We start from the raw sequence: 41,980 nt of genomic DNA, 5'->3' as shown, positions 1-41,980 counted from the left end.
GGTCCATTCACAACCAATGGCAGCAGCTATAACAACATTTCTGATGCGATTGCAGATCAAGCGAAGAAATCGAAAACGACTGTGACACAAGGTAACAACATCACGGTGACTTCAGGTACTAACGCTGATGGTTCAGTGAACTATGAAGTGGCGACTGCGAAAGATGTGAAGTTTGATAATGTGACTGTCGGTCCTATTTCAATTTCCAAAAATGGTGTTGATGCTGGCAATACGCAAATTAAGAATATTGCAGCAGGTACAGCAGATAGTGATGCAGTTAACGTTAGTCAGTTGAATAAAGTCGTTAATCAGACTATTGAAAATGATGTAACGAAGATTATTGGTACTACTGATGGTAAAGCAAGTGAGCTATTTGAAACCTATAATGTCTCTGGTCAAAAAACTACAGATCGTCGTAACATTCTAGAAACTGTAACAAGCATTAATACGAAGGGTGCAAAATATTTCCATACGAATGCTGTAGATGAAACATTAGAAAGTGGTGTGATTGGAGAGACAAATGACTCTAGTGCAGGAGGCAAAAACTCTACAGCAATTGGTGTCAATGCAATTGTTGCAGATGGAGCAACAAGTACTACGGCACTAGGTCATAATACTTCAGCAACAGATGAAGCAACTCACTCAGTCGTTGTTGGTTCAGGTTCTAAAGTTGGTGGAGCATCAACGATTGCAATTGGTCATGGTGCACAAGCATTAGGTGATCAAGCAATTAGTATTGGTACTGGAAATATTGTCAAAGGTAATAATTCTGGTGCTTTAGGTGATCCAAGTATTGTTGATGGAAATAGCAGTTATTCTGTTGGTAATAACAATAAAGTTGTTACAGATAATACTTTTGTACTGGGTAATGATGTTACTCAAACCGTTGAAGGCTCAGTGGTATTAGGTAATAAATCAGCAGCAACAACAGGTGCTGGTGTTGCAGGTTATACATTTGCTCAGTCAACAGCGAAAGACCGTGATGCCATTAACAAGACGACCAGTACAACTGGTGCCGTTGCTGTAGGTGATGCAACGAATGGCATTTATCGTCAAGTGACAGGTGTAGCAGCAGGTACAGCAGATTCTGATGCTGTAAACGTTGCACAGTTGAAGGCGGTTGATCATCAAGTTACCAACACACAAAATACTTTAGTAAACAGCCTTGGTGGTGGTTCTAAAGTTAACCAAGATGGCTCAATCACAGGTCCAACTTACAATGTTGGTGGTGGTACACAAACCAATGTTGGTGATGCATTAGACGCTTTAAATAGTAAGGTGAATAATGTAGACGGTACTGCAAATGCTGGTTGGACAGTGAAAGCTGGTGATAAATCACAAACCATTAAGCCAAAAGCAACAGTTGAGTTTGTTGGTGATAACAATATCACTGTAACTCAAGAAAACGACAAAGAGGGTAATGCAAAACTTGCTGTCGAGTTGAATAAAAAGCTTGATGTTGAACAGTTAAAAGCTGGCGATACTGTGATTAATACTGGTGGAGTGTCAATTGGGCAAGTTGTACAGTTAGGCGGAACAGGTCTAATTATTCAAAATGGTCCAAGTGTAACAACTGCAGGAATTAGCGCAGGTAATAAAGTGATTACCAATGTTGCAGCAGGTCAGAAAGATACTGATGCTGTGAACAAAGGTCAGTTGGATAGCGCGATTAACAATATTAGCAATAAGGTTGATCAAGCAAATAACAATGTTGTTCAATATGACAAAAATGCTGACGGTACTGTAAATAAAGACAGCGTAACTTTAGGTGGTGGCGATAAAGGTACAACAATTACCAATGTTGCTGACGGTAAAGTGACGCAGGGTTCTAAAGACGCAGTCAATGGCGGTCAATTATGGAATGTTGAACAAAAAGTTAATCAAAATACCAGTGATATTAACAATATCAAAAATGAGATTAACAATGGTTCAATTGGCTTAGTTCAACAAACTGGAGGTTCAAAAGCTGATATCACTGTAGGTAAAAATACAGGTGGTACAACAGTGAATATGGCTGGTAAAGATGGTGATCGTGTCGTTACTGGTGTTAAAGATGGTGCAGTCAACAAAGACTCTAAAGATGCAATTAATGGTTCTCAACTACATGCACAGAAAGTTGAAACGAATCAAAAAGTTGTTGAGTACTTAGGTGGTGGTGCTGCGATTGACAATATTACTGGCAGCTTTACAACCGCACCGTCTTATACAGTCGGAGACAGTAAATACAATAATGTTGGTGGTGCTATTGATGCGTTGAATAAAGCAGATCAAGAGCTTGGTAATAAGATTAATAATGTAAGTAACCGTTTAGAGCAAGCATTCCAATCGACTAACCAACGTATTGATGATGTTGAAAAACGTGCAAATGCAGGTATTGCAGCGGCAATGGCGCTTGAAAATGCACCGTACATTCCAGGTAAATATACTTACGCAGCGGGTGCGTCATATCACGGTGGTGAAAGTGCTATCGGTGTGACTTTACGTAAAACTGCCGATAATGGTCGCTGGTCATTGACTGGTGGTATTGCGGCGGCGAGCGAAGGTGATCCAAGTGTACGTATCGGTATCAGTGGTGTAATTGACTAATTCACTAGACTAGGAAGATCTTCGGATCTTCCTTGGTTTTTCCCTATTTTAAGAGAGATAAATTAATGAAAACATTAAACACAATTTTGCTGTTCAGTGTGCTCAGCGGTCTAGTGACAACAATGAGTTCTGCTGCTGAAATTGATCCACAAAATACACCAGAAGAAATTAATTTTCCTGAAGTTAAAGACAGCTATTTAAAACAAGTTCATCGTTATGAATATGACGAAGTTGCACGTTTGGATAAAGGCTTAACAAAAGATCAGATCCGTTTTATTTTGGGTAATCCCCAATTTAATGAAGGCTTATTTTTTGTTAAAACATGGAACTATGTTTTAGATATCCGCCAACCAAATACTAACCAATACAAGCGTTGTCAGTTACGTGTAGATTTTAATAAAGATAAACTATCTGAAAATTTATATTGGAAAGGTGAAGAGTGCCAAGGCTTAATGGTCTATGGTGCAAATAACCAAGTTCCTCCACAGGTAGTTTATCCTGTAGATAAACAACGTAAAAATGCAAATGTCTTATTTGCATTTGATCGTTATGATCCACAAGCCATTGACCAAAACTATAGTTCAGTATCAACTATTGTTGAACAGATTAAGGTAGATAATCCTGAGCGTATCGAAATATCGGGCTTTGCAGACCGTTTAGGACAATATGCTTATAATCAACGTTTATCTGCAAATCGTGCGAATACAGTGGCTCAATTATTAGTACAACAAGGTGTAAATCCTAATATTATTTCTTTACAAGGAAATGGTTCAACAACAGCTTATCAACAATGCCAAGCAGGTGCTAAAACAGCAGGTTTGATCCAGTGTTTAGCGCCAAACCGTCGTGTAAATGTACAGTGGTAAAGTTGTGATACCGTGAGTTTTTAGAACTTAAGTATATTAATTTTATCTAAGTATAGATATTTGTAATGACCGAAAATAAATCGGTCATTCATTTATTCAAGAACTCATAATTTTGTTATTTTAGAGTGAATTGAGTTTGTAAAGATACTTTAATTTAGTTGATCATGTTGATTGTTTAAGTCAGTAATAGATGAGTAAGGAAATAGAATGTTAAAGAAAATAATCTGGATGTCTGTGGGTATTTTAATGGCTTGTAATGTTCAGGCTTTTGACAAAAAACAGATCAACCCTGAGCAGGACATTTGGGGAACTTGGACGATTCATAATGAAAAATTGAATTGTTCTGAAGTTTACCAGTTTTCTAAACCAAGTCAGTTAACTTATACAAGTAATGAAAAACGAATCACAGGTGATTTTGCTATCTGGAGAAGTATGCTTAATCAAGATCTCGACTTATTGTCAGTGCAAGTGAAGTCTGACAATAAAGCTGCTAGTTGTGGTGGACCTGCTATAGATATGACTAATGGTAAGTTACAACTAAATCTGAAGTGGATTTCTGCAACATCGGCAGAGTTATGCAGTGATCATGAAGCTAAATTATGTAGCGGTTTATATTTGATTAAACAGAAATAATGAGATTGTGAATCAAAACTTGGCTTCTTTGGAAGCCTTTTTAATAAAAGCTAAAGTGGAACTATTATTAATAAGTTTTATTTATGTAATTTTGAAAAAATATTCATATAAGTTTTGTATTGAATCTCTTCAAGATAGGTTTATATTAGTTTTCATTACTCAAGGCTTATGGCTATTCGTCATTGAATTTGTCATCCATCAAAATTGTATAAAAATGATCCATGCCTTGATCATCTGTTATGCAGCATCTTATAGTATGATGTAAAAATATTTCGCCTGATTATCAGTTTTAGTCTGCCAGAATGAATAATGACATTCATTTCAGCTCAAATAATGTTGGAAATACACATGCCTGACTATCGTTCAAAAACATCGACACACGGAAGAAACATGGCTGGTGCGCGTGGCTTATGGCGCGCGACAGGAATGAAAGATGAGGACTTTGGTAAACCGATTATTGCGGTGGTCAACTCATTTACCCAATTTGTACCAGGTCATGTACACCTTAAAGATTTAGGACAGTTGGTTGCTCGTCAAATTGAACAAGCAGGCGGTGTAGCTAAAGAATTCAATACCATTGCGGTTGATGACGGCATTGCCATGGGGCATGACGGCATGCTCTATTCATTGCCTTCACGTGATTTGATTGCAGACTCAGTAGAATACATGGTCAATGCACACTGTGCAGATGCGATGGTATGTATTTCCAACTGTGACAAAATCACTCCGGGAATGTTGATGGCATCTATGCGCTTGAACATTCCAGTGGTATTTGTGTCTGGTGGTCCAATGGAAGCGGGTAAAGTCAAAATCCGTGGCAATGAAAAAGCCATTGACCTTGTCGATGCTATGATTGTTGCAGCAGATGACAACTTTACTGATGAAGAAGTGGCTGAATACGAACGTTCAGCATGTCCAACCTGTGGTTCATGTTCAGGGATGTTCACTGCAAACTCAATGAACTGTTTGACTGAAGCTTTAGGTTTATCATTACCGGGTAATGGTTCAACTTTGGCAACGCATGCTAACCGTAAAAAGCTGTTTGAAAAAGCAGGTCAGTTAATTGTTGAAATTACCAAACGTCATTATGAACAAAATGACTATAGTTTATTGCCACGTTCAATTGCAACCAAAGCGGCTTTTGAAAATGCAATGACCCTTGATATTTCGATGGGTGGTTCAACCAATACAGTTCTGCATTTATTGGCTGCGGCACATGAAGCAGAAGTGGACTTTACCATGACGGATATTGACCGTTTATCTCGTAACGTCCCAGTCCTATGTAAAGTTGCGCCAGCAAAACAAGACGTTCATATGGAAGATGTGCACCGTGCGGGTGGGATCATGTCGATTCTTGGTGAGTTGGATCGTGCAGGTTTACTCGATACTTCGGTTCCAACTGTACATGAAAAAACCTTAAAAGATGCTTTGGATAAATGGGACATTATCCGTACTGAAGACGAAGATGTTTATCAATTCTTCCGTTCAGCACCGGGCGGTGTTCCAACGCAAACTGCATTCTCACAAGATCGTTATTATTCACGTTTGGATGGTGACCGTGAGGGTGGTGTGATTCGTAATGTTGCCAATGCATTCTCTCAAGATGGTGGTTTGGCAGTACTTTACGGAAACATTGCTTTGGAAGGCTGTATTGTAAAAACTGCGGGTGTAGATGACTCGATTTTGAAATTCAACGGCACAGCACGTGTTTTTGAAAGTCAGGATGCTGCTGTAGAAGCTATTTTGGGTGGAAAAATTACAGCGGGTGATGTAGTGGTGATTCGCTACGAAGGTCCACGTGGTGGTCCAGGTATGCAAGAAATGCTTTACCCAACCAGTTATTTAAAATCCAAAGGTTTGGGCAAAGACTGTGCCTTGTTAACTGATGGTCGTTTCTCTGGCGGTTCATCAGGGCTGTCTATTGGTCACGTTTCACCAGAAGCGGCTGAAGGTGGTGCAATTGGTTTGGTTGAAGATGGCGACCGTATCGAAATTGATATTCCAAACCGTACTATTCATCTTGCTGTAGATGAAGCAACTATGGCTGCACGTCGTGAAGTACAAGAAGCTAAAGGCTGGCATCCTGCCGAAGAGCGCCCACGTAAAGTCTCTAAAGCACTTAAAGCTTATGCAATGCATACCACGAGTGCTTCAAAAGGTGCTGTACGCGAAATTTAATTTTCACGCTGAATGATTTAATATTTAAAAAGCATCCATAGATTGGGTGCTTTTTATATGATTGAATGATTAGAATTAAATTTTTAGTGATGGGCTGTTTTATGCAGCATGGTGAAAAAATTTTCAATGTAAAATAAATTTTTTAAGCATCATATTGCAATGAATGGTATGCTTGAATGAGTTTCAATCAAATTTTTTCATCACATTATTCAGTGCTTTTTCGAGGCTATACTCATGTCACTGTTACGCCGTTGGTTTGATCCCATTAGATCGAGTTGGTTTTATGAAAAGCCAATACGTCAAGAGGTGTTATCCACGGAACATGGTCTACATATCTATTTGCGTTTAGATGATGTTTATAGTTATCTCGCTGTGCAGCAGTTGATACAACTCGATGATATTTTAAGTGCTGAATTAAAACCGTTGAAAATTATTATTTCAGATACTGCCGCAGAACCCCCCAATGGCATGACGATTGAAGAATGGCGTAAATATAGTTTGAATGACGCCAAGATTTTAGCGAATCAGCACCGTTTTAGTTATGATGAAGAAAAACCAGAACAACCCACTCAAGAAGCATTAAAACAAGCAGAAACCATCCTTCGTAATACGCCATTAACAGGTCAAAATTTTTTATATTTACTTGAAGACGTTTTTCATATGTTGTGGCAGCAACAATATGGAAAATTACGCATGTTATTTGTGATGGCAAGTAAACAACAAAAAGAACAACATTTTCCAGAGCGTATCTTTGATCATACACCTGTTCTAGAAAGTTATTTTGAGCTAGGTGGACGTAAATACCATGCAGTCGATGATTTGCTACGTTTAACACGCCGTTTAAAACAGCAAAAGTTATTGATTGATAACCCTATTTTCCTCATTAATCATATTGAATGGCGCGAACATTTAATGAGTGATGCAGAAGAACTTGCTGAAATTCAGGCAATGCATCCTGAGTTAAATTTATATATTGCGCTCGAAGATCCGATTAGTTGGTTGTTATTGGCTTATATCAAAGAAGAGTTGGCAAATTATTATAATATTCAATTGAATGTTTTTCCGTTAAGTTATCATGGACGAGACTTTTTTGATTGGAGTTTAGCAACACGTTTATCAAAACGTACTGAGGTAAAATTTACCCCATTTTGTCGTCCAACCGCAGACAGTATTTTGCATATGGCACAGTTATTTTATAGTGTTGAACAAGAGCAACGTGTTGATGCCATCTATACTATTTTGGAAGCAGTGTGGGCAAAAGGAAAAGATTTGTCTTATAAGGCACATTTGCAAGAACTACAACAAGAATTAGGTATTGAAAAATTAGTAGATTTGGATGTCAGTGAGTTATTAAAAATAAATGACCAACATTGTGCTGAGAAGCATCAACCTGATTTTCCTGTGCTTGAGTTAGATATTGAAGGAAAACGTTACGTATTTAATAGCTTATATCGTGTATGGATGATTGAAAGTATTTTCAGTAATGTGTTAGAACAGAAGTATAAAAGTGATAATGCTGCCGAGCTAAAATATGCCAAACAACTTAGCGATGAAAAAAGAGAAATGTGAATCACTTGAACAAGCACGTGCTTATATTGATGAACTTGATCAAGCCTTAATCGAAATTATTGCCACACGCCAATTTTATGTTGATCAAGCGGTACGCTTTAAACGTACTGCTGAAGATGTACAGTCGCCTGAACGTGTACAACAAGTGATTCATAAAGTTCGTGAAAAAGCCAAAGTATTACATACAGATCCTGACTTAGTTGAAAAGATTTATCGCGAGATGATTCAACATTTTATTCAACGAGAACTTAAAGAAATTAGACCCTAAAATATTAGATTTATCATATGAATTTTTTAAATGCCAGACATAAAATGAATGGTGAATGAATCATTAGGATAATCGTAAATAAAAGATTTTTCCTTATATAGATGTAGTCAAGTGCATTAAAAATGCAATCATAACGCGCGATGAAATATGACGAAGTTGGATCTATTCGAGTCTTTATTTTTGACTAAGAGCATTCCTGTTTTATAGCCACTATTTTATAAAGGGTTTTAATTCTAATTTTTCATTTAGCCTCAATATTTTATTGAGGTTCACTTCTGAAAAACGTGATATTTCATCTTAAAAAATTTCTGTAGCATGACCTAAAATATGACGAGGGGCGTGTCTTGATAGGTTTTGTGATTGCTGTCTTTGCAGTAGCAGGAATGATTAAAGGTACAATTGGCTTAGGTTTACCTGCGGTATCTATGGGACTTTTGACGCTGGTCATCAGTCCTTTTCAGGCAGCAGCTTTATTGATTATTCCTTCAATGGTGACGAATATTTGGCAACTTTTTGCTGAAGGTCATGTCATTCGTTTAATTCGCCGTTTTTGGATGTTATTACTGGGTATTATTGTTGGCTCAGTTTGGAGTATTTTTCCAACTTTAGGTCATTCGACAACTCATTTTCAGAGTGAAGCATTACTAGGCGCCATGTTAGCTTTGTATGGTGCGTATGGTTTATTTGCCAAAAATATGCCAAATCTTGCGCCTTATGAAAAATATTTATCGCCGATTGTGGGTTATTTGGGTGGTGCATTAACCGTTGCAACAGGTGTGGTGCTCATTCCTGTGGTGCCTTATGTTCAGTCTTTACAGTTAAAACGTGATGATTTAGTTCAAACTTTAGGTCTGGCTTTTACTGTATCAACATGTTGTCTAGCCGTTTTTTTACATTTAAATCCTGTAGAAAATACACCCATTAATTATCAATTATCATTGATCGCCTTAATTCCTGCTTTAATGGGGATGTGGTTAGGAACAAAAATTCGTTATCGCATTCCTGAACAAAAATTTCGTAAAGTCTTTTTTTGTGGTTTAGTGGTTTTTGGTGTGTATTCTGTTTTACACCAACTGGGTGTTGTTTAATTTTAGTCAACATCCAATTGATTTTTTTGAGAAATTAAAAATTGTGCAAAGTGTTGATAAGACGTATTTAAAATATCGAAATTTTGTGCTGCCAGAAGTAATTTACGATTTGCCCAAGTTCCACTTAGTTTAACTTGATGAAATTTATATATTTTATTTAAATGTTGTGCAGCACGTTTAGGAATAATCGCAATACCTACACTATTGGCAACAACTTGTGCAATTGCGGTGAAGTTGGGTAAACGTAAACGATATTGAATCGTACAATGCAGTTGTTTTGCTTGAGCTTCGATCGATTGTTGTAGTGAGTGATGTTGTATTAGCCCAACAAAAGGATAATGTAAAATATCGGCTAAATTAAGTATTTTTTCTTTTGCTAAATCATGATCTTGAGGGCAAATAAGCACTAAAGGATCATCAGCAAAATCTAAAGTATGTAAATGTTTTGAATTAAAAAAACTTGAAATTAAACCAAGCTGTGCGATGCCTTTTTCAAGCGCTTGGATGATGTCTTGGCTTTCAGCCTCTTTGAGTTCGATGTGTAAATGTGAATTTTCCACTAAATATTGAGGCAGCAATAAGGGTAAATATTCACTTTGCGCAGAAGAATTACACCATAACGTGATTTCTGTGATTAAGCCTTGTGAAAAGGGAAGCATCGCATTTTGTAATTGTTGGGCTTGTTGAAGTACTTGCTGTGCGTGTTCTGCAAATACTTGACCTGCAATAGTCAGTTTTATACCAGAGCTATGGCGAGTAAATAACGAAGTATGGAAATGTTGTTCTAGTTTTTTTACTCTCTCACTTGCTGCTTGTAAGGAAATCGCTGAGCATTCTGCACCTTTGGTTAGACTGCCATTTGCCACAATATTTAAGAAGAGTCTCAAATCAAAAAAATCAAAACGCATAATGAATAGCTAAGTTGTACTTTTGATTATCTTAAACTGAATTTTATCTCAGTAGGTCAAAGCGCACATTTTTTAACATGTAGCATGCAAATGAAAATAGAATTATTTTGAGGAAATGTTCTAGCGAAACTTAGCCTATACACAGAGTTTTGCTATAGTAGATCAAATTTTAAATCTAGATTTAGGAAGAACTCATGTCAACAGCTCCACGTATTGGTATTTTAGGCGCAGGCGGACGTATGGGTCGCACATTAATTCAAGCTGTACAACAAGCAGGTTATCAACTTGCAGCAGCAGTTGAGCGTCCAGAAAGCACTTTAATTGGTGCTGATGCAGGTGAACTTGCAGGCATCGGTGCTGTTGGTATTAAAGTTGTTGGCAGTTTAGAAGAAATTTTAAAAGATGTAGATGTGGTGATTGATTTTACTGCACCTGCGGCAACTGAAAATAACTTAAAACTCTGCCGTGAAGCAGGCGTGGCGATGGTGATTGGTACCACGGGCTTTTCAGAAGAACAAAAACAAGTTTTAAATGAATCTGCAACTCAAACTCCTGTGGTCTATGCAGCGAACTATTCAGTGGGTGTGAATGTTTCAATTAAACTCTTAGAACTCGCAGCAAAAGTTTTTGGCGACACTGTCGATATCGAAATCATTGAAGCACATCACCGTCATAAAGTAGATGCACCATCAGGTACAGCACTCATGATGGGTGAAGCAGTTGCCGATACTTTAGGTCGTGATTTGAAGAAAGTAGCAGTGTATGGTCGTGAAGGGCATACAGGTCCACGTGAGCGTGAAACCATTGGTTTTGAAACCATTCGTGGTGGTGATATTGTCGGTGAACATACGGTCATGTTTATTGGTGAAGGTGAGCGTGTTGAAGTGACCCATAAAGCCACCAGTCGTATGAACTTTGCTTCAGGTGCGGTGCGTGCAGCGGCATGGGTTGTGGGCAAAGATGCTAAAAAATATGACATGAAAGATGTTTTAGGTTTAAATGATATTTAAGCTTTTCTTATGATCGGTTAATATAAAAACAAGAAAACGATTTTGAATAAATAAAATGAATAAGACAGTGATGTTAATTGCTTGTGTAGCCAGTGCTTTGAGTCTGTCTGCGCAAGCAACTTTGCCAAGTAATGCTAAACTTAGCCTTAATAAAAATAATATTAAGGTCTGGACATATAAGGACGCAAATAATCCCGTTTTATCTTATAAGGCTGAAACCGTGATTGATGTGCCAATAGAAAAAGCTGTGGCTTTAGTGTTAGATGTTAATAACAGTCCAAAATGGGTTCCCAATGTCGCAAAAGCCGAAATCCTTTCACGTGATGATAAAAAGGGTGAATTTACGCTCTATATGGTTTTAGATTTTCCATTTCCACTGAAAGACCGCGATATGGTGGTTAAAGGCAAAATGTCAAAAGACAGTAATGGCACAATTACGATTAAAAATAGCGCAATTCAACAAGGTAAGGCACTCAATACGGATTATATTCGTTTAAAAGATTATTCAGGAGATTGGACATTTCAGAAACTAGGAGCAAACCAAGTCAAAGTCACCACCAACGGTCATGCTAATCCTGAAGGTGCAATCCCAGCCAGTGTTACCAATATGCTAGTCGAACAGCAGCCTTATCAGATGTTGCAAAAAATGAAAGCGGAGTTGGCTAAAAATAAGACATTGCCTGCATTACCTGAAATTTTAAAATAAATCGTGCAAAAGTGAAGATTTAAAAAATCCCACCTGTTTGATGGTGGGATTTTTTTATTCAGGATTCAGAAGAATACGCAAGTTTTGGCTGAGATAAGCGCATTTGCAGCCAAACCAAGAGCAGACCCAAAGCGGTGAGTAATGCACCTGTAATCGATACCATGACATAGCTCATGCCCAGACTGAGTACGGCACCGCCTGCTGCTGCACCCACAGCATTTCCTAAGTTAAATGCCCCAATATTGACAGATGATGCCAAACCAGGCGCTTCATGTGCCACAGACATGACGCGCATTTGTAAGGGAGGAACCACAGCAAAAGCGGCTGTTCCCCAAACCACCAATGCCAAAGCAGCACCAATTGGCGTGGTTGCCAAAATAGGGAAGAGCAACATTGACAGCATCAGCAACAACAAAAAACCAGTCAGGGTTTTGGTTAAGGATTTGTCTGCAAATTTACCGCCTAAATGATTTCCAATCGAAAAACCCACCCCGATCAGCACCAGCATGAGCGTAATAAAGCTTGGACTTGCATGGGTAATATTTTGCAGTGTTGGGGCAATATAGGTGTACAGGGTAAACATTGCACCTGCGCTCATCACAGTGGTAAGTAAGGCAAGCACGACAGGCAGACGGGTCAGCACCTTTAATTCAGCTTTGACATTGGGACGTTGTCCCGCAGTTCCCTCAGGCAATGCCTTCCATAAGCACAGCATGGTAACGACACCCAAAACAGCAATAGCGGCAAAGGACATGCGCCAACCAATATTTTGTCCGACCCATGTGGCAAGCGGAACACCGCCAATATTGGCAATGGTCAGCCCCATAAACATAGTGGCAACGGCACTGGCTTGTTTTTCTTTAGGCACAACACTGGTTGCAACAATCGAACCTATCCCAAAAAACACGCCATGATTTAAACTGGTCAGGATCCGTGCGCCCATCAGTCCCCAATAATTGGGTGCTATGGCGGCTAAAATATTTCCGACCGTGAAAATACTCATGGCAAGGATCAGGGCTTTACGTTTGGAAAAATGTCCAAACCATAGCGTCATGATCGGTGCACCAATCATCACACCCAAGGCATAGGCAGTGATCAGCATACCTGCGGTGGGAATGGAAATATTCAGGTTTTCCGCAATTTGTGGCAAGAAGCCCATGGGGGAAAATTCTGTGGTGCCAATGGCAAAAGCCCCAATGGCAAGCGCAAATAAAGGGAAATTAATTTTTATTTTGCTTTAGTCCCAAATCGGCGCTAAGCCTTCAGGATCAACTTCTCGTCCGTTGCGTTCCAACTCTGCAATCATCTGCATTTCTTCAGCAGTCAGTTGGATGTCCTGTGCTTTTAGATTGGCGATCAGATTTTCACGTTTGGTTGATGATGGAATCACAGAGAAGCCTTTTTGCAATGCCCAAGCCAAGGCAATTTGTGCAGTTGACGCTTGATGATGTTGAGCAATTTTAGCCAAAACAGGATCTTGCAAGACTTTGCCATATGCCAACGTCATATATGAAGTCACATCAATATTTTGCGCTTGTAAAAACTCAACAACTTTACGGTTTTGTAAATACGGACTGAGTTCAATCTGATTGGTGGCAATATTTTCCACACCCACCGCAGCAATCGCTTGTTGGGTCAAATCAATATTGAAATTTGAAATACCAATATGTTTGGTCAGACCTTGCTGTTTTGCCTGTAACAGGTTTTGCATCATTTCAGCCACGGAAATACCTTTACTTGGCGCAGGCCAATGGATCAGCGTTAAATCCACAGCATCTGTTCTGAGTTTATGTAAGCTGTCTTTTAAACTTGGAATCAGTTTGTCTGCTGAATAATATTCTGTCCAAATTTTTGTGGTGATAAATAACTCATTTCGGTTGATTTGGCTTTCAGCAATGGCTTGCCCCACTTCTGCTTCATTGCCATAGATTTGTGCCGTATCAATAGAACGATAACCAACATCCAAAGCCGTTTTTACCGAATCAATGACGGTTTGACCTGTTAAACGGAAAGTTCCGACACCGAATTGCGGAATGATCGTATTCATGGATATTTCACATTGTTTTTGAGATTATCTGTATTGTGCAAGATTTATTGTTGCGGACAAATACAATATTCTGCAAAATATTATTGATTTTTAGTCAACAATAAACTGTGATAAAAATGAAATCCACCTTAGAAGAATTACAGGCATTTATCTCTATTGTTGATAGTGGCTCCATTGTTGGGGCAGCAGAGCAGTTGCACCAAACTACTTCGGGCGTGAGTCGAGCTTTACAGCGTCTTGAAACCAAACTCAATGTAACTTTGCTTGAACGCACCACACGCAAATTAAAATTGACGCAGGAAGGGCAAATATTTTTAGAAAAAGCCCGAAAAATCGTTCATGACCTGAATGAAGCAGAAGATGCCTTACTCAAATCAGACAACGATACTTCAGGCATTGTACGGGTTGACTCCGCAACGCCTTTTGTATTGCATGTGATTACGCCGTTGATTCCTGAGTTTCTCGCGCTATATCCCAATATTCAGATTGAACTAAACAGTAATGACCAAATTATTGATCTGCTTGAACATAAAACAGATGTCGCCATTCGTTTTGGACAATTAACCGATTCAAGTCTACATGCTCGCTTGTTGTGTAAGAGTCGTTTATATATTGTGGCAAGTCCTGAATATTTAGAAAAAAATGGCAAGCCGCAAACGCCAAAGGACATTCTCAACCATCAACAAATTGGCTTCAGTAAAGTGGCACATCTCAATACTTGGCCGATTCAGGTTGATGGTCAGTATTTGACGATTCAGCCTCAAATTAAAGCATCAAGTGGAGAAACCGTAAGACAATTATGCGTAGGTGGATTTGGGATCGCACGCTTATCTGCATTTGAAATTATCCAAGATTTAAAGCAAGGGCGATTGGTGGCTTTATTTGAAGATCAAATCGAGCTATATGAGCAGAGCATCCATGCCGTGTACTATCAGCAAGAGCACTTGCCGAAGCGTGTCCGTTTATTCATTGAGTTTTTAGCGCAAAAGCTGTCAAAGTATCGATAGTTTTTTGTGGCGGTAAATCCAAACTGAGCAGATTTTGTTTGCTGTTTTGTGCTTGATTGACCAAACGTACTTCGAAATGTTGAGCAGCATCCTGCTGACATTCAAAATTTAAATTCTGCTGTGTCGGCATGTTAAGGCGCATGTTGATGTCGTTGCTAACACGATAGGTGTACGCTCTGATCGGTGCTGCATGTTGTAAACTCGGTTGCAGATGATCAAGTTGATATTCGCCCAATCGTTGCGTTTTTAGAAAGCCTTCAATCAATGATTTACAAATAAAATGCTGTTGCTGTGCGATTTGATTGGTGGCTTGGGGTTGGCAGGCACTGAGCAATAAAGCTGTCGTTAGCAATGTGAATATTCTCATTATTTTCTCCTTTCAAATCATTTCAGTTGCAAGATGGGGCTGTGAAAGAAGCATAAATCTGATAGTTTTATAGGTACAGATACAACAAATACTAAAATTTGGGTACAGATATGGCATTTCAATACCAAAGTTTGGCACAGCAACTTGCACAGAAAATTTATTGTGGCGAATTGACAGTCGGGCAGCGTTTGAGTTCATTGCGTCAATTTGCCGAGCAGCAAAGCATTAGTCTGAATACTGCAAAAAGTTGTTATGAATTGCTTGAAGCACAAGGCTTGATTTATGTGAAGGAAAAGTCAGGTTATTTTGTGCAATCACAACAGGATGCACAACGCATCGCTGTGCCTGATCATCCGAGTTTTCCATCCCGACCACGTGAAGTGTCAAATTTAGAATTACAAATACAAATTCATGAAGCCTCTGCCAATAACCGTTTGGTACATTTAGGTTCGATCCAGTTATCACCTGATTTTGTGCCTGTAGAAGCGTTGAGACGTTCGATTCAACGTGCACTAAAACACTGTAAACCTGAGGATTTTTTATATAATAATCGGCAAGGTCATCCCACTTTACGGGAAGCGTTGTCCGCGCATTGGGCAGAAGATGGTTTTTATATTGCCAAAGAGGATATTTATATCAGCAATGGTTGCATGCCTGCATTGTCAATGATGATTCAGAGTGTTAGCCATGAAGGTGACAGTATTATCGTGCCCACCCCCAACTATAATGGGCAATTGCAATTGTTGGCATTGTTAAAGCGCAAGATCATTGAAATTCCTGCCAATACCGAGGGTTTTGACTTAGCGCGTTTAGAACAAGCCATGCAAAAATCAGGTGCAAAAGTCTGCTTATTGACCGCAAATTTTCAAAATCCTTTGGGTTTTTGTCTGAGTAATGCTGAAAAAGAAAAAATTGCTCAACTTGCTGAAAAATATCAGTGTTATGTAATTGAAGATGACATTTATGCCGAATGTAGTTTCAATGCCAAACGTCCTTTACCGATCAAATATTGGGATCGTGCAGGCTATGTGATTTATTGCAGTTCGATTTCCAAGTCTTTATCGCCGTCTTATCGTTTGGGTTGGTTTTGTTTGCCACAGCGCTTGAAGCATTTACATGCCAAGTTGATTTTACAAAATGTGTCAGTGAATACGCCGTTGCAGTTGGGACTTGCCGATTTGATTTTTAGTCGGGCGTATCGTCAGCATTTAAGTGAATTGAGACCTAAATTGATGGCACAGGTGGAGCAATATCGTCAGTTTATTTCGCAGGCTTTTCAGGGTGTGGAAATTCGATTGAATCAACCACAGGGCAGTTATGCATTGTGGCTACAGTTTCCTGAACAGGTGGATAGTTTGGCGCTGTATTATCATGCGCAAAAACACAGTATTAATATTGTTCCCGGTTTAATTTTTGGTGAAGATAATCGTTATAACAATTGTATTCGGTTAAATGCAGGGCATCAGTTATCGGATGAGATTCGAGCGGCGATTGTGTTGTTGGCAGATTGGGTGAGAGGGGAGTTATCTGCTGAGGATGTAGCTTAAAATCTCCCCTCTTGCGTAGCTTTGCTACTCATCTTTAAAAAGAGGGGGATATTACGAATCTGCTTAATATTAGATTCGAACATCTCCTCCCTTTTTTAAAGGGAGGTTGGGAGGGATTCTATTGAACAGAAAAAGTAAGTCAAAAATTATCACGTCCGATAGCAATTAAAGAGGTTAGTACGGTTTATTAAAAATCCGCCTTTAACACAATGCGATAACGTGCCTGTCCTGAGTGTAGTCGCTCCAAAGCCTCATTAATTTTCGACATTGGATACAGTTCGATTTGTGGGGCAATATTTTTACGTGCTGCAAATTGTAGAAGCTGACGTAGAGCAAAAGGCGAACCCGTTGGCGAGCCTGTCACTGATTTTGCGCCACTGATTAAAGTTCCCGCAGGAATTGGCATTGGGTCAAGAACCATACCGAGCATGTGAATCGTACCATTGGGTGCAAGTGTATTCAGATAGGCTTTCCAATCTAGGCTGACATTCACCGTACACAGTAAAAGATCAAATTTGCCACGCTGTGTTTTTAAAGCATTGGCATCACGGCTATTGACCACATGATCTGCGCCCATGGCTTTGAGTTCATCGGTCTTATCCAGACTTGAGGTAAAAGCTGTAATTTCACAGCCCCAAGCTTTCAGCAGTTTAATCGCCATATGACCTAAACCACCAATGCCAATGACACCAACATGGTGAATGGCTTGAATCTGATGTTTTAAAATTGGGTCAAATACCGTGATACCACCACACAGTAAGGGTCCTGCACTTTCAGGATCTAAGTCTTCAGGTAGGGGAATAATCCATTGCCAACCTGCACGGACTTTATCGGCAAAACCACCTGCATGCCCGACTATGGTCGCTTTCTTTTCACCTGTACAAAGGACTTGTTGACCACTGACACAAGGATCACAGTATTGGCAACTTTCCGCAGTCCAACCAATTCCAACACGCTGTCCGACTTTTAAGCCTTTGGCTTCTGAACCAAGTTGAGTAATCGTGCCAATAATTTCATGACCACCCACTACAGGATAAACTGCATTGCCCCATTCATTGTTGATCACGGAAACATCGGAGTGACAAAGTCCGCAATATTCGACTTTGACTTCAACTTGATGTGCTTGTAATTCGCCTGCATCAAAGTCAAAAGGTACAAGTGCAGCACCTGCCTCTAAGGCAGCATAAGCATGGATGGTATTATCAGTCATGTGAATCCTTCCTGTTATTTTCAGTTTTTAATAAAAAATATCAACGAAATGAACAATCATTTTCATGGTCATTGACCATACCGACAGCCTGCATAAAAGCATAGATCGTGGTCGGTCCAACAAATTTAAAGCCTTTTTTCTTTAAGGTTTTCGATAACTGTTGACTGATTTCAGTCTGAGCAGGGGCGTGTTTGTAGTCAGGTACATCATTGATCTGTTGTTTCTGATCGACAAAATCCCATAGCCATTGGACAGGATCTAAACCTTCGGCTTTCATGTTTTGCCAAGCGATTGCATTGTCGCGGATTGCTTTTAATTTTCCGATATGACGAATTAGACCTGCATCCTGTAATTTATATTCAAGATGCTGATCGGTCAGTTGTGCAATTTCAGTAATAGGACGATGAAAAAAGTGCGTCCGATAAGCTTCGCGTTTTTTCAGGACGGTAATCCATGACAGACCTGCTTGCTGACCTTCCAGACACAGCATTTCAAATAAATGCTGTTCATTGCGATTGGACTTGCCCCATTCATGATCATGGTAATGGATATAAATCGGGTCATTGGAGCACCAGCCACAACGCTTATTTGTCATTTTTAAGTGCTCCTGAATTTTATTTTTTTAAAGTTTAAATTCGACCCATTGATCGGTTTTATTGTCCCAATAAAATAATTCAGACTGTTGCATCTCGTTGAAATTTAGCCACAAATCTTTGCCTGTCTTATCTGCAAAACCTGTACTGATCAGTAAAGCTTCATCGGTGATTTCCATAATCCAGCCTTGATGGCTTTGTCCATTAAAGACAATTTTTTGTTGATTACCTGATTCTGCAAATTCAACTAAACGCTCAAGTACTGCTTCTGACATGGAATATTCCTAACTGATTTTTTCAACAAAACTATCTTAAATAAGGGTAAGGGTTGACTGCGCCACGACCTTTACCGTTTAAGTATAATCCATAGTGCAAATGAGGGGCAGTGTGTCGTGCATTTCCTGTATTGCCGACATAGCCAATTAAAGTGCCTTTTTTGATATAGTCACCTTCTTTTAAGCCACGTTTATGTCCATTTAAATGTGCATAATAATGATAAGCACCACTAGGACCCATGATCCAAATGACAGTGCCACCTAAGTTATTCCCTTTGAGGCTAGTCACTAAGCCTTCAGTTGTACTATAAACCTTTGTTCCACGTGGAGCCATAATATCAATGCCCTCGTGACTGCGCCCTGCACTACGAGATGCTCCCCAAGTGTCAGTCAAATTTTTTGCTTTAATCCCTTCTACAGGAATGGGCAAACGATTTGGCATCGACATGGATTTTAGTTTTAAAATCGTATTTTGCGGTAAAGGACTTGGTTTTTTAGGCGTAGTGGTACATGCACTGATTAAAATAGCAAAACATGCAATCAAACTATAACGAAAATAAAATGACACAAGAAATCCTAATTATTCATTATTCAAGTTTTAAAAATACAAATAAAAATTGAAAATAAGTTGTGAAGACCTATGTCTGAATATGTCATATCTCAATGGCTGAGATCAATTTTTTCATAGCAGTTGGGATGCCCATTTGTGTAGCTTTTTGTGGCGAAAGCCATTCACCTGTCAGTTCAGCTTGCAGATATTCCTGTTGATCAGACTCAATCTGGAAAATATGAGCATTTAAAATCCATGTGAAATGGGTAAAGCTATGCGAAATTTGTACGGGTTCAACTTTGGAAATCAATTTAAAACGCTTACAGATATTTTCAAATTCAACATCATCTTCAAAAATGGGCAAACTCCATAAACCACCCCATAAACCACTGTTTGGACGTTGTTGCCATAACCATTGCTGATTGGATTGAATCAGTAAAACTTTGGCTGTTTTTACAGGGACAGGTTTTTTCGGTTTCTTATAAGGCAGTTCAGTTTCTAAACCTTGTTGATGTGCCTGACAGTGCTGTTGCATTGGACAATACAAACATAATGGTTTTTTCGGCGTGCAGATGGTTGCACCCAAATCCATAATGGCTTGAGTATAGTCATGATTACGTTCAGTTGGACACAGCATTTCTGCACGTTGCCACATTTCCCGTTCATGAATGGGTTTACTCAAATCATCTTCAATGGCAAAAAAACGTGCCAATACACGTTTGACATTGCCATCCATAATCACGCCATACTGACGTAAACCGAGCGACATCAGTGCGCCACCAGTAGAAGGTCCGATCCCAGGTAGCTCAACCCATTGTTCAAGCGTTGCAGGAAAATGTCCTTGTCGACTCACAATTCCCGCCGCTTTATGTAGATTACGGGCACGGGCGTAATAACCCAGACCTGCCCAATACGGAGCAACATCATCCCAAGTGGCTTGTCCTAAGTCATCCACAGTCGGAAAGCGGCTCATAAAACGCTCAAAATATTGTAAGACCGTTTTGACCTGCGTCTGTTGCAACATGATTTCAGAGACCCATACTTTGTAGGGATCATCTGCAACTTGCCATGGCAAATCATGACGTCCGTGTTGATCGAACCAAGTGAGCAGGGCATCTGAAAAGGAGAATTGCGACATAAAAATCATGAAAAATAATGGAAAAATAGGTCATCAGTATAGCGAATAATGCACAATTTTTAACAGAATAGAGGACGAAAATCAGACTATAAAAAAGACGCTTTAGCGCCTTTTCTACTTTAGATGGGAATCATCAGTTATTGATCACTGACTACGCCCCAACGTTTATCTAATTTTAAATTTTCATTTTTATAGCGTGGGATGATATGAATATGAAAATGTTCGAGTTGATCATCACCAAAGACATTACCGTCATTAAATGCGACATGAAAACCTTCAGCATGATGACGGATTTTTAGTTCATTACGTGCAAGTTCAAGTAAAGTTGATAAACTATTACGTTCTTTTTCAGTCAGCTCAAAAAATGAGTCGGTATGGCGCAGAGGAATAATGACTGAATGACCTTTAGATAAGGGATTTGTTTCAGGTAAAATCACCCCAAAATCATTTTTATCAATAATGTCAAATTCGTCAAATTCACAATATGGGCATTTTTTATCAGTCATTTTATCTTCCTCTTTCAATTTTATTTAAATCAAGACATTCGCTATAGACTTTGAATTAAGCGAGTGTACGGTCTAGAAGTTGATACATTGCAGCTAAGCCTTTTTGCTCTGCTTCAACGTTATATCCTAAGTCGACATTATTTGCTTTTGCACGTTCATCTGCAAGAGTATTACTAAAGCCATGTTTTGCACCTTTAAATACAATCACTTCATATTTCACTTGTGCAGCAGTCATTTCTTGTTCAAAGCTTTCAATCGCTTCAAGTGAAAGCATGCTGTCAAGTTCACCATGTAAAACTAAAAGTTCAGCTTTGATATTTTGAGCATCACCTTCTTGACGTGGTGAAACATTAGCAGCGTGGAAAGTCACAACTGCTTTTAAATCCGCACCAGTACGTGCAAGGTCTAACACCACTTTACCACCATAACAAAAACCAATGGCAGCTAAACGTGTTGCATCGACTTCTGGTTGAGCTGCCAAAGTGGCTAAGCCCGCAGTTGCACGGTCAACAATCGTATTGGCATTTTGGAAAGTTTGTGTCATCCATTCACTGGCTTGAGGTACATTTGTTGTGACTTTTTTGTCGCCATACATATCAATGGCAAGAGCTGCAAAACCATGTTCTGCCAACTCGCGTGCGCGTTGTTCAGTGTATTCAGTACGTCCCCACCATTCAGGAGCAACGATCACACCTGCAACAGCTTGTGTGGATTCAGGGGCAGCAAAATAGCCAATAAGTGTCGTACCGTCTTGTGCTTGGTATTGAATTTCACGTGTTGTTATTGCAAATGTCATTATTAAATCCTGATTAAGATCGGCAAGAATGACATTGATTAAAGCATAAATATGACAAATTCAAATGACTAATTGCATCATTAGTCGTAAATAAATGTGAGAAATTATAAATTTAGTGGGTAAAACATCGATAAAAAAAGAAGGATATCTATCCTTCTTTTTTTATTTATTTAATAAGTAAATTTAAACTTTTCCCCTAGAGATGAAACCCACAATCGCAAGAATTACTGCGACGACCAAGAGAATGACCGCGAAGTCTTTTGACATACCTGCGACGCCACCAAAACCAAATAGACTCGCAACTAATGCAATCACTGCAAAGATTATTGCCCAACGAAACATAGTTTTTCTCCAAGTTGTTGTTATCTTTTTCAGTATATAAAAAGCCTCATCCGCAACATGTATAGTTCTGTGCAATTCATGTGAAATGCCAAACAAAAAACGCTTGTTTTGTGAGCAAATGTAAGAGTGAATATCATTTATGAATACTGTTATAATCATTTTGTAAATGAGTTAAGGATTATTTGGGATATGTCTGCTGAGATTCGACCACAATTTTGGAAAACCTTGACCTTGACTGAGCTTAATCAAGCAGAATGGGAAGCCTTATGTGATGGTTGTGGGTTATGCTGTTTGGTTAAATTAGAAGATGAAGAGAGCAATGAAGTTGCATATACCAAAGTTTCCTGCAAGTTACTTGACTGCCAGACTGCTCAATGTTCTGACTATCCCAATCGGATGCAGTATGTTCCTGATTGCATTCAACTGACCCCAGAAAAATTACAACAAATTCATTGGTTGCCTTCGAGCTGTGCTTATCGTCGTTTAAATGAAGGCAAAAATTTGCCAACGTGGCATTATTTAAATACGGGATCACGTCAAAGTGTGATTGATGCGAGAAAATCTGCAGCAGGGCGTTGTATTTCTGAAGAACAGGTCGATGAAGAACAAATCGAAGATTATATTGTGCGTTGGGTTCGATAATCCTCATAAAATAATTGATAATCATTATCAATTAAAAGTATGATCATTCCATTAAAATGGAGTGAATCAATAATGTTGAAAGTGGCTTATGGTATCAACTCATCATGTGCTATGTGTTGGCGCTCAGCTTAAGCACGACAAGCATAGCGGTATATGCCAAGCCTGATTTAAGACCTTTAGGTGCCAATATTGCATATGAAGGCTCAGCCTATTATCAGTTCAAAACGCAAAAATTTCAGTCAGCCGATCAGCAAAGAAATTATCAGGTCTGGTTGGGTATTCCTAAAAATCACAAACAAAATCAACAATCCGCTGCCATTTTTATGCTCGATGGTAATTCTGTCATGTCACGCTTAAATGACACTATGCTAAAAAAACTATCTGAACGGGATGCGCCTGTTTTGGTGGCAATCGGTTATCAGAGCAATTTACCTTTTGAATCAGCAGCACGTTCTGTCGATTATACGCCCGCAGATGAGACAGGAAAAATAATGCCTGATCCACGAAATCCCGAGCGCATGACAGGTGGCAGTGTGCAGTTTCGTGAGTTGATCATACATCAGATTCAGCCATGGGTACGTCAGCAGGTGGCACTTGATCCGCAGCGAACAGCACTATGGGGACATTCTTATGGTGGATTATTTGTCCTTGACACTTTACTGAATACAAAAGATCAGCCATTTTCACACTATTTCTCGGCAAGTCCTTCACTGAGTTGGGCAGATACACGTATTTTAAATGCAGTTGCCAAAACAGATGCAGCACAGTTACAGCATAAAAAACTGGTGGTAATGGAAGGTGATCAGGTGCAGTCACAAGCTCGGGTCAGTATCAATGCTGATCGTGATATGATTCAAAATAATCGTCAATTGGTGCAAGATCTGGCGCATAAAGGTGTTGATGCAAAGCTAATTTTGTATCCACTTCTAAGTCATGGACAGGTTTTTCAGGCAGCATTGATGGATGTATTGAACAATCAATTATTTTAAAACGGGACATGTCATCTGATGGACTTTCCATAGTAGACTAAGAACAGCATTCACCAATCGAAAAGTCATATGTCCGACACTCAAATCCCTCTTCCTGAACGATTACGCCCACGCGATTTGTCTGAAATTATTGGGCAAGATCATCTGTTGGGGGCTGGTGCGCCACTGCGTCAAATGATTGATCAAGGACATTTACCCTCGATTATTTTTTGGGGACCACCGGGGGTAGGGAAAACCACAATTGCCTTGCTTTTGGCTCAAGCGGTTGATCGACCATTTGTCAGTTTATCTGCGCTCAATACTGGGGTAAAAGAACTGCGGGAAGTGATTGCGGAAAGCGGTGATTTGCTGACACCTGTGGTTTTTATTGATGAAATTCATCGCTTTAACAAGTCACAACAAGATGCGCTGTTAAATGCAGTAGAAAAAGGCAAGATTACGCTGATAGGGGCAACCACAGAAAATCCATCTTTTGAGGTGAATAGTGCATTGTTGTCTCGTTGTCAGGTTTACACTTTAAATGCTTTAAGTAATGAGGCAATTCAGGACTTGATTTTACGTGCAATTCAGCAAGATCGCTTTTTAAAAGAAAGATATATTCAAATTGAAGAGTTTGATGCATTGGTGCAATTTGCCGCAGGTGATGCACGTAAGGCACTGAATTTGATTGATTTGGTTGCAAGTACGTTTGAAGCTGAAGTCGAAAATATTGTCACCAATGCCATTGTTGTTAAAGTAGCACAGCAAAATATTGCACGCTATGACAAATCAGGTGAGCAACATTATGACTTAGTGTCGGCATTTATTAAGTCCATTCGGGGCAGTGATCCAGATGCGACCTTGTATTGGATGGCACGTATGCTAAAAGGTGGTGAAGATCCTGTCTTTATCGCACGTCGGATGTTGATCGCCGCTTCGGAAGACATTGGCAATTCAAATCCGAATGCTTTGTTGTTGGCAGGTGAATGTTTTCGTTCGGTACAAGCTGTCGGTATGCCTGAATGTCGGATTATTTTGGGACAATGTGCGGTCTATTTGGCGACCAGTGCCAAGAGTAACAGCACTTATTTAGCCATTAATAAAGCCCTTGAACTCGCAGAAAAAACCTCAAATCTGCCTGTGCCTTTACATTTACGAAATGCACCCACCAAGCTGATGAAAGAACAGGGCTATGGTGTAGATTATCTCTATCCGCACAATTATCCCGAACATTTTGTTTTACAGGAATATTTGCCACCTGAGCTCAAAGGGACAAAACTGTATGAATCTGCACGTAATAAGCGTGAAGTGGAAGGCGAACGTTTACAGCAACGCCGTTGGCAACAAGAGCAGCAACAGCAATAGTGAAAAGTAGAAAAAAATAGTAAAAATAGAAAAAGCCCAAACTAAAATACTGTTCTAAAGTAGAGAAAGATTTAGAATAGATCATAACTAGTTTGGGCTTTTATCATTGAAAAATGTCAATATTTTCAATGAATCAAAAAATATTATGAAAAATTCAATACTTTCTCTTGCTGTTTTCATGTTACTTCCATTACAAAGTTATGCTGAAATTTCTGCCAAAACCACCACAAAAGTACAAAGCACTGCGCCTGTTTCTTCTGAGCTTAAAGTGTTTTATCAACAAAATTTTGCACAACAAAAAACCATTCCCCACGGTTGGCGTATCCCTGGAAATAATGCAGGTCATATCTATATTGAAAATGGTGTATTGATTCTGGATGGTCGAGCTAATGCTGGACAACCGACCTCAGTTTTATTGCCACAAAGCTTAGAAAAACAACAGAACTATCGAATCGATGTAGAGTTTAGTTTAGATCAAGCTGTGAATTCTTCACGTTGGGGCAGTGTGATTTATGATGTTAATGAGACTCAAGGTGTAATTCCCAACAGTTATTATCAATTTACTTTACGTGCAGATACTACTGCAAAAAATGGCACAGAGTTTGGTCGTCGTAAAAGCAATGGTCAGTGGGAAGTCATGACCAGTAAAGCTTTTTCAGAAAACTTAAAACCAAATCAATGGTATAAAGCCAGCATCGTGGTTTCTGGGCAACGCGTACAACATTATCTAAATCATCAGTTGATGCAAGATGTTGAGCTTGATCAGCTTTCTACCAAAGGTGGTATTGGGTTATCAGCGACAGGTATTATCCTCAAAGTTAAAAATATTCAGGTAAGTGAACAGCGACAAGCATTGCCTGATTTACAAAATAAAGTGACTCAAGTGCAAGAAATTCAAAGTAATGTTGCTCTAGCACCAACGATTATCCAAAAGATTGAAAATAGTGACACAGCTTTGAGCTCAGCCAATCAGGCATATTACCAATTGGATCGTGAGTTAAATTTGTTAGATCAAAAAGGAAATAAGCTAGGTTTGTTAGAACATTATTTAGCAAATCCACAACGTAAGACTATTCCTGTTTTAGAAATTAAAACCCCACAAACCCTTGAGCAATTAAAATTACTTTCAAAAAAACAAGATATCAGTGATATCACCTTATTGTCTAAAAGCGATGTTCTGTTAAAAACTGCACATCAAGTTGTCCCGATGCTACGCACAGCTTTGGACTTAAGTGCCGAAAAATTGAAAGATAATCGACAAAGTCTTTCAGAAATTATGCGTCGTACCAATCAAGCGCATGCACGAATTGTGGTACTGCCAGAGTATTTAGCCAATAAAGCCAATGTGAGTTTTATTCAACGCCACTTGATGACGGTTTGGATTGATTCAACAGCGACACAGCCGAATGAAGTTGCAGCCATTTTAACTTCAGGGACGAATGGCGTGATCACTACACAAAGTTCGTTATTCAATAGTGTATTGAAGCAATTTCCAAAAAATACATTATTGCGCAAACCTTTGATTATTGGGCATCGTGGTGTACCCAGTTTAGAAGATGAAAATACCTTAGAGAGTGCGAAACATGCGGTAGCACTAGGAGCAGATATTGTCGAAAATGATATTTATCTGACTAAAGACCAGCAGATTGTGGTGATGCATGATGCGACGGTAGATCGAACCACAACCTCCACAGGTAAAATTGAGGAGATGACTTTAGCGCAAGTTCAACAACTTCGTTCAAAAAATAAAAATTATAAAATTCCAACTTTAGCGGAATATTTCACTGCATTTAAAAACAATCCTAATTTTGTTTTGATGATTGAAATGAAAAGCAAAAATCCTCAATTGGTCGCTAAAATGCAAGAGGAAATAAAAAAATATCAAGTTGAAAATCAGGTTGTCACGACGTCCTTTAATACCGATCAAGTGGCACGTGCTCAGTCACAAATGTCGGAGATTCCACGTGGTTTATTGGTTGGGAAGATGCCAAATAGTGCCAATGTTTTAGTGAGTAGTAAGCAAATTAATACTGATGTACAAAAGTTTAATTCAAGTTATAACCCTGCTTATCGTGCAGATTTGAGCAGTATTTTAGAAGCTTCAAAACATCGTGGTATCAGTTTTTGGCCATGGGCACTCAATGATGAAACATTTAAACAGTTGTATATTGCGGGAACAAGTGGCATTACGACCAATTCAGCACAGCTTTATTCCAAGTATATTGTGGATATTCAGACGGCTGAAAGCATCAAAGCTAAACTGAACCAAGCTGTGCAAGTTAAAGCGCAATTGACTCAGCAAGATGGCATAAAAATATCGAAAAATATTAATGATTTCATCGTATTAGCAGGCTCACTCAAATATGAGATGGTCAATGGTCAGTTGATTTTCCTAGAGAAAGGGAAGGCTGATGTTTTAGTGGTTTATAAATATCAGATTGATCAACAAAACTATTATCATATTATATCTAAGCCCATGAAAATCATTGTAAATTAGGTGTGCTTGATGAGTCGTCTGAGTATAAAAATAATTGATTCAAATCCAATCGAATATATTGAATATTTCACTATTCCTCATGGCGCTTTGACGGCACAAAAATTTCAGCTTCCGATTTATCGGGGTGAAATTGAAGGTTTACCGCAATCTATTGATTCAATCGTGGTGACTTCAGATTTACAAGGCGTATGCAACTTTGACAATGATCAGAATTTGCTATTAGGAGAAGTTTTAGCTGAAAGTTTAGCACTGATTTATGAGATCTATTTTCCTCAGTTGAAACTTGAAAAGTCATGGGCTTTTTTATGTGGCGATTTATATGCCAATTTAGAAAAGCGTGGCAGCAGTGGCAATCCGATCAACGTCTGGCAAGCTTTTGCACAGGTTTTTCGGCAAGTGATTGGCATTGCAGGCAATCATGATGATTTTGGAAAAGATTTATATCAACTTGCAGAATTTGAAAATATTCATTTTTTAGACAATGATTTTATTGAAATAAATCATTTAAAAATCGCAGGGCTGAGCGGAATCATTGGACGTGTAGATAAAAATTTTAGATTGCCAGAAGATGAATATTATTCATCACTTAAAAAACTTTTGAAAAAACAGCCTGATATTTTATTGACTCACCTTTCACCTCATATTCAAGAAATGAATTTTTTAGGTGAACCACAATTGCTTCATTTACTTGAAAAGTACGCTGAAAATTTATTATTTTGTGGGCATTCACATTGGGACACTTCACAAGTTGTCACTTTAAAAAATAATACACAGATTTTAAATGCAGATAGTAAAGTATTTATTTTGATCAATAAAAATAGGAATAATGAAAAATGACTGAAAAAACAAATTTGTATTTAACGATTTACCAAGATATTCAAGATGCTTGTGCAGAACTCAAACAAGAGACATTAGGACAGCATTTACAGATAATTGGGTTAGGATTAGTTGAGGATTTATGCGGTTATTTTGTGGTGGGGATGACGCTCGAAGAATTTAGTCAATTTGATCAAGAACTGGTTTGGTTTATTTCTGAATGGAGCATTGAGGCGAGTCACAATAATCATGTCCATCAACAAATTCAAAGATTATATGAACAATTGGGTGAGGAATACACGGAAGAACAGTATATTGAGCTTCGACAACATTACCAAAATACAATTATTCAAGTATTACAAGATTTAAGAAAAGAAGGAAAACTACAAAATCAACAAGGCGATGAAATGATTTTTATCCTTCAATATGCAGATGCTTTTGATGAAGATTTTGAAGAAATTAGTTTTGCACAGATTAATCCTTCTGAATATATTTCATTATTTTCTCAGCGTTTTAAACAGAAAAAAGGTGACAATTTGCATGATTTTCTTTTAGAGAAATATAAAAATTTATAACACTGAACATAAAAAACCGAGCTAAAAAGCTCGGTTTTTTGAATAATCAGAATCTAAGATTAAATGTCTGAAAGATCTACACCAATACGTGCAGCAACTTCTTCATAAGCTTCAACAACACCACCTAAACCTTGACGGAAACGGTCTTTGTCGAGTTTTTTCTTAGTGTCTTTATCCCATAGACGGCAACCATCTGGAGAGAACTCATCACCTAAAACGATACGGTCATGGAACACACCAAATTCGAGTTTGAAGTCAACAAGAAGCATGTTGCCTTGAGCGAACAAATCTTTAAGTACAACATTCACTTTTTGAGTGAGTTCTTTCATTTGTGCCAATTGTTCAGCATTCGCCCAACCTAAAGCAATCGCTTGAGACTCGTTCACCATTGGATCGCCTAAAGCGTCATCTTTGAAGAACAATTCAAATGTAGGAGGAGTCAGTTCTAAACCTTCTTCAACACCTAAACGACGGCATAATGAACCTGCAGCATAGTTACGCATTACGCATTCTACAGGGATCATTTGTAATTTTTTCACTAAAACTTCAGTTGGAGAAAGAAGTTTTTCAAAGTGAGTTTCGATACCAGCCGCAGCCAATTTTTCCATGATAAAGGCATTAAAACGGTTATTCACCTTACCTTTACGATCTAGTTGCTCTATTTTTTCGCCATTAAATGCTGAAGCATCGTCACGGAAAACTAGAATTAGATGATCTGCGCTATCTGTTTCATAAACGGATTTCGCTTTACCAGTATAGAGCAAGGTTTGTTTTAACATGGGGGAACCTTTTGCAAAAAAAAATTGCCTAGAACGACTAGGCTGGCCAGTTTTGGTATATCTGGGTCAACACTTCCGCAGCTTGGTCTTTATCTGCAAAAGAGTTGTTCGCATTAAACAAAGCAATGGTATTACTTGAGCCTACAGAAGTCATTTTTAAAACATAACTGGTATTATCAAGTTTAAATGTAACTTCAGTCACATTTTTACTTTGCCCAATGATGTTGTAATTTAGACTATTGAGGGTTGCTAATGCATACCGCCAAATTATAGCAGAATCTCCATCAACTTTAAGCAGTGGATTCGCATTTCCATCAGTTAAAAGTTGTGGGCGACTTACCGCTGTCGCAGTATCATTATTGCTTTGTGTTACGGAATTTGTTTGCGTAAACTCTGGACGAGGTACGTCATAGCGATTGCCGCGCTTGTTTTCAAACTTAGGAGCATGTTGAATCGCAAGCGGGTCAACCACTGGAGCTGGATACAATGGCGTTGATGGTCTAATCGTTGTGCCTTGAGGGTATTTAAGCAGTTGCACATCAGTTGTATTTTTATAGTCTAAAGAACCATTTTTGATTCCTAAAGAACTACAACCCGCTAAACTTAAAGTTAACAGGGCAAGGGTTAAACCAAAACGTAATTGCATAATACTAAGCTCTTATTAAATGACACCCGCTGCTTTGAGTTCGTCACGCAGAGGAGTGCGGTATTGTTCTGCAAGCGGAGTTAATGGTAGGCGGATACCTGTACCAATTAATCCCATTTCATGTAGTGCCCATTTCACTGGAATTGGGTTCGATTCACAAAATAGAATATTGTTTAATTTTGCAACTTGAGCATCTTTTGCTTTTGCTGTATCCATTTCACCTGCGATTGCAGCAGCACAAAGTTCGCTCATAATTTTAGGTGCAATATTTGCTGTAACAGAAATATTTCCTTGCGCGCCTGCAGCGATTAGGTCACATGCAGTTGCATCATCACCTGAATACACTGCCATATTTTTACCTTTTAGCGCATTAATCAGTTCTGTACCACGTGGTACATCACCTGTAGCGTCTTTAATGCCAACAATTTGAGGAAGATCAGCTAAACGAATCGCTGTTTCGTTTTGTAAATCTACACCTGTACGACCTGGTACGTTATAAAGAATGATTGGTAAATCTACAGCTGCTGCCACTGCTTTATAATGTTGGTATAAACCTTCCTGAGTTGGTTTATTATAATAAGGTGTCACTAAAAGAGCGGCATCTGCGCCGAGTTCTTTTGCTTCTTTGGTGAGCTCAATAGCTTCATGTGTTGAGTTTGCACCAGTACCGGCAATAATTGGAATACGTTTATTGGCAACACGGATAATTTCTTTAATTACTTCTGTGTGTTCTGCCATGCTAAGCGTTGATGCTTCGCCAGTTGTACCGACGGCAACAATGCTATTAGTGCCTTGTTCTATGTGCCACTCAACCAGCTTCTCGAGACCCTTCCAATCTACGCTGCCATCTTCTAACATTGGGGTGACGATTGCGACAATTGAGCCTTGAATCTGTGCTTGCTGAGTCATTTTGAAAAAATATCCTATGTGTCCATCCGCATATACTGATTTAAAAATAAGATTGGGATGGTTGCAGTATTTTGATTTGAGCAAAAACAATCACTTTAATAATTGCATATTGCTTACGCAAATTATGACTGATTCAGCGATTGAGAACAATATACTTTATTCAAAGCATGGAAATTCTTTAAAAAAAGCAACAAATAACTCACAGTTTAAGCTTCATATTCTACTTTTATCAGCGACTTCTTAGGTCTAAGTAAAATTAGAGAGATTCAAAATGCGCTAAATCAAACTTTTAGCTCAACTATCTTAACAAAAAGTCAATCATGAAGATTTAGAGTTTTTAAAGATGATCAAAGACACAATTATTCTTAGATTTTTTACTTTTTTTAGCTAAAATTTTGATCATGGCAAAAAGATTGATTGAAGGATTAAGTATTTAAGAGCACTTTGCTTTAGAGAATGCAAAATATATTTAAGCCCACAATGATGTGGATTTTTTATAGACTTCATTTTTATAAAAATGATCAATTGAGGCAATGTACTGAATTTTTTGTAATATGCTAAAGTGAAGTAAAATATTAAGTTAAGAAAGATGGATATGCAGCATAATTCGGTACTCATTGTGGTGGATGTGCAAAATGGTTTTACGTCTGGGGGAAATTTAGCCGTTGCCCATGCAGAACAGATTATTCCAACCATTAATCAACTGGCACAACATTTTAATAATATTGTTTTGACTCAAGACTGGCATCCTGCCAATCATATTTCTTTTGCAGAAAATCATCCGAATAAAAAAGCTTACGATACGATTCAACTGGCATATGGTACACAGGTGCTATGGGCTACTCATTGTGTGCAAGGTACGCATGATGCTGAATTTCATCCTGATTTAAATATTCCACAGGCACAGTTGGTGATTCGTAAAGGCTTTAATGCTCAGATTGATAGTTATTCAGCATTTATGGAAGCGGATCATAAAACGACAACAGGACTGGCGGGTTATTTGAAAGAGCGTGGTATAGATACAGTTTATATTGTTGGGATTGCCACAGATTTTTGTGTGGCATGGACAGCAATGGATGCTGCGAAACTAGGTTTTAAAACTTTTGTGATTTCTGATGCGACCAAAGCGATTGATTGGCAAGGTTCTTTACAACATGCATGGCAAGAAATGCTGGCAGCAGGCGTAAAACGTGTTGTGGCAAAGCAGATTTTAGAGACAGAAAATTTGTGATAATCCAGAAAAAAATACTGAGTGGTATAAAGTTCTATTAAAATCTGACAAATCTGGGACAATTAAAAAAGATTCAGGACGGACTTTATGGCAGCCATTTTACGTTTTAGTCAGTTTGTGCAAAAGACCTTCGCGCTTTGGGTGGTGGTCTTTGCATTGATTGCGCTGTGTTTTCCTGCCGCATTTGTATGGTTAAAAGCCTATATTCCGTGGGTGTTAGGCATTATCATGCTCGGAATGGGCATGACCATGACCGTAGATGATTTCAAAGGTGTGTTGCAAAATCCCAAAGCTGTGCTGATTGGTGTAGTTGCTCAGTTTGTGATTATGCCAAGCTTGGCTTATCTGCTTTGCAAGTTATTGCAGTTGCCTGCTGAAATTGCAGTAGGTGTTATTTTGGTGGGTTGCTGTCCTGGTGGTACAGCCTCCAATGTCATTGCTTATATGGCTAAAGCCAATACCGCTTTATCGGTTGCTTGTACTTCTATTTCAACATTTTTAGCCCCGATTTTAACCCCCACGATTTTTTATTTGTTGGCGAGTCAATGGATTCCGATCGATGCTGGTTCAATGTTTATTGATATTCTGAAAGTGGTGATTTTCCCCATTATTTTAGGGGTGACACTGAGAACTTTCTTCAAACAAAAAACTGAACAATATATTCAAATCATGCCTTTGGTATCGGTGATTGCCATCGTGGTGATTGTGGCGGCGATTATTGCAGCCAGTAAGGCATCTATTTTGCAATCGGGTTTGCTGATTTTGGTTGTGGTGATCTTACATAACAGTTTGGGTTTTTTACTAGGTTATTGGGCAAGTCGCTTATTGAAATTACCTTATCCAGATGCCAAAGCTGTCTCGATTGAAGTCGGTATGCAAAACTCTGGTTTAGGTGTGACTTTAGCAGCGATTCATTTTGCAGCTTCACCTATAACCGCGGTACCTAGCGCAATATTTAGTCTATGGCACAATATTTCTGGACCTGCATTGGCGACTTATTGGGCATCTAAGGCAGATAAAATGGCACAAAATACCATAGAAAATGATTTAGAAAATCCATCAGAAGATCAGTATAGACATTAACGCCTTGAGGCTACAGCATTGAAGAGCGCCTATGCGCTCTTTTTTATAGACTTTTTAATGGGTTTAAAAACTCATCTTCGGTCATGACTTTAAAACCATATTGTTCAAGTAAGGCTGTCGTAACACCTTTACCGTGAATTTTGTTTCCTGAAAATGAACCATCATAAATCCATGTAGAACCACAGGAAGGGCTATTTGCCTTGAGAATGACATGTGTGACCTGATGATGTTGGGCGAGTTTTAATGTTTTTTCTGCACCTTGAATAAAAGCCTGAGTCACATCATTACCTTGTGTATCAATGACTTTGGCTTGTCCTTTGAGTACTGCATGCCCATCACCACCGACAATTTCAGCAGCAGCGCGAGGTGTGCTGAGTCCACCTGAAACTTCGGGGCAAATCATGATGGCTTGACCTGTTTTAAGCAAAGATTTAAGTTGAGTGTGTAAACAGTTTTGACCGTCATAACGAACATTTTCACCCACAAGGCAGGCACTAATTAAATATTTCATCTTGTTTAAATAAGTGGATAAATAAAAAGAAAAATTAAATAAAAATATATAGTAACTTTTGATTATAATCCTTATTTTAAATATGGTTTATTTCAAATATATTAAAATCATAGATTTAATTATTAGATTATACCATTCTTTATATTTTAATATTTATTAAAATATAGTTTTATTAATTTTGATAAATATTTTTTTATTGGGTGTTTGTCACATTTTTTATAATAAGTGTTGTGTAATCTAAAAATAATGATTATGAATTTTGAAAAATATTCAGGTTATAGGTTTTATTTTATTAGTTTTATGGTTTAATCACTGGTGTTTTGTTTATTCAATTTGAAAATTAATAATCAAAATTTTGATTTAGATGTCGGTTGTTCTCAGTTAAACCGTTGAAAAATGAAACGGTGATATAGCAAAGTCTTTCATTTTTGATATATGGGAAATAATGTCAAAACATGTAAATGATTTAATGATTACAGAGAATTCAATATTATTTCTAGGTACAGTTTACACATGTGTAAAGTGAAATATCTCACATTTTCTATTCAAAAATTAAATACTTTTATCGCGCTGAGTTTATGTTTAAACAGCATGGTTTATGCAGAAACTCGGCAAGGGTATTTTCAAGAGATTAAACAAAATATTGGAAGTTTAATTCGTCCTCAAGCGGATGAATCTTATAGCACAGTACAACTGAGTCAGTTGTCAAACTTTCAAGTTGAAACAGATCCAATTTATCAACAATTGCCTGTGGTTGGTCGTCCAATGACAGATGATAATAATGCCCCTTTGTATAATAATGCTGAAATACAAAGTCGTTTGAGTTTACAAAATGCAGTGCAAATTGCAGTAAAACGTAATCCAAATATTTCACAATCTTTGGCAAATTTAGCTGCACAAAATGCCAATATTGATGTGGCAAAAGCACAATATTATCCGCAGTTAAAAGCAGGTTTAAACACAGGTGATTTTACTTCGAGTGATCGTGGGCGTCAGGTCTATACAATTGAAGCAAATCAGATGCTCTATGATTTTGGTAAAGTAAAATCCAGTGTTGATACGCAAAAAAATAAATTAGAAGCAGAACAAGCCAATGTTTTAGTGAGCATTGATGAAATTTCAACAGAAACTTCACGTGCCATTATTGCTGTTTTGCGATATCGAGTTTTACTTAATATTGCACAAGATCAAGTCAAAGGTGTGAGTCGTTTACATGAAATTGCTCGATTACGTTCCGATGCAGGGATTAGTAGTTATGCAGATCCTGTGCAAGCTCAAAGCTATGTAGAATATGCCAAAACGTATTTATTGACACAACAAAATAAATTGCGTCAAGAAGAGCAAAAACTTCGCACATTATTGGGCTTTGATGTTAGTCGCACTGATTTTATTATTCATGATGATTTCTTAAAAAAATCAGAACTTTATACCTCTCCAAAAATGAATACGATTCCGAGCATGATTGCAGCCCAAGCTGAAATAGAAGTGGCACGTAGTCAAAAGAAACAAACGGAGTTAAGTCGTTATCCAACAGTGTCTTTGGTTGGTTCACTCAATCAAGCACTGAATGGTAAAAACCCAAATACAGGTAAAGAAGATGATACTGATAGCTCAATTGGTATCTCTATGAGTAGTAATTTTTATCAGGGTGGTGCAGTCAGTTCACAAATTCGCTCTGCAGGTTATGCAGAACAAGCTGCACGTTCAAAGTTGAATGCCACTTATTTAAATATCATGGATTCTACGCAAATCGCCCGTGAAAATATTGAAAATATGGACAAGCAAATTTGGGTGTTAATTGAACGAGAGCGTTCTACTGCAAAAACACGTGAACTTTACGAAGAACAATACAAGTTAGGAAAACGGTCTATTTTAGATTTACTGAGTTCTGAACAGTCTTTTCATAGTTCTCGTGCAGAACGAGAATCTGCCCGTTACGATATTTATGACACACTTGCGATTTATATCAATGTAATTGGTAAAAGTAGAGATATTTATCAACTTAATAATACGAAAATTCAAGGGTTTGAAGTACAGTAATGAACCAAACACTCAATTATCAACCTTGGCTGCAAGCCATTTTAACGGTTGCTCAGCATTATCGTATTCAGCCCTCAGAAGAGCAAATACGTTTACAGCTAGATTGGAATAAATATCAGAATATTGATGATTTATTACAGATTGTCACCAAACAATTGGGATTAAATTATCGTCGTGCAGATTTTTCAAAAGATGTACTGAACCCTTGGCGTTTACCTGTAGTCATCGAATTTAAAGATGGGCAAGTTGCAGTTATTGAAAAAGTAGACCAACAAGGTAACGCAAGTCTACAGCTGAGTGGGGATCAAGGTTTATCACAAACTTTTGATTTAAAAGCCTTACAAGCCAATGCTAAACAAGTTTTTATTTTCCGACCAGAAACATCTATTCCTGATGCGCGTGTTGATGAATATATTAAGCCCTATGAGCAAAGTTGGTTTTGGAGCATTGTTCTAAAAGATTGGAAACGCTATACCGATATTATGGTTGCGTCCATGATTGCCAATATTTTAGCGTTGGCAACCATTATTTTCTCCATGCAAGTGTATGACCGTGTTGTACCATCACAATCCGTCCCTACGTTGTGGGTTCTGGCAGGTGGGGTGCTGATCGCAGCTATTTTTGAATTTACTTTGCGTGTGGCACGGGTGTATTTGTCTGACATTATCGGTAAACGTGCTGATTTGAAAATATCTGATCGTGTGTTTGGTCATGCATTACGTATTCGTAATAAAGATCGTTCTAAATCTACAGGATCATTTATTTCACAAATTCGTGAGTTAGAAGGGGTGCGTGAACTTGTTACCTCAACCACGATCAGTGCAATTGCAGATTTACCATTCTTCCTATTATTCCTTGCAATTTTTTGGGTGATTGGTGGCAACCTATTTTGGGTGATGCTCATCGTTGTGCCATTGATGATTATTCCAAGTATTTTGGCGCAAAAGAAGCTTGCACAGCTCGCACAAGAAGGCATGCGTGAAGGTGCTATTCGTAATGCGATTTTAGTTGAAGCTGTTCAAGGCATTGAAGATATTAAATTATTACGTGCAGAAGCCAGATTTCAAAACCAATGGAATCACATGAATGAGGTTTCAGCCGATGTCAGTATGCGCCAACGTAAAATTACTGGTTGGTTAAATGCATGGACTCAAAAAATTCAGGGTTTGACTTATGCGGTTGTCGTATTGGTGGGCTGTTTTGCAGTGATGAAAGGGGATATGACGACTGGTGCGCTGGTTGCATGTTCGATTTTATCTTCAAGAATGTTAGGACCTATTTCACAAATTACGGGTGTTTTAGGGCGCTGGCAACAAGCAAAAGTGGCGAAGCAAGGTTTAGATGAGTTAATGAAAAAACCTGTAGATCGTCCTGATCGCGCACAACTGATTCATCGTCCAACGATTTTAGGTCACTACGAATTTAAAGGCGTTTTATTTAAATATAGTGAAGATGATCCTCGTCCATCCGTAGTTATTCCACAGTTAAAAATTAAAGCTGGCGAAAAAATTGCAATTTTAGGTCGTAATGGCGCAGGTAAATCAACTTTACTGCAATTATTGGCAGGAATGCAGACACCAATTCAAGGCAAAATCAGTTTAGATGGCGTTGACCAAAATTTAATTGATCCTGATGATATTCGTCGAGATATGACTTTGTTGAATCAAAATGCTCAACTTTTTTACGGTACGATTCGTGAAAATTTGACTTTAGGTGCACCATTAGCAACAGATCATGACATTATCAATGCTTTAAAACTGGCAAATGCACTTGAAATTGTAGAGCAGAAAAAAGAAGGCTTAGATCACGTTGTGCTTGAAGGTGGTACAGGTTTTTCTGGTGGTCAGAAACAATCTTTATTATTAGCACGTTCTATATTACGCAATCCAAGTATTCTGTTATTAGATGAGCCAACAGCAGCATTAGATGATGTTTCTGAACGTACTTTAATTAATAACTTAAAAGAATGGTCAGCACATCGAACTTTGATTGTGGCAACACATCGTCCCGCAGTATTGCAATTGGTAGACCGTATCATTGTGGTTCATGAAGGAAAAATCGTAAAAGATGGTCCTCGTAATGAAATCTTGAATTCGAGTCAAGCCAATGCACGAGGTACTTCAGCATGAGTTCAGCACAATTACCTGAAAATAAAACAAAACCAGAAAATGGCTTAGACACATTAAAGCGTCCAAGTAATCCTTCGGCACTCAAATTTTCTGAGCCACCTTTACCCAAATCAAGCTTGGTGATTTGGATCGTTGCTTTAGGCTTAATTGCTTTTATTGTTTGGGCGTGTATATTCAAACTAGAAGAAGTATCGACAGGAACTGGTAAAGTCATTCCTTCATCTAAAGAACAAACCATCCAGTCTTTAGATGGTGGTGTCGTGACTAAGCTAGAAGTAAAAGAAGGTGATATTGTTGAAAAAGGGCAAATTTTAGCGCAAATTGACCCCACTCGTTTTGAATCACAAGTTGGTGAAAGTTTAAGTAAATTACGTGCGATGCAGGCAACTGCAGCACGTTTACAAGCTGAAGTAAATGGTACTCAGTTGAGCTTTCCTAAAGAAGTCCATGAGATTCCAAGTTTAGTTTCAGAAGAAACAGCACTTTATACCTCTAGACGTTGGAATTTAGAAGAGTCGATCAAAGGTTTACAACACGCATTGTCTTTGGTGCAAAACGAATTACAAATGACACAACCTTTGGTTGCAAAAGGAGCTGCTTCAGAAGTTGAAGTATTACGTTTAAAGCGTGATATTAATAACTTTGAAAATCAGATTAATGACAAGCGTAATGATTACTATGTGAAAGCTCGTGAAGAATTAGCCAAAGCCAACGCAGATATTAAATCTTTACAACAAGTCGTAACAGGACGTAATGATTCTGTAAAACGTTCGACTTTCTATGCACCTGTGCGTGGCGTAGTGAAAGAACTCGCAATTACCACGATTGGTGGGGTTATTCCACAAAATGGAAAATTAATGACTTTAGTTCCATTGGATGAAAAGTTATTAATTGAAGCACGTATTTCACCAAGAGATATCGCTTTTATTCATCCTGGACAAGCAGCACTTGTGAAAATAACAGCCTATGATTATTCAATCTATGGCGGCTTAGATGGTAAAGTTGTCGTGATTTCACCAGATACAATTCGAGATGAAGTCAAACAAGATCAATTTTATTATCGTGTTTATATTCGAACTGATGTTGATAAACTGGTCAATAAATCTGGGCAATCATTTGCCATTACACCTGGTATGGTTGCGACAGTAGATATTAGAACAGGGCAAAAAACGATTATGGAATATTTACTTAAACCATTTAATAAAGCACAAGAAGCATTAAGAGAAAGATAATTAATTTATTAAAAAGCCAGTATTTATACTGGCTTTTTTGTGAGCAAAAATATATAAGGTAATAAGAAATATGATGGTATAAGTTAAAATATAAATTTTAGGTTATAAATTGTTTAAAATTTCGATATTTTTAATACATTATACATTTATTTTAATTAATGTGATTTTTTATTATAAATATATTTTTATTGTGATATTCATCACTACTTTGGTTAATAAAAAATAACATAAATATTAAAAAAAATATATATAAATAAATATTAAATACACATTTAGATAAACTAAAAGTACTATTTTTAATAAGGTTTTTATATTTTGTAAATTATTGATTTAAAATAAAAATAAAAATAATGGTAAAAAATAAATGTAACATATATTTTAATGTTGAACCGATCTGCTTTAGACATCTTAAATATTTAATTTAATTTAATAGACTATTAAGAATATATTTAACACTTAAAATTATTATGTGATTCTAAAATCATAGTGGCATGGTAGGATTTTAATAATATTATTTTTTTAAATCAGTATTTATCTGATAACGGTGGAAAAGATGGAAAATATATCAGTAGTATCTAAGGATACTGGAAATTCATTTCAGGTTACTAATCCTAGTTTTGCAATAAAAGCCCCGTCTGTTGTTGTACTTAAATATCGTAAGGATCAGATAAAAAATATTGCTAGAGAGGGTGATCACTTAATCATTACTCTTGATAATGGCGAAACGATTCGCATTGAAAACTTTTTTGCTTTAGATAATAGTTTGGTTTTAGAAAATAATAATGAATTGCTTTGGGTTAAGTTTAATGATTTAAATAATGTTTCATTAGACACTATTAATTATGCTGGGTTAGATAATATTCAGCCTTTATTATATGAGTCAGATGGCAGTGTACCATTTGCGGCTGGAGTGCTGGGTGCTGTCGGCACAATGGCTTATCTTTTAAATAGATCGCTTGACGATAATGATTCTAATAATGGTGCTACAGGTGAAACTGGCGGCACAGGCGAAACTGGTGGCACAGGCGAAACTGGTGGCACAGGCGAAACTGGTGGTACAGGCGAAACTGGTGGCACGGGCGAAACTGGCGGCACAGGCGAAACTGGTGGTACAGGCGAAACTGGCGGTACAGGCGAAACTGGTGGCACAGGTGAAACTGGTGGCACGGGCGAAACTGGCGGTACAGGCGAAACTGGCGGTACAGGCGAAACTGGCGGTACAGGTGAAACTGGTGGCACAGGCGAAACTGGTGGCACAGGCGAAACTGGTGGCACAGGCGAAACTGGCGGTACAGGCGAAACTGGCGGTACAGGCGAAACTGGTGGCACAGGCGAAACTGGTGGCACAGGCGAAACTGGTGGCACAGGCGAAACTGGTGGCACAGGCGAAACTGGCGGCACAGGCGAAACTGGCGGCACAGGTGAAACTGGCGGTACAGGCGAAACTGGTGGCACGGGCGAAACTGGTGGCACGGGCGAAACTGGTGGCACAGGCGAAACTGGCGGTACAGGCGAAACTGGCGGTACAGGTGAAACTGGTGGCACAGGCGAAACTGGCGGTACAGGCGAAACTGGCGGTACAGGCGAAACTGGCGGTACAGGCGAAACTGGTGGCACAGGCGAAGATACAACAGCACCAGATGCACCAAGTGATGTTGTAATCAGTGAAGATGGTTCAACGGTTACAGGTAAAGCAGAACCAGGTTCAACAGTTGAAATCAAAGACAAAGATGGCAACATCTTAGGTTCAGGTACAGCAGACGAAAATGGTGACTTCACGGTTGGTTTGGATACACCATTAACCAATGGTGAAAAAGTTGACGTGACTGCCAAAGATGCAGCAGGCAACGTTTCAGACAAAACTGAAGTGACTGCGCCAGACAGCACAGCACCAGATGCACCAAGTGATGTTGTGATCAGTGAAGATGGTTCAACAGTTACAGGTAAAGCAGAACCGGGTTCAACGGTTGAAATCAAAGACAAAGATGGCAACATCTTAGGTTCAGGTACAGCAGACGAAAATGGTGATTTCACGGTTGGTTTGGATAATCCATTAACCAATGGTGAAAAAGTTGACGTGACTGCGAAAGATGAAGCAGGTAACATTTCAGACAAAACCGAAGTGACTGCACCAGACAGCACAGCACCAGATGCACCAAGTGATGTTGTAATCAGTGAAGATGGAACAACGGTTACAGGTAAAGCAGAACCGGGTTCAACGGTTGAAATCAAAGATACAGATGGCAACCTTTTAGGTTCAGGTACAGCAGATGAAAATGGTGACTTCACGGTTGGTTTGGATACACCATTAACTAATGGTGAAAAAGTTGACGTGACTGCCAAAGATGAAGCAGGCAACGTTTCAGA

General features: G+C 38.4%; 39 protein-coding genes. 23 read left to right on the top strand and 16 right to left on the bottom strand.

Features of this window, described 5'->3' with window-relative positions; genetic code table 11:
* From HX124_RS16645 to HX124_RS16615, 7 genes are all read left to right on the top strand, one after another.
* On the top strand, positions 1 to 2,586 hold a 2,586-nt coding region (locus HX124_RS16645; RefSeq protein WP_286384178.1), incomplete at its 5' end, for a YadA-like family protein.
* Positions 2,587 to 2,651: 65 nt separating this feature from the next.
* The gene (tpgA, locus tag HX124_RS16640) at positions 2,652 to 3,452 is read left to right on the top strand and encodes a trimeric autotransporter adhesin/peptidogylcan-associated protein TpgA (protein ID WP_107009042.1); all 801 of its coding nucleotides are present in this window, start codon (positions 2,652 to 2,654) and stop codon (positions 3,450 to 3,452) included.
* A 207-nt stretch (positions 3,453 to 3,659) separates the two neighbouring features.
* Entirely contained in the window at positions 3,660 to 4,085 is a 426-nt protein-coding gene (locus HX124_RS16635) for a hypothetical protein (protein ID WP_286378411.1), read from the top strand.
* A 348-nt stretch (positions 4,086 to 4,433) separates the two neighbouring features.
* On the top strand, positions 4,434 to 6,263 hold the full coding sequence (ilvD, locus tag HX124_RS16630; RefSeq protein ID WP_107009045.1) for a dihydroxy-acid dehydratase: 1,830 nt from the start codon (positions 4,434 to 4,436) through the stop codon (positions 6,261 to 6,263).
* Between the two features lie 234 nt (positions 6,264 to 6,497).
* On the top strand, positions 6,498 to 7,832 hold the full coding sequence (locus HX124_RS16625) for a hypothetical protein (RefSeq protein ID WP_107009046.1): 1,335 nt from the start codon (positions 6,498 to 6,500) through the stop codon (positions 7,830 to 7,832).
* Positions 7,813 to 8,100, top strand: coding sequence for a chorismate mutase (locus tag HX124_RS16620; protein ID WP_286378413.1), 288 nt, complete (start codon positions 7,813 to 7,815; stop codon positions 8,098 to 8,100). The genes HX124_RS16625 and HX124_RS16620 overlap by 20 nt, the downstream gene beginning before the upstream one ends.
* 344 nt (positions 8,101 to 8,444) lie before the next feature.
* Positions 8,445 to 9,188: a sulfite exporter TauE/SafE family protein gene (locus tag HX124_RS16615; protein ID WP_286378409.1), complete on the top strand. Its 744-nt coding sequence runs from the start codon at positions 8,445 to 8,447 to the stop codon at positions 9,186 to 9,188.
* A 2-nt stretch (positions 9,189 to 9,190) separates the two neighbouring features.
* On the opposite strand, the gene HX124_RS16610 is transcribed toward HX124_RS16615, so the two are convergent.
* On the bottom strand, positions 9,191 to 10,096 hold the full coding sequence (locus HX124_RS16610; RefSeq protein ID WP_286384177.1) for a LysR family transcriptional regulator: 906 nt from the start codon (positions 10,094 to 10,096) through the stop codon (positions 9,191 to 9,193).
* Between the two features lie 194 nt (positions 10,097 to 10,290).
* On the opposite strand from HX124_RS16610, the gene dapB reads away from it, so the two are divergent.
* Both dapB and HX124_RS16600 read left to right on the top strand, forming a co-directional pair.
* Positions 10,291 to 11,106: a 4-hydroxy-tetrahydrodipicolinate reductase gene (dapB, locus tag HX124_RS16605; protein ID WP_107009050.1), complete on the top strand. Its 816-nt coding sequence runs from the start codon at positions 10,291 to 10,293 to the stop codon at positions 11,104 to 11,106.
* Between the two features lie 55 nt (positions 11,107 to 11,161).
* Positions 11,162 to 11,812, top strand: coding sequence for an START domain-containing protein (locus tag HX124_RS16600; protein ID WP_286384176.1), 651 nt, complete (start codon positions 11,162 to 11,164; stop codon positions 11,810 to 11,812).
* Between the two features lie 58 nt (positions 11,813 to 11,870).
* On the opposite strand, the gene HX124_RS16595 is transcribed toward HX124_RS16600, so the two are convergent.
* Positions 11,871 to 13,043 (bottom strand): MFS transporter, encoded by a 1,173-nt coding sequence (locus HX124_RS16595; protein ID WP_286384179.1) that lies wholly within the window; start codon positions 13,041 to 13,043, stop codon positions 11,871 to 11,873.
* A gap of 6 nt (positions 13,044 to 13,049) precedes the next feature.
* Positions 13,050 to 13,859: a 2,5-didehydrogluconate reductase DkgB gene (gene dkgB, locus HX124_RS16590; protein WP_286384175.1), complete on the bottom strand. Its 810-nt coding sequence runs from the start codon at positions 13,857 to 13,859 to the stop codon at positions 13,050 to 13,052.
* Between the two features lie 116 nt (positions 13,860 to 13,975).
* Between dkgB and HX124_RS16585 the strand changes: the two genes are divergently transcribed.
* Positions 13,976 to 14,866, top strand: a complete 891-nt coding sequence (locus tag HX124_RS16585) for a LysR family transcriptional regulator (RefSeq protein ID WP_286384174.1) — start codon at positions 13,976 to 13,978, stop codon at positions 14,864 to 14,866.
* Here HX124_RS16585 and HX124_RS16580 read toward each other — a convergent pair.
* Entirely contained in the window at positions 14,826 to 15,233 is a 408-nt protein-coding gene (locus tag HX124_RS16580) for a hypothetical protein (protein ID WP_286384173.1), read from the bottom strand. The two genes, HX124_RS16585 and HX124_RS16580, sit on opposite strands and share 41 nt — an antisense overlap.
* A 110-nt stretch (positions 15,234 to 15,343) precedes the next feature.
* On the opposite strand from HX124_RS16580, the gene HX124_RS16575 reads away from it, so the two are divergent.
* Positions 15,344 to 16,780: an aminotransferase-like domain-containing protein gene (locus tag HX124_RS16575; protein WP_286384172.1), complete on the top strand. Its 1,437-nt coding sequence runs from the start codon at positions 15,344 to 15,346 to the stop codon at positions 16,778 to 16,780.
* 187 nt (positions 16,781 to 16,967) lie between these two features.
* On the opposite strand, the gene ahr is transcribed toward HX124_RS16575, so the two are convergent.
* The 8 genes from ahr to HX124_RS16535 all read right to left on the bottom strand — a co-directional run bounded on the left by ahr (position 16,968) and on the right by HX124_RS16535 (position 22,190).
* Positions 16,968 to 17,990: an NADPH-dependent aldehyde reductase Ahr gene (gene ahr / locus HX124_RS16570; RefSeq protein WP_286384171.1), complete on the bottom strand. Its 1,023-nt coding sequence runs from the start codon at positions 17,988 to 17,990 to the stop codon at positions 16,968 to 16,970.
* Positions 17,991 to 18,030: 40 nt separating this feature from the next.
* Complete coding sequence (locus HX124_RS16565; protein ID WP_286384170.1) at positions 18,031 to 18,585, bottom strand: DNA-3-methyladenine glycosylase I; 555 nt, start codon at positions 18,583 to 18,585, stop codon at positions 18,031 to 18,033.
* Between the two features lie 27 nt (positions 18,586 to 18,612).
* Positions 18,613 to 18,858 carry a hypothetical protein gene (locus HX124_RS16560; protein WP_286384169.1) on the bottom strand — a complete coding sequence of 82 codons (246 nt, stop codon included), beginning with the start codon at positions 18,856 to 18,858 and terminating at the stop codon, positions 18,613 to 18,615.
* Positions 18,859 to 18,889: 31 nt separating this feature from the next.
* Positions 18,890 to 19,426, bottom strand: a complete 537-nt coding sequence (locus HX124_RS16555) for a M23 family metallopeptidase (RefSeq protein WP_286384168.1) — start codon at positions 19,424 to 19,426, stop codon at positions 18,890 to 18,892.
* Positions 19,427 to 19,511: 85 nt separating this feature from the next.
* The gene (mutY, locus tag HX124_RS16550; protein ID WP_286384167.1) at positions 19,512 to 20,546 is read right to left on the bottom strand and encodes an A/G-specific adenine glycosylase; all 1,035 of its coding nucleotides are present in this window, start codon (positions 20,544 to 20,546) and stop codon (positions 19,512 to 19,514) included.
* Between the two features lie 137 nt (positions 20,547 to 20,683).
* The gene (locus HX124_RS16545; protein ID WP_286384166.1) at positions 20,684 to 21,052 is read right to left on the bottom strand and encodes an HIT family protein; all 369 of its coding nucleotides are present in this window, start codon (positions 21,050 to 21,052) and stop codon (positions 20,684 to 20,686) included.
* Positions 21,053 to 21,107: 55 nt separating this feature from the next.
* Positions 21,108 to 21,848, bottom strand: coding sequence for a dienelactone hydrolase family protein (locus tag HX124_RS16540; RefSeq protein ID WP_286384165.1), 741 nt, complete (start codon positions 21,846 to 21,848; stop codon positions 21,108 to 21,110).
* A 183-nt stretch (positions 21,849 to 22,031) separates the two neighbouring features.
* The gene (locus tag HX124_RS16535) at positions 22,032 to 22,190 is read right to left on the bottom strand and encodes a DUF1328 domain-containing protein (RefSeq protein WP_004825834.1); all 159 of its coding nucleotides are present in this window, start codon (positions 22,188 to 22,190) and stop codon (positions 22,032 to 22,034) included.
* A gap of 189 nt (positions 22,191 to 22,379) precedes the next feature.
* Here HX124_RS16535 and HX124_RS16530 point away from each other — a divergent pair, with 189 nt between their 5' ends.
* The 6 genes from HX124_RS16530 (at position 22,380) to HX124_RS16505 (ending at position 29,053) form a co-directional block, all read left to right on the top strand.
* Positions 22,380 to 22,832, top strand: a complete 453-nt coding sequence (locus HX124_RS16530; RefSeq protein WP_107009064.1) for a YcgN family cysteine cluster protein — start codon at positions 22,380 to 22,382, stop codon at positions 22,830 to 22,832.
* A 104-nt stretch (positions 22,833 to 22,936) separates the two neighbouring features.
* Positions 22,937 to 23,821, top strand: a complete 885-nt coding sequence (locus HX124_RS16525) for an alpha/beta hydrolase (RefSeq protein ID WP_286384164.1) — start codon at positions 22,937 to 22,939, stop codon at positions 23,819 to 23,821.
* A gap of 69 nt (positions 23,822 to 23,890) precedes the next feature.
* Positions 23,891 to 25,165, top strand: a complete 1,275-nt coding sequence (locus HX124_RS16520) for a replication-associated recombination protein A (RefSeq protein WP_286384163.1) — start codon at positions 23,891 to 23,893, stop codon at positions 25,163 to 25,165.
* Between the two features lie 145 nt (positions 25,166 to 25,310).
* A complete protein-coding gene (locus tag HX124_RS16515) occupies positions 25,311 to 27,662 on the top strand; it encodes a glycerophosphodiester phosphodiesterase family protein (protein ID WP_286384161.1) in 2,352 nt (783 codons plus the stop codon).
* A 9-nt stretch (positions 27,663 to 27,671) separates the two neighbouring features.
* On the top strand, positions 27,672 to 28,499 hold the full coding sequence (locus tag HX124_RS16510) for a metallophosphoesterase family protein (protein WP_286384160.1): 828 nt from the start codon (positions 27,672 to 27,674) through the stop codon (positions 28,497 to 28,499).
* Positions 28,496 to 29,053, top strand: coding sequence for a hypothetical protein (locus tag HX124_RS16505; RefSeq protein ID WP_286384159.1), 558 nt, complete (start codon positions 28,496 to 28,498; stop codon positions 29,051 to 29,053). Before HX124_RS16510 ends, HX124_RS16505 begins: the two co-directional genes overlap by 4 nt.
* Positions 29,054 to 29,112: 59 nt before the next feature.
* Here the strand turns inward: HX124_RS16505 and purC are convergent, their stop codons facing one another.
* The 3 genes from purC to dapA are packed head-to-tail and all read right to left on the bottom strand — an operon-like array spanning position 29,113 to position 31,387.
* Positions 29,113 to 29,832, bottom strand: coding sequence for a phosphoribosylaminoimidazolesuccinocarboxamide synthase (purC, locus tag HX124_RS16500; RefSeq protein WP_068975543.1), 720 nt, complete (start codon positions 29,830 to 29,832; stop codon positions 29,113 to 29,115).
* A gap of 37 nt (positions 29,833 to 29,869) precedes the next feature.
* Positions 29,870 to 30,478, bottom strand: coding sequence for a lipoprotein-34 precursor (NlpB) (locus HX124_RS16495; RefSeq protein WP_107009070.1), 609 nt, complete (start codon positions 30,476 to 30,478; stop codon positions 29,870 to 29,872).
* 15 nt (positions 30,479 to 30,493) lie between these two features.
* On the bottom strand, positions 30,494 to 31,387 hold the full coding sequence (gene dapA / locus HX124_RS16490) for a 4-hydroxy-tetrahydrodipicolinate synthase (RefSeq protein ID WP_107009071.1): 894 nt from the start codon (positions 31,385 to 31,387) through the stop codon (positions 30,494 to 30,496).
* A 595-nt stretch (positions 31,388 to 31,982) separates the two neighbouring features.
* Between dapA and pncA the strand changes: the two genes are divergently transcribed.
* Positions 31,983 to 32,618 carry a bifunctional nicotinamidase/pyrazinamidase gene (gene pncA / locus HX124_RS16485; RefSeq protein WP_107009073.1) on the top strand — a complete coding sequence of 212 codons (636 nt, stop codon included), beginning with the start codon at positions 31,983 to 31,985 and terminating at the stop codon, positions 32,616 to 32,618.
* A gap of 87 nt (positions 32,619 to 32,705) precedes the next feature.
* Complete coding sequence (locus HX124_RS16480; RefSeq protein ID WP_286384157.1) at positions 32,706 to 33,701, top strand: bile acid:sodium symporter family protein; 996 nt, start codon at positions 32,706 to 32,708, stop codon at positions 33,699 to 33,701.
* 43 nt (positions 33,702 to 33,744) lie between these two features.
* Here HX124_RS16480 and HX124_RS16475 read toward each other — a convergent pair whose 3' ends face one another.
* Complete coding sequence (locus HX124_RS16475; protein ID WP_286384156.1) at positions 33,745 to 34,212, bottom strand: 2-thiouracil desulfurase family protein; 468 nt, start codon at positions 34,210 to 34,212, stop codon at positions 33,745 to 33,747.
* A gap of 591 nt (positions 34,213 to 34,803) precedes the next feature.
* On the opposite strand from HX124_RS16475, the gene HX124_RS16470 reads away from it, so the two are divergent.
* From HX124_RS16470 to HX124_RS16455, 4 genes are all read left to right on the top strand, one after another.
* A complete protein-coding gene (locus HX124_RS16470; protein WP_502872841.1) occupies positions 34,804 to 36,252 on the top strand; it encodes a TolC family protein in 1,449 nt (482 codons plus the stop codon).
* Positions 36,252 to 38,381 carry a type I secretion system permease/ATPase gene (locus tag HX124_RS16465; protein ID WP_286378387.1) on the top strand — a complete coding sequence of 710 codons (2,130 nt, stop codon included), beginning with the start codon at positions 36,252 to 36,254 and terminating at the stop codon, positions 38,379 to 38,381. Before HX124_RS16470 ends, HX124_RS16465 begins: the two co-directional genes overlap by 1 nt.
* A complete protein-coding gene (locus HX124_RS16460; RefSeq protein WP_286384154.1) occupies positions 38,378 to 39,613 on the top strand; it encodes an HlyD family type I secretion periplasmic adaptor subunit in 1,236 nt (411 codons plus the stop codon). The genes HX124_RS16465 and HX124_RS16460 overlap by 4 nt, the downstream gene beginning before the upstream one ends.
* A gap of 553 nt (positions 39,614 to 40,166) precedes the next feature.
* Positions 40,167 to 41,980, top strand: a 1,814-nt coding sequence (locus HX124_RS16455; protein WP_286384153.1) for an Ig-like domain-containing protein, incomplete at its 3' end; no start/stop codon positions are given.

Origin of the sequence: Acinetobacter sp. 226-1 (assembly GCF_030329325.1) — a bacterium.
Taxonomy (GTDB): domain Bacteria; phylum Pseudomonadota; class Gammaproteobacteria; order Pseudomonadales; family Moraxellaceae; genus Acinetobacter; species Acinetobacter sichuanensis.
The sequence above is the reverse complement of the archived record's forward strand: the minus strand, read 5'-3'. Positions and strand labels throughout refer to the sequence as shown.

Coding starts and splice junctions, on each gene's coding strand:
- tpgA (WP_107009042.1), top strand. CDS start 2,652: ATGAAAACATTAAACACAATTTTGCTGTTCAGTGTGCTCAGCGGTCTA.
- HX124_RS16635 (WP_286378411.1), top strand. CDS start 3,660: ATGTTAAAGAAAATAATCTGGATGTCTGTGGGTATTTTAATGGCTTGT.
- ilvD (WP_107009045.1), top strand. CDS start 4,434: ATGCCTGACTATCGTTCAAAAACATCGACACACGGAAGAAACATGGCT.
- HX124_RS16625 (WP_107009046.1), top strand. CDS start 6,498: ATGTCACTGTTACGCCGTTGGTTTGATCCCATTAGATCGAGTTGGTTT.
- HX124_RS16620 (WP_286378413.1), top strand. CDS start 7,813: ATGAAAAAAGAGAAATGTGAATCACTTGAACAAGCACGTGCTTATATT.
- HX124_RS16610 (WP_286384177.1), bottom strand. CDS start 10,096: ATGCGTTTTGATTTTTTTGATTTGAGACTCTTCTTAAATATTGTGGCA.
- dapB (WP_107009050.1), top strand. CDS start 10,291: ATGTCAACAGCTCCACGTATTGGTATTTTAGGCGCAGGCGGACGTATG.
- HX124_RS16600 (WP_286384176.1), top strand. CDS start 11,162: ATGAATAAGACAGTGATGTTAATTGCTTGTGTAGCCAGTGCTTTGAGT.
- dkgB (WP_286384175.1), bottom strand. CDS start 13,859: ATGAATACGATCATTCCGCAATTCGGTGTCGGAACTTTCCGTTTAACA.
- HX124_RS16585 (WP_286384174.1), top strand. CDS start 13,976: ATGAAATCCACCTTAGAAGAATTACAGGCATTTATCTCTATTGTTGAT.
- HX124_RS16580 (WP_286384173.1), bottom strand. CDS start 15,233: ATGAGAATATTCACATTGCTAACGACAGCTTTATTGCTCAGTGCCTGC.
- HX124_RS16575 (WP_286384172.1), top strand. CDS start 15,344: ATGGCATTTCAATACCAAAGTTTGGCACAGCAACTTGCACAGAAAATT.
- ahr (WP_286384171.1), bottom strand. CDS start 17,990: ATGACTGATAATACCATCCATGCTTATGCTGCCTTAGAGGCAGGTGCT.
- HX124_RS16565 (WP_286384170.1), bottom strand. CDS start 18,585: ATGACAAATAAGCGTTGTGGCTGGTGCTCCAATGACCCGATTTATATC.
- HX124_RS16560 (WP_286384169.1), bottom strand. CDS start 18,858: ATGTCAGAAGCAGTACTTGAGCGTTTAGTTGAATTTGCAGAATCAGGT.
- mutY (WP_286384167.1), bottom strand. CDS start 20,546: ATGTCGCAATTCTCCTTTTCAGATGCCCTGCTCACTTGGTTCGATCAA.
- HX124_RS16545 (WP_286384166.1), bottom strand. CDS start 21,052: ATGACTGATAAAAAATGCCCATATTGTGAATTTGACGAATTTGACATT.
- HX124_RS16540 (WP_286384165.1), bottom strand. CDS start 21,848: ATGACATTTGCAATAACAACACGTGAAATTCAATACCAAGCACAAGAC.
- HX124_RS16535 (WP_004825834.1), bottom strand. CDS start 22,190: ATGTTTCGTTGGGCAATAATCTTTGCAGTGATTGCATTAGTTGCGAGT.
- HX124_RS16530 (WP_107009064.1), top strand. CDS start 22,380: ATGTCTGCTGAGATTCGACCACAATTTTGGAAAACCTTGACCTTGACT.
- HX124_RS16525 (WP_286384164.1), top strand. CDS start 22,937: ATGTGCTATGTGTTGGCGCTCAGCTTAAGCACGACAAGCATAGCGGTA.
- HX124_RS16520 (WP_286384163.1), top strand. CDS start 23,891: ATGTCCGACACTCAAATCCCTCTTCCTGAACGATTACGCCCACGCGAT.
- HX124_RS16515 (WP_286384161.1), top strand. CDS start 25,311: ATGAAAAATTCAATACTTTCTCTTGCTGTTTTCATGTTACTTCCATTA.
- HX124_RS16510 (WP_286384160.1), top strand. CDS start 27,672: ATGAGTCGTCTGAGTATAAAAATAATTGATTCAAATCCAATCGAATAT.
- HX124_RS16505 (WP_286384159.1), top strand. CDS start 28,496: ATGACTGAAAAAACAAATTTGTATTTAACGATTTACCAAGATATTCAA.
- purC (WP_068975543.1), bottom strand. CDS start 29,832: ATGTTAAAACAAACCTTGCTCTATACTGGTAAAGCGAAATCCGTTTAT.
- HX124_RS16495 (WP_107009070.1), bottom strand. CDS start 30,478: ATGCAATTACGTTTTGGTTTAACCCTTGCCCTGTTAACTTTAAGTTTA.
- dapA (WP_107009071.1), bottom strand. CDS start 31,387: ATGACTCAGCAAGCACAGATTCAAGGCTCAATTGTCGCAATCGTCACC.
- pncA (WP_107009073.1), top strand. CDS start 31,983: ATGCAGCATAATTCGGTACTCATTGTGGTGGATGTGCAAAATGGTTTT.
- HX124_RS16480 (WP_286384157.1), top strand. CDS start 32,706: ATGGCAGCCATTTTACGTTTTAGTCAGTTTGTGCAAAAGACCTTCGCG.
- HX124_RS16475 (WP_286384156.1), bottom strand. CDS start 34,212: ATGAAATATTTAATTAGTGCCTGCCTTGTGGGTGAAAATGTTCGTTAT.
- HX124_RS16470 (WP_502872841.1), top strand. CDS start 34,804: ATGGTTTATGCAGAAACTCGGCAAGGGTATTTTCAAGAGATTAAACAA.
- HX124_RS16465 (WP_286378387.1), top strand. CDS start 36,252: ATGAACCAAACACTCAATTATCAACCTTGGCTGCAAGCCATTTTAACG.
- HX124_RS16460 (WP_286384154.1), top strand. CDS start 38,378: ATGAGTTCAGCACAATTACCTGAAAATAAAACAAAACCAGAAAATGGC.